The organism is Dyella sp. 05T440 (assembly GCF_056395965.1).
The window spans coordinates 1-47874 of sequence record NZ_JBFTKN010000022.1; the positions used below are offsets into that span (position 1 = coordinate 1).

Below are 47874 nucleotides of genomic sequence, written 5' to 3' on the forward strand. Positions count from 1 at the left end.
GTCGCGCACAGGGTGCGCTCCCACAGAAGAGCCGATCGGCAAGATTGATCCGCAACCCACGAACCTGCATAACCCTTGTAGGAGCGCACTTGTGCGCGACCGCAGAGCTGGGATGTACCGCTCCGTAGGCTGGTCGCGCACAAGTGCGCTCCTACAAAAAGAGCCGCCCAACAGCGTCGGACGTCGCGTGGCTCTTGATGTGGCTCTCCGCTCTCGGGGTCCCCGTATGACGCGGCGGGCGGGTGGAGGAAAGCCCGCAGGGTGGCCGCATGGATGCGGCCAGTTTTTCGACAGGACAGGGATGTCCTGTCGAAAAACCCCGTAACCCGACCGCGCACCTGGAGGGCCGTAGGCCCGGAAGGCGCGTCATCCGGGGGGCCCTTCTCTTTGGTTACTTTCTCTTGGGCAAGCAAGAGAAAGTAACCCGGGCCGCGGCAGCGGCACGGAAGCCCGCGGCAGGCGAGCCAGATCGCGGTATCGCGACAACCGAACACCGAGGCTCTGGATGACCAGCTTCGCTGTTTAGAAGCGCCTCCGGCCGGCGCCGGAATGACGATCAAATGCCAGCCAGCTCTGGGATGACGATCAGAAATGCCCCCGCGAGCACCCTCCCCTCACCCTAACCCTCTCCCCGGCGGGGAGAGGGAGAAAAGCCAGGTGCCTTCCAACTAACTCCAACCAACCACCTCACTTAGTCTGCACACTCCCCAAACTCACAAACGGCAACGCACTACTCCCCGTATAAGTGGGCAAATGCCCATCCCACTTCTCAATCGCCGACATCTGCACGATGTTGGGATTTTCGCGCAGCGCATTACCCTTCAACTCAATCGCCTTGGCCTCCGCCGTGGCAATCGTGATCTGCGCCTGCGCACGTCCCTGTGCTTCAGCCTCCACCTTCTCCGCTTCGGCCCTGGCCTGCGCCACCTCGTTCTGGCGCTGCTCGGCCATTTGCGTAGCCTGGATCTTGGCGTTGATCGACTGCACGACATTTTCGGGCAGGCGTAGCTCACCGATCCAGTAGATCTTCTCCACATTGATGCCGACGGCGGATACTTCGTCGCTCACATCCTTCTGCACCGATTCGATCAGGCTGGCCTTGCCCTTGCCGTAGACCGATTCGATGTCCAGGTTCGAGGCCTCCTTGACCAGCGCGTCGCGGATCATGTTGCGCAGATAGACGTCCGTGATTTCGTCAATGCCCTTGCGGTACTTCTGGAAGATCAAGGTCACCTTGGACGGATCGATGTGGTACGTGATGCCCACGTCCGCGTTTACCGTGAGGCCTTGGGCGGTCTGGAAGCTTATCGATTCGTCCACTGCACGGCCTTCCATGGTGGAGCGCGTGAAGGTGTAGGTCTGGGTGAAGGTCGGGAAGGTGTACAGCTCGTAGCCCCAGCCCACCCAGTAGCGTCCGGGCGGCAATTCCTGCAATGCGCCTTTGTCATCGCCATACATCTGGAACTTCACGCCCACATTGCCCGCCGGCACTTTCGAGCAGGCGGCCAGCAGCAGGGCCGAAAGCGACAACGACAGCGTCAATACGCGTTTCATGGTGATCATTCCTTGAGAGTGAAACCGCGGCGCAGAAGCAGATAGCCCCACGCCAGTAGCAAGGCCAGCAACGCCAGGCCGATCAGCACGGCCAGCGTGCTTGCGGCCGAGATCAGCTCCGGCCCGATGACAGCGACGTACAACAGCAGGCAGACGACGAACGGCCACAGCCGATGCGCCAGCCAGTCGACAAGCGTCTTCATGGTTTTCCCCGTGGTGATGATGGTTTGGCGAGTGCCGTATGGATGTCCGTTCGCAAGCGCCGCATCGACACGTCAGCGCGTCGAGACGGTGTGCGAAGGACAAAGTGCGTTGCTAACCCGTGGGTGCGATGACTCGCCGTGTATGGCGGGATGGGTCAGCGATAAGTAGCGTGCGAGCCTTCATATAAGCGCACTCCAGGCGCGCTGCAGGATGAGGACGGGGCGCACTCTACTCCGATTTTGGTGCGTTGCAACAAGTCAGCGCTGACGCAAATCCAGCACCACCGGCCTATTGACTACAGCTGTAGTCACGGCGTACGTTGACTACAGCTGTAGTCACCAGGAATCTTGGACATGGGCAAGCCAACCATCGGCGATCAGGAGCTGGCGCTCCTGCAATATCTCGCCGACAACAACAACGCATCGGTCGGCGAAGTGGCGACCGGATTCGGCGAACCGCGCGGCCTCGCTCGATCGACCGTGCTGACCATGATGGAACGCCTGCGCGGCAAGTCCTACCTGCGCCGCAAGCAGGTACAGGGCATGTATCGCTATAGCCCATCCACCGGGCCTGGCGAAGTCATGCGCAGCGCGGTGGGACAGTTCGTGGAGAAGACGCTCAGCGGTTCGGTATCGCCGTTCGTGGCATGGATGTCCGAACGCACGGACGTCAGCGACAACGAACTCGCCGAACTCGAAGCCCTGGTGCATCAACTGCAGACGCGCCGCAAGGAGACCTGACATGAGCGCCATTGCCTCTCTCGCACAGGAAGTGGTTGGCCGACTGGCCTGGACGTCGCTGCAGGCAGCACTGCTGGTAGGCGCCGTGTGGCTGCTCAACCGGCAGCTTCCGCGGCTTTCCGCGGCCACGCGCTCGCTGTTGTGGTGGCTGCTTGGCGTGCAGCTTCTGCTGGGCTTGTTGCTGCCCACGCCGGTGGCGCTGCCGCTGTTGTCGCCCACTTCCGCCGAAACCACGGTGATCACCACGGTATCGCCGAGCGAACACCGCATCGCCAGCATTGGCCAGAGCTCTGCGTCTTTCTCGGCAGAACCGGAAAGCGACGACCAAACCGTGATCGTGCGCTCCACTACGTCGACAGCAGCTGGCTGGACGCGCTGGTTACCGACAGTCCTGGCGCTATGGCTTGCCGGTGTGGTCGTGCAGCTGCTCATCACGTTGCGTCACTGGCGCCAGGCACGCATCGTGGTTCGTGCATCGCGACCGCTAGCCGATGCCGCCTTGCAGACGCTGTGCGCCGAGCAGGCACATGCGATGGGGCTGCGTCGCTGTCCGTCGCTGCGTGTCTCCGATGCGATCCGCTCCCCCCAGGTGAGCGGTGTGTGGCGGCCAGTGGTGTTGCTGCCCGCGAACCAGAACCTCTCCTCCGAAGAAAGCGCCCTGGCGCTCGCCCACGAACTCACCCATCTGCGTCGCGGTGATCTGTGGATGGGATGGATACCCGCGATCGCCCAGCGACTGTTCTTCTTTCATCCGATGGTGTCGTGGGCAATGCGCGAGTACGCCTTGAACCGCGAGGCCGCGTGCGACGCGCAAGTGGTGCATCAGCACGATGCCGCACCGCAGGATTACGGCCGCCTGCTGCTGCGCCTGGGTGTGGCGCATCCGCTGCATGCGGGTCTTGCCGGCGCGTCGCCGACTTTCCACAACTTGAAGAGGCGCTTGACCATGCTTCAGCTTAGCGATCAGGACACTACCTCGCGTGTGCGCAGCTGGTTGCTGGTTGCCGTGGTCGCTGCCATCGGCGTGCTGCCGTATCGCGTGACCCAGGCCAAGGGCGATACGGCGTCCGCGCCGGCGAGTACCTCGAGCGTCCAGTCGGTTCCCGCGACACCCCCGACACCAGCCACACCGCTGACGCCGCCTACGCCGGCCACGCCAACGACGCCTGCTACGCCGAAGACCAAGCCGTCGCCGCGCGGCAGCATCACACCGCCGGCCGTCCCTCCGGTACCGCCGGCACCACCCGCGCCCAAGGCTCCGACACCGCCGCCTCCGCCGCCCCCGCCGCCGGCCCCACCCGCACCGCCGGCGCCGCGTTCCGAAGGTTTCTCTGCGCATCACATCGATATCGATACGCATACCGATGCGCAATACGGCTTCGCCTTGCTCGACAAGGATTCGGTGATCATCAACGGCAGCGATCTGGACGTTACGACGGCTCGCAGCATGCGCGGGCAGTCAGAGCCGCTGTTGATGTTCCGTCGCGGCAACAAGTCCTATGTGATCCGCGATGAAACCTATCTCACCCGCGCCAAGGCGGCCTATGCGGCGGTGACCGAGCTGTCCAAGGAACAGGGCCGGCTCAGTGGCGAACAAGGTCGCGTGAGCGGTCAGGAGAGCGGCATCGGTGCGCGCCAGGGCGCGCTGGGCGAACGGTTGGCACGCATGGCCACGCGTGAAGCAGAGATCGCGGCACGACAGGCGCAGCGTCCGTCGTCCGATGGCGGCGACGCCGAGCGCGCGTCGTTCGAGTCTCAGCGCGCGGAGATCGATCGCGAGCGCGCCGGTCTCGAACGCGAACAGCAAGACCTCGAAAGGCAACAGGAAGCCTTGGCCAAACAGCAGGAAGCACTCGCCCATCGCGAGGAACAGGCCACCGAACAGGCGACCCAGCAGATGAGCCGTCTGCTGGACGAAGCGCTGGCCAAGGGCGTCGCACAGCCGGTAAGCAACCGCTAGCCACAACGTGGTGGCGTGCCCGGCGCGCCGCCACGAATCACAGCCCCATCGATCAACACACGCCCCGGTTTGCCGGGGCGACGGGTAACCGTTGCCCACGCGCAGCCGATTCATGCAGGGAAGGAGGCGACATGATTGGCTACTACGCGACAACCGCCATCAGCAGTCTGCGCCGCAGCAAGGCACTGGCCGCGCTGATGGTGCTGGTCATCGGCCTGGGCATCGGCGCCAGCATGACCATGATCACGATTTTCCATGTGCTCTCCGGTGATCCGCTGCCGGGTCGCAGCGGGCAGATCTATGCACCGGTGATCGACATCCGGCCGCTCGCCCGCGATCACAGCGAGTCCACTGAGCCGGACGGCAATTTCAGCTGGCCGGACGCCATGAATCTGCTGCACGCACGGCGGGCCGATCGGCAGGCCGTCATGGCGGGCGGCGCGGTTCCGGTGCGCCCGCCACAGAGCGGCGAGCTGCCGTTCTACGAAACGGGACGCTACGTGACGGCTGATTTCTTCAGCATGTTCAACGTGCCCTTTGCCGCAGGCACCGCCTGGCGCAGCGACGATGACGAGAACCATGCGCGCATCGTCGTGCTCAACCGCGACCTGGCGCGCAAGCTGTTCGGCAACGCGTCGGCGATCGGCCATAGCGTGCGCTTGAAGAACACCGACTTTCGCGTGGTCGGCGTGCTCGACGACTGGCACCCGCAGCCGCAGTTCTACGCACAAGTGGACGGCCGCGGCTTCGGCAAGACCGACCAGTTCTTCCTGCCATTGCAGACCGCGCAGGATCTGGGGCTCGACTTCAACGGCCGCTTGTCCTGTTGGGACAGCGGTGGCGACGCCCGCACCAGCAACCACTGCGTGTGGCTGCAGTTGCTGGTGCAGCTGGACAGCACCGCCAAGGCGCAGGCGTACCGGCAATTCATTGGCAGCTACTGGCGCGACCAGCAGTCGCACGGCCGCATGCCACGCCCCGTCGACGCGCAGCTCTACGGCCTGATGGACTGGCTGACGCGCCAGCACGCCATCCCCGACGACCTGCGCCTGCAGCTATCGCTGTCGCTTGGCTTCCTCGCCGTGTGCATGCTCAACGTGGTCGGTCTGTTGCTTGCCACTTTTCTGCGTCGCGGCGGCGAGATCAGCGTGCGTCGTGCGCTGGGTGCGCGGCGTTGGGACATCTTTCTGCAACTGGGCGTGGAGTCGTGCGTGATCGGCCTGGCCGGCGGCCTGCTCGGATTGGGCATCGCCTGCCTGGGCTTGTGGAGCGTGCGCCAACGGCCCGACGGTTACGCGCAACTCGCGCAGATGGACGCGGGCATGCTGCTTGGCACCTTCCTGCTCGCCCTGGTGGCCAGCGTGATCGCGGGCCTGCTCCCCGCGTGGCGTGCCTGCCGCATACCTCCCGCCCTGCAACTGAAAACGCAATGAGGCCTGTCATGTCGCATTCGCCCCTGATCGCCAGCCTGTCGCGCCACAAGCTCACCGTCTGCCTGCTGGTGATGCAGGTGGCGCTGACCTGCGCCATCGTCTGCAACGTCGCGTCCATCATCGGCCATCGCCTGGCGCAGATGCAGTTGCCCAGTGGCGTGGTGGAAAACGAGCTCGCCATGATCGAAAGCATCAGCGTCGACGAATCGGCCAACCACCTCGCCAAACACAACGCGGACATGGCGGCGCTGCGCGCGATCCCCGGCGTCACCATGGTGGCTGCGGTCGATGCCCTGCCCTTCAACGGCAACAACTGGAGCAACGGCATTTCGCTGGTGCCGAACGGGCCCGCGCCGGCCACCGCCACGGCATTCAACGGAACACAGGAAGAAGCACGCGTGCTCGGCATGCGTCTGGTGGCGGGACGGTGGTTTCTGCCGGAGGAATACATTGCGCTCGATGCGGCGCATGACTGGGCGGGCATCAACCGCGTGCCCTCCACCATCATCACGCGCGCCCTCGCCGCCAAGCTGTTTCCGGGTCAGGACCCGCTGGGCAAGGTGATCTATCCGGGAGATGGACCGGTGCGCATCGTCGGCGTCGTGGATCAGCTGCTGCGTCCCTCCCTGGGCGAGTCCGATGCGAGCGGCTACGCCACGCTGTTTCCCATGTTGCCGGACACGGCCGACATCACCTATGTGATGCGCACTGCGCCGCAGGACAGGGAGCGCGTGCTCAAGCAGGCACAACAGGTACTCGCCCGCCTCGACAACAACCGCGTGCTGAGACATCCGCAGACTTTCACGCAGCTGCGTGACGATTACTTTCGCCGTGATCGCACCATGATCACCTTGCTGCTCTCCGCGGCGCTTGGCTTGCTGCTGGTGACGGCTGCCGGCATCGCGGGTCTCGCCAGCTTCTGGGTGCAACAACGCCGACGCTCCATCGGCATCCGCCGTGCGGTGGGTGCTACGCGACGGGATATCCTGCGGTATTTCCAGACGGAGAATGGGGTGATCGTTGGTGTGGGTGTCGTTCTAGGTGTGGTGCTTGCCTACGCGCTCAATATGCTCTTGATGCAGCATTACGCGTTGCAGCGGTTGCCTTGGCTGTACGTGCCGGTTGGGGCGGTGTCGTTGTGTTTGCTGGGACAGTTGGCGGTGCTAGGGCCAGCGATGCGGGCGAGTTTGGTGCCGCCGGTGGTGGCGACCAGAGGGTAGGTGGGGATGTTTGCCTGGCGGGTTATGGATCGTCGTTGCGGCGCAGGCGGTTTTTGCTAGTCGTCGCGGCGCTGGCTGGGCCTCTGCCCGTCATCCCGACGCTAGACGGAGGTGGTTTTCAACTGCCGAATGGCTGGTCATCCAGAGCGTCGGTGTTTCCTTGTCACCTTTGGGCCAGGGTGCCGCCTGCGCGGCGGGCGTTTCGATCGGCTGCCGCCGACCGAGTCACTTTTCTCTTGCTGGCCCAAGAGAAAAGTAACCCAAAGAGAATGGCCTGATAACGCCCGCAGCATCGTGTTGGGATAAGCCCGAACGCTTGAGGCGCATCGTTGTGGGACAACCTCCGAGGGTACACAGCGGGTAGTTCAAAGCGCTGCGCAACGCGCCCGAATCGCTGAGGACTTAAAGCGGGGCCTCGCTGCGCATCGGCTTTGGGCATCGCTCCGTCCCTTTGCCGCGCCTGGCGCTTGTCTGTGGGAGCGCACCCTGTGCGCGACAGCCACGCCGGGGTGTACCGCTCCGTAGGTTTGTCGCGCACAGGGTGCGCTCCCACAAAGAGCGATCGCAAGATTGAATGGGTACCACAGCGTGCGAAACCCTTGTAGGAGCGCACTTGTGCGCGACCGCAGCGCCTGGGTGTACCTCTTCGCAGGCTGGTCGCGCGCGAGCGAGCTCCTACAACAGAAAAACAAGCGCCCGAAAACGCCGGGCCGCGGCAGGCGAGTCAGATCTCGATAACGCGGCGACCGAACGAAAGGTCACTGGATGACCAGCCATTCGGCTGTTGAAACGCGCCCCTGCCCGTGCAGGGATGACGATCGAATGAGCGCAGCCGCCCCCTCAATCCTTCGGCGGCTTCATCTCAAACTCCTTCGGCGCCACATCTCCCGCCAGATTCCGCACAAAATAATCCCAACGCTTGCGCATCATGTAGTTGGCCGCGGCGCCATAGGTGTGATGCTCGTTGGGAAGCATCAACAAATCGAAATCCTTGTTCGCCTTGATCAGCGCATCGACAACCAGCAGCGTTTCGTACGGCGGCACGTTGTCGTCCATGGTGCCGTGGGCCAACAGCAGGTGGCCCTTGAGGCCGGCGGCGTGGCTCTGGTTGGCCTGGTCGTCGTAGTTGCTCTTGCCGTCCTTGTCGGTGACCAGCAGCCCCTGCCACTTCTCCGCCCAATCGTCTTCGTAGTTGCGGTTGTCGTGGTTGCCGCTCTCGGCGATGCCGACCTTGAACAGGTCGGCGTAGCGGAACATCGCCGTCACCGTGGCGTTGCCGCCGCCGGAGTGGCCCCAGATGCCCACGCGATCCATGTCGATCCACGCATGACGCTTGCCGAGCTCCTTCAAACCGGCCACCTGGTCGGGCATGGTGTTGTCGCCGATATTGCCGAAGTACGCATCGTGGAAGGCCTTGGAGCGCCAGGGCGTGCCCATGCCGTCGATGGCAACCACGATGAAGCCCAGCTCGGCCAGCGCCTGGTGATCCGCGCGTGCAGGATTGAAGCTGCGTGAGCCCACCGAGCCGGTCTGCGGGCCGGGGTAGATGTAGTCGACCACCGGATATTTCTTCGACGGATCGAACTGCGTGGGCTTGAACATCAGGCCGTACAGGTCGGTCTTGCCGTCGCGCGCTTTCACGGTGAACGGTTCGGGCGCCTTCCACCCACGGGCCAGCAGGCGTGAGATATCGGCCTTGGCGATGGTGGACACCACATGGCCATCCTGTGCGCTACGCAGCACGGTGACCGACGGCGTGGTGGGTGTGGAGTAGGCGTCTGCGAATAGACGTCCATCCGGCGACAGGGTGATGGTGTGGTCCGCCGGCTCCGGCGCCAGCAGTACCGGCGCGCCGCCGTCCAGGCTGACTTTGTAGAACTGCTGGTAATACGGATCCACGCCCTGCTCGCGACCCACGCCGCGGAACCACAGCGTGCGCGAGGCAGCATCGAGCTTGAGCACCTCGGTGACATTGCCTTCGCCGGTGGTGATGGCGTGCTTGAGCTTGCCGCTGTCGAGGTCGTACAGATACAGGTTGCCCCAGTTGTTGCGCTCGCTGAACCACACCACTTCATGGCTGGCCGGCAGGTACTGCCAATTGACCTTGCCGATGCCGCTTTCGTAGTAAGTAGGCACGCTTTCGTTGAACACGGTGCGTATGTCGCCGGTGTGCACATCGGCCACGCGAAACCACGCCTGCTTGTGATCGCGCGAGGAGGATACGAAGGCCAGCGAGCTTGCATCGGTCGCCCATTGCACATCGTCCCAGCCGCCATTGCGGCCGCAGCTCACGTCATCGCACAAGGTGGAGCGATGCTGGTCCGGCTCCATCTTCAGGCGCAGCACCTTGCGCGTGTCGACGTCGACGATCACGCGTTCGATCATCGTCACGTCCTTGTCGCCGACCAGTGGATACTTCCACTTTTCGACCTTCGGGTGGCCCACGTTGGTGCCCACGATCACCATGTCGCCGGTCTTGCGCTGATCCTGCTGGAAGGTGGCAATGCGCCTGGAGTCCGGCGACCACACGAGGATGGCCTTGCTGCTGTGCTTCCAGCCCGCGTTGTCGGTGGCGTAACCGTAGTTTTCCACGCCGTCGATGGTGAGCTGGGTTTCCTTGTGGGTGAGGACATCGCGCACCCATAGGTTCCAGTCGCGCACGAAGGCTTCGCTGTGCTTGTCGGGCGACAACACGCCCGGTTCGTTGCCCGTGCCGTCGATGCTTTCGTCACGGCCGAGAACGCAGACGATGTTGCCCTTCATGTCGCACAGATAGTGTTTGCCGCGCAGGTTGACGTCCAGGCGGCCATCCGGCGCGGTGACAAATGTGGTGATGCCCAGCTTGTTCGCGCTGACGGACTTGCCAAGCACCTTGCCAAGCGCGACGGCGAGGGCCGCGTGGTCGAACGCGGGCTCGACCTTGCCGGTGCCAGCATCGACACGCAGGTAGCGATCGCCGGAGGCATCATGGTCGCGGTACCAGTAGTGGGTATCGTCGATCCAGGTGACCGTTTGCACGGCGTGGTCCACCAGGGGCGTGGCGTTGTAACCCACATAGCGCTCGGCGCGCGCGTAGTCGTCATGGGTGAGCGTACGCCCCTGTGCGACGGCGCCAGCCGAAAGCGCAATCAGCGCCGCCGCGCCCATCAGGCGCGCACCACGTGTGTTCAAGCTCATGTTTAGTCCCCCGATCAATCGCGACATACAGGCGCGCATGGAAGAGCGGCCTGGGTATTGCCCGTAGTGTTACTCAGGTGGCGTTGGACTGCCATTGGTTTGGGTTGAGTCGTTCCAGGGGAGCGGAGCGCGCAAGAACACGAGGGTGGGAATGCCGCCTCTGCGCGACAAGCCTGAGGAGTGGTGTACCCAAGCGCTGCGGTCGCGAACAAGGTGCGCTCCTACAAGGGGACTCTCGGCTATTTGTGGGAGCGCACCCTGTGCGCGACCATCCTACGGAGCGGTACACCGCAGCGTGGCTGTCGCGCACAGGGTGCGCTCCCACAGACAAGAGGGCGCGGCGGGGGAATGCAGCGAGGCCCGGCTTTAAGTCCTCAGCGATTCGGGCGCGTTGCGCAGCGCTTGGAAGTATCCCCTGTGTACCCTCGGAGGTTGTCCCATGACGGCGTGCCTCGAGCGTTCGGGCTTATCCCATCACAATGCTGCGGGCGTTATAGGCCATTTTCTTTGGGTTACTTTTCTTTTGGGCCAGCAAAAGAAATGTGACTCGAGCGGCGGCAGCCGTTCGAAACGCCCGCCGCGTAGGCGGCCAGATCGCGGAATCGCAACGCATCAACCGCCCCCCCCTCACGCAAACTTCAACAAACAAACCCCCACCGTGATCAACCCCAACCCCACCCACCCCTCCCCCCGCAACCTCTCCCCAAACACCGCGATCCCCAACACCGCCGTCGCCATCAACCCCACCCCGCCCCACACGCCATACGCCACCGACAACTGAATCCCGCGTATGGCAAAACTCAACGCCGTAAACGCCGCCAACGCGCACGCAATCGCGGCCACAGCCGGCCGCTTGTAGGCAAACCCATGCGACTGCTTCATCAGCACATTGGCCGCGATCTCCAGCACGATCGCGATGGCGAGGTAAAGCAAATGGACAGGTTCGAACTCAGGAAGCATGACGGCTCCCTTCAGGCGCTTCGTCTGTGCCGCGCTCCAGCAGCACGATCCCGGCGATGATCAGGGCGATCGCCGCCAGCTTGATCGGCTTGAGGTCTTCGGCAAACAGCCAGGCGCTGCACAAGGTGATGAGTACCAGGCCCAGGCTTTCCCATGCGCCATAGGCCACTGCGAGCGGGATGACCTTCACCGCCATCGCCAGGCAGGTATAGGACAGCACCAGCATCACGTACATCGTCGACAGGCCGATGGTCAGGTAGCCGTGATGGGCGCCGAGTTTCATCGCCAACGTGCCGGCGACTTCGGTGACAATAGCCGCGGCCATGAAAAGCCAGTGACGCATGTGGTTCTCCTTGTCGGGCACCGCGACCCCATCCTACCCTCGCCCTCCCCGATCACGCCATGAACCCAATCAACGCCCTGTCCGCCACTCCCACGCTGCCTGAGGCACGCCTGCTCGAGATGGTGTTTCCCGATCACACCAACCACCTGGGCACGCTGTTCGGCGGACAGGCCTTGGCATGGATGGACAAGGCGGCCTTCATCGTCGCCTCGCGCCACGCCCGTCGCACGGTGGTCACCGCGCGCTCCGAAGAAGTGAATTTCAAGGTGCCCGTGCGCACGGGCCAGCTGGCCGAACTGGTTGCACGTATCGTGCACGTGGGCCACAGCTCGATGACGGTGGAAGTGGAACTGACGGGCGAAGACCCGCTCACCGGCGATCGCCGCGTCTGCACCACCGGCCGTTTCGTGATGGTTGCGCTCGACTCGAACGGCACGCCGGCGACGGTGCCGCCGTTGCCGGTCGTCTAAGCATGGGTGGCGGCCGCGCGCGGCCGCCCACATCTCAGCGCAGATGCAGCCAGTGCAAGTGGACGCCGTTGTCGCGGTCTTCCGCGCGGAAGCCTTCGCGGCCCTCGACCACGATGCCCCACACGCTGCGCAGCTTTTCGCCCTGCGGCTCGTCCACCCGCACCTGTTCGCCCAGTGCGATGGCGTAGCGGGTCTCGAGCATCATCACCTGGTCGCGTTCCCACACCAGCACGGCCGGGCGGCCGCTGGAAGCGCCCCAGCCCAGGTGGATCTGCACATCCTTGGGGGTATAGGTGCCGCGGTTGTCGAGCTTCCAGTTTTCTGATCGACGCAATAACGCCTGCAGGCGAGGATCGGCCCAATCCACGCGATTACCCTTCACGTGCGGCTTGTGTGCGTTCATGCGTTTGCTACATCCCATCGGGCGATACGACAGCGTCGCGGCGTTTGGCACGGCGACAACAGGACACCGCGCCATCGTCGTGGTCGGATGTCGCGTATGCCCGGTTATCGGCCGTGCGGGGGCGAACTTGAGGCTGGCCTGCCCTGCCTAGCGACGCGTCTTCAGCGGGTGATCGAGGCCGCCGGCGGTGCGCATCATCAGTTGCCGCGCAAACGAAAGATGTCCCGCCACGGGCACCACGCCGTCGCGGATCCAGCGCAGCCACGGCGGCCGTCCATGTACCACGCGCGTCAGCGCGCCGATGCGGCGCACGACGGACTTGTGCACGGCGTGGCGTAGCGAGGCATAGTCGTTCATCCGGCCCATGTCGCCGGCCAGTGCGTCGGCGGCGCAATCGGCATAGACATAGGCGTCCTCGATCCCGAGGTTCATGCCGCGCGCGCCGATCGGCGAATGGATGTGCGCGGCGTCGCCACCCAGCGCCACGCGCCCCACGCCAGCCTGCGATGCCACGCGATGGCTGACGTGGAATTGCGATTCCCACGACACCTGGCCCAGCGTGCCGTAGCGTCGCATGCTCGCCAGCGGATCATGCGTGTTGCCGATCACCCGCCACACGTCGTTGGCGAGCCGCAGCAGGAAGATGAAGCCGTCGCGCTCGAACAGGATGTGCGCGCGATTGGGATCGAACGAGGTCTGCATCGCCACGTCCCACAGCAACCAGGGTTCGGCCAGGCCGCTGCCGGGAAAATCGAGCTTCAGCGCGGCACGCGTGGCGCTGCGCGCGCCATCGGCGCCGAACAGCAGACGGCTGGTGACCTGCTCGGCGCCGCCATCGGCGTGCTGCAGGGTGGCCGTGACTTCGGTGAGGTCTTGCGACAACGCGTGGAAGGTGACGCCGCGCTCCACCGTCACGCCTTGCGCCGCCAGGGCCTTGGCCAGCAGCGCCTCGGTACGCGCCTGCGGCAGCACGGTCATGACCGATCGCGCGTGCTGTGCGGGCGGCAGGTCGAACGCGAGCACATCGTGGCCGTCCTCGTGCAAGGTGGCGCCGCGCACGGGCCATCCTTCGGCGACGATCTGGTCGGCAACACCGGTGCTCTGGAGCATCTCCAGCGTCCGGCTGTTCACCGCCAATGCCTTGGATGTCGTGGCTGCCGCGTGGGCCGTATCGATGATGCGCACGGATACACGCCGATGGGCGAGCAACAATGCTGCGGCCAGCCCCGTGGGACCGGCGCCGACGATAAGCACGTCGGGATGGGTCGATGCCATGCTCGCCTCTCCGAGCCCCTGACACCGGGAGTCTGCCGCCAACGTGCGTGGTCCCAGCGTCAAGAGAGCCCTGCGTGCGCGCATGCGGAAGCGATCAGGACAGCCCTAGCCCATTTGGCACCCCGCCCAGCACTATGGCTTGACGCGCCGGCCAGCCATACTGCGCCGCGAACCCACCGGAGGCTTTCCTATGCGTGCCCCGTTCGTCGCGTTCGTACTTTTTGTGGCGCTGCCCTGCTTCGCCGACACTCCCGCTCCCACCGACTCGCTGGCCACGCCGCCAGCCAATGCGCAGCGCTTTTCCATCGTGTCCACCGCCGGCAAGCACGGCAGCTCGGCGCGCTGGGTTACTGCCGACGGCACACATATGGGCCGCGAAAGCCTGTTGCTGCGCGGCATGGTGACCGAAGTGGACAGCAGCACGACGCTGGGCCGTGACGGCATGATTGAGCGCGTGGTGATCCGCGGCCACACGCCCAACGGCGATGCCGGCGAGACGTTTGCCGTGCAGTCGGGCACGGCCAGTTGGAAGAGTCCGGTGGACGCGGGTTCCGCGCCGTACAGCGCGCCGGCCGAATACGTCGCCTTTGGCGGTCCCTTCGACCTCAATGCCGACCTGGTCGAAAAATTGCTGGCCGCGCCAGACAAGACGCTCACGCTCCTGCCCGGCGGCAAGGCGCACGCGGAAAAACTCACCGTCGCCACGGTGGGCGATGGTGCCAACAAACAGCAAGTGACCGCGTATGCGGTGACCGGCCTCAGCAACACGCCGGTGCCGGTGTGGGTGGATAAGTCCGGGCACTTCTTCGGCTTCGTCAATGGCCTGACGTGGCTGCCGGAAGGTTATGAATCCGCGCTTCCAGTGCTGGAGAAGGCCCAGACTGCTGCGCTCGCCCAGCATGCCAAGGCCATCGTGCCCAAGCTGCTCAAGACGCCGGCCGGCCCGGTGGCTTTCACCAACGTGCGCGCCTTCGTGGACGGCACGCGTTTTGTGGACGGCCAAACGGTGCTGGTGGACAAGGGCGTGATCACCGCCGTGGGCGATGCCGCCTCGATCACCGTGCCCAAGAACACGCAGGTGATCGACGGCAAGGGCAAGACCCTGGTGCCCGGCCTGTGGGATTCGCACCAGCATGTGCCCGATGACGCCAGCGGCCCGATGCTGCTGTCGCTGGGCATCACCTCGGTGCGCGATCCGGGCAACATCAACGAGCAAACGCTCTCGCGCGCCCAGCGTCGCGCCAAGGGTGAATTGCTGGGGCCGCACGTGTATCCGTCGATGCTGATCGACGGCAAGGGCCCGAACGCGGCGCAGGTGGCCACGGTGGCGACCTCGCAGGACGAGGCGATCAAGCTGGCCGACCGCGCCAAGGCCGATGGCTTCAGCGCGATCAAGATCTATGGCACGTTCAACCCGGCCTGGGTGAAAGCGACCGCCGCCGAGGCGCACAAGCAAGGTCTGCACGTGCATGGCCACCTGCCTGCCGGCATGCGTCCGAAGGAGGCCATCGACGATGGCTACGACGAGATCACCCACATCTACTTCGTGATGATGCAGGCGATGCCCGACGAGGTGGTCAAGGCGTCCAATGGCATGGGACGTTTCGAGGGCCCGGGGCGCTATGCGCGCAACGTGGATCTGGACAAGGAGCCGATGAAGTCGCTGATCGCCACCATGGCCCAGCGCCACATCGCCTCCGATCCCACCCTGGTGATCGCCGAAAGTCTGTACGTGCCGGAGAACGGCGATCTCTCGCCTTCGTACGCACCCTACGTCGGCACGCTGCCGCCTGCCGTAGAACGCGGCTTCCGCCAGGGTGGTTTCACCGTGCCCAAGGACCTCACGCGGGCCGACTACCGTGCCAGCTTCGCCAAACTTCAGGCGCTGGTGGGCGCGATGCACAAGGCGGGCGTGCCGATTGTCGCCGGCACCGATGGCACCGGGCTGGAGCTGGTGCGCGAGCTGGAGCTCTACGTGCAGGCCGGCTTCACCAATGCCGAAGCACTCGCCAGCGCCACTGCGGTTACAGCTCATCTGGTGGGCGCCGACGCGCACACCGGCAGCATCCAGAAGGGCAAGAACGCAGACCTGGTCCTGGTCGACGGCAACCCGGCGGTGAATATCGGCGACCTGCGCCATACCGAGGTAGTGATGATGGACGGCAAGCTGATGGATGCCAACGCGCTGCGCACCGAAGGCGGCATCAGCAAGCGACCCGCCTGGGAGGAATAAGGCCTACCGGCGACCACGTCTGAGGAGCAAGCGCCATGACGCACCTGCTGATCTTCCTGCTGATTTTTGCCGGTGTGTTTGGCTGCGCGCTGCTGGGCATGTATGCGCGCACGCGCTTGCCCAATCATCACCTGGATGAGGATTCGGCCTCGTCCATCAAGCTGGCCGCCGGCCTGATCGCCACCATCGCCGCGCTGGTGCTGGGCTTGCTGATCTCGTCGGCCAAGACCTCGTATGACGCGGTCAATGGCGATCTGCAGCGCAACGCGGTGAATATCCTGCGCCTCGATCGCGCGCTGGCGCAGTACGGACCCGAGGCCCAACCGCTGCGCGAGACGCTCAAGCGCAGCTATACCAACTGGGTGGACTTGCTGGCCTCGGGTGACCGCGCGCGGATCGCGCAGCTCGACAGTCCGCAGATCCTCAGCCACGTCAGCGAATTCCAGCGCCGCGTTGGCGCACTGACCCCCACCACGCCGGCCGAGCAGCAATTGAAGGACCGCGCGCTCGATATTTCCGACGAGGTATTCGCTGCACGCTGGCTGGCGCTGATGCAGAAGAACGGCACCATCCCGATGACGCTGTTGCTGGTGCTGGCCGCATGGCTGTGCGTGATCTTTGGAACGTTCGGGCTGTTCGCCCCGCATAACCACACGGTGCTGTTCTTTTTTCTGATATGTGCCCTGTCGGCTTCCGGGGCGATCTACGTGATCCTGGAAATGGATACGCCGCTGACCGGCGTAGTCAGGGTGTCGGTGGCGCCGATGCGCGAAGCGATCAGCCAGATGGATCGGTAGCGCTCAACGCACCTCGCCCATCACCTCGACGATCCAGTCGATGAACACGCGCAGTCGCAACGGCAACTGCCGCTGCGACTGGTACAGCACGCTGATCGGGAACGATGGCGGCGGCATCGCCGGCAGCAGCTCGATCAGCGTGCCGCTGGCCAGTGCCTCGTCCACCCGATAGCGCGGAAACTGCGCGATGCCGAGCCCTGCCTCGCAGCAGGCGAGGTAGGCCTCGGTGCCGCTCACCACAATCGGCGCCGGCAGCGTCACTTCGCGCATGCGCTTGCCCACCATGAATTCCAGCGGCGAGGTGCGGCGCGTGGTGGGGGATGCCCAGTCCACCGCCACGTGTCCGTTTTGCAGATCCGCCAGCGTCTGCGGCATGCCATGACGCTGCACGTAGGCGACGCTCGCCACGGTGGCCTGCGAGAGATTGGCCACGCGCCGGCCGACCATGGTCGAATCGGGCAGATCGCCGGCACGCAGCACGCAGTCCACGCCTTCGCGCACCAGATCGATAAAGCGATCACTGGTGCCGATATCCAGCTCGATCTTCGGATAGCGCGCAAGAAATTCCGGCAGCGCCGGAATCAACACCAGGCGCGCCAGCGAGGAGGCCAGGTCGATGCGCAATCGCCCCTTGGGCACCGCGGCCGCCTCGCGAAAATCCGCCTCCACCGCATCGAGGTCCGCCAGCAGGCGCACGCAATGGTTGTAATAAACCTCACCATCGCGGGTGGGCCGCACCTGCCGGGTGGTGCGCTGGAGCAGGTGGGCGCCCACGTGTTCTTCCAGCCGCTTGATGGTGTGGGTCAGGGTGGCGCGCGGCAGGCTGAGGTCATCGGCGGCGCGCGTAAAGCTGCCCATTTCGACGATACGGGTGAAGACCCGCATGGCTTGCAGACGATCCATGGCGATTGTTGACCATTTCGACAACAGACATGGCGATTATTGAGCATTTATCGCCAGACTGTCATGGCTAACAATGCATGGCCAGCCTCCCCACCCTCCCAAGGAACGCCCCATGCATATGCGACAGCTCGGCAAGAATGGTCCCTCCGTCTCCGCCCTCGGCCTCGGCTGCATGGGCATGAGCGATTTCTACGGCAGCCAGCGCAACGACGCCGAATCGATCGCCACCATCCACCACGCACTGGAACGTGGCTTCAACTTCCTCGACACCGCCGATGTCTATGGCCCACACACCAATGAGGTGCTGGTGGGCAAAGCGCTCAAGGATCGCCGCGAGCAGGCCTTCCTCGCCACCAAGTTCGGCATCGTGCGAGATCCCAACGACCCGGCCAAGCGCGGCATCAATGGCCGCCCCGAGTATGTACGCGCCTCCTGCGAAGCCAGCCTCAAGCGACTGGGTGTGGAATACATCGACCTCTACTACCAGCACCGCGTGGACATCGACGTGCCGATCGAGGAAACCGTGGGCGCCATGGCCGAGCTGGTGAAGGCCGGCAAGGTGCGCCATCTGGGTTTGTCCGAAGCCTCCGGCGCCACGCTGGAGCGGGCGGCCAAGGTGCATCCGATCGCGGCGCTGCAGGTGGAATTTTCGCTGTGGACGCGCGATCCGCAGGAGAACGGCATGCTCGAATCCTCGCGCAAGACCGGTACCAGCATCGTGGCGTATTCGCCGCTGGGTCGCGGTTTTCTCACCGGCGCTTTCCGCAGCCCGGAGGATTTCGAAGCTGACGACTACCGCCGCCAGAGCCCGCGTTTCCAGGGCGAGAATTTCTTCCGCAACCTGGAACTGGTGGACAAGGTGAACGCGATTGCCGCCGAGAAGGGCTGCACGCCGGCCCAGCTGGCGCTGGCCTGGGTGCTGGCACAGGGTGAGAATGTGTTCGCCATTCCCGGCACCCGCTATCGCGACCGGCTGGATGAAAACCTGGGTGCGATGGATGTGACGCTCGATGCGGCTGAACTGCGGGCGATCGATGCCGTGTTCCCGCCGGACGTCGCCGCGGGTGCGCGCTACGCCGGGCCGATGATGCAGATGGTGAATCGCTGATTTCGCAGGCTCCTGGCTGGCCTGACATACGGCCATCCAGTTTCTGACCAAACGGGTAAGACTTCGCTTACATCGAAATCTCGAAGCCTCGGGCAATCTAACCAGGTCGCGGTTTCCACGAACCCCGGCAGCCCGGATCGGTCGCCCCCCTAGAGCCGATCCGTGAGGCCCCCGAAAGGGGGCCTTTTTTTATGGGCCACTCACGGCCACTGCGTGCTTCGCTCACCGGGCGGATCGGCTTGTTCACGCCCACAGGCAACGCTCAGTTGGATGCGGCGTGCCATGCCTCCCGTTCATCGGCATCCAGCTCCAGGGCTACCGCCCGATGTTCCGCCGCCGATTGCATCGCAGCCTCGATCACCGCCATCACCGTGATCGCCTGGCGCGCCGTGACGGGAGCGGGGCCTCGCCCGAGCACTGCGTCGCGGAAGGCCGCGTAATAGCGACTCTGGTCGCCCCGGGGCGTGGTCAGATGCGTGACCTGGCCGTCACCGTCGTACAGCAGCAGATCATCCGGATCGATGCCCCATTCAGCGTCGCCGGGACGCATGCCGGCGATCAGTTGCGCTTCCTGCACGTCGATCTTCGGCTTGACCAGGCTGCCCTGCGTGCCGTGCACTGTGAAGCGCGCACTGCCGCCCGCCACCAGCATGCCCGCGTGCAGGATCACGCGACGCTCGCCGTACTCGAGCACCACATGCGCCCAGTCGGTGACTTCACCGCCATCGCGCTGGGTGGCCAGACTGGCCCATACGCGCTCGGGCAAACCGAACAGCGACAAGGCCTGATCCACCAGATGCGGCCCCAGGTCGTACCACAGGCCGCTGCCCGCGCCCGCCTGCTCGCGCCAGCGTGCACGCACCTGCGGACGAAAGCGGTCGATATGCGATTCGAAATGCGTCACCTCGCCCAGCGTGCCCTGCGCGATCAGCTGCCGCACGCCGAGGAAGTCGCTATCCCAGCGACGGTTCTGGAACACCGACAGCACGAGCCCCTGCTGCTGGGCGATGGCGGCCAGGTTGCGGGCCTGCGCCAGATCGAGCGCGAAGGGCTTGTCCACCACCACGTGCTTGCCCGCTTCCAGCGCGGCGCGCGCCAGCGGCGCATGGGTGTCGTTGGGCGAGGCGATCACCACGATGTCCACCTGGGGATCCGCAAGAACTTTTGCGATGTCGGCGATGACGTCCACCTCAGGCAAGTCCGCGCGCACCTTGTTGGCATCGCGCGATACCACCGTGCGCAGCGCCAGGCCGGGCACGCTGCGGATCAGGGGCGCATGGAAGGTCTTGCCGGCAAATCCATAGCCGATCAGCGCCACGTGCAAGGGAGTGGAGGGGTCGTTCATCGTGACTCGGGCGGTACGGGGGAGACCCATGATAGGCCACCGCCGTCGACGATCCGTCGGAAACGGCTTCGCGCCGCGCTAACGTTTTCGCGCGCACCATCCGCAGCGATTCCGCTTGTGCCGAGGATGCCGCCATGTCACTCCGTCCTGTGCTGATCGCCGCCCTGCTCGCGGCCGCTGGTGTGAGCAGCCACGTCGTCGCGCAGGATGCGCCGGCCGCCAATGCGCCGCAGGCCAAGCGCACCATCCTCGACCAGCACGAGCAAAGCGGTGTGCCGGGCACCGAGATCGTGCTCGGCACGGCCGAGATTCCCGCGGGCGGCGCGGTGGGTTGGCATATACACAACGGCGATGAATCGGGCTATGTGCTGAAAGGCAATCTCGTACTCAAGACGCGCGGCAAACCCGATCAGGTGTTGAAGGCGGGCGATCACTTCTTCAATCCGCGCGGCGCCGTGCACAGTCTTGCGGCGGCACCGGGCAGCGACGGCGGCACGGCGCTATCGACGTGGATCATCGACAAGGGCAAGCCGCTGGCCGAGCCGGTGAAGTGACGCATTACAGCGTTCTCAAGAATACGCGCTGAGTGTGACAACCGCTGCCGCGCGTCATCGCGCCGCACAGCACTTAGGTCACCACTGACAGAAATTCCGCTGAAATTCGCTGCGGAACGAGGCGTTCGTGCGCGTGGCACTTCACGAACAAGTCACCGCCACGATGTTACTCAACCACCCCGTCTGCCCTTGTATCGATAGGGACGGGGTTATGCGCGAAGGCTTGCAACGACGGCCGTGTCATCCGGCGAAGCCCTGCAACAGCGGCGCCCATCGACATCACGCTACATACCCGCCCCCTAAGCTGCTCTTCGCCTGCTTGATGACCGCGCTGTCATCACCCGCGTTCGCGAACTGCGCGCTACAACCCGATGGCCTCACCGTCATCTGCAATACCAACGCGCCCAATCCCTATACCAGCAGCATCAATGCGATCACGGTGGGCAGCGGCACACTCGTCATTCCGGGCAATGGCGCCAAAGTGATCGTCAATACCGGTGCAGGCATCGCCACCACCGGCGCCGCCGTGCAGGTGAACAACAACAGCTCGGTCACCAATGGCGGCAGCATCAGCACGACGTTCATCAATGCCTATGGCATATGGGCGGGTGATCCCAACAATGCATCGAGCACCACCGTCGGCTTCGGCAACACACTGGAGAACGACGGCACGATCAAGACCACGGGCAGCAATTCGGTCGGCATCTTTGCGCGCACTGCCAATCGTACGGCCGGCAATGTCCTGATCAATCGCGGCAGGATCGATACCTTCGGCTCGATTTCCGGCACCAGCCCACGGTCATCGTCCGCCGGCATTCGCTCAGACAGCGTGGTGGCCAGCACCATCCTCAACTACGGCATCGTGGCGGCCCACGGCGCGTACGCAACGATTGCCAGCGGCAACACCGTGGCAATCGCCGGCAATGGCGTGGAAATGGCGGGCCCCGGCACCTTCACCAACGAAGCCGGCGCCAGCGTGACCAGCGACAACGCTTATGGTTTTTACGGTAACGGTCCCAATGCGAACGGCATCACGGTGATCAATGCGGGCACGCTCAGCGGCAGCCGCGGTGCCATCCTGTTCGGCGCGGGACAGTCCAACAACACGGTGATGCTGGAAGCGGGTTCCACCACCACGGGCTCGATCAACGCAGGCGTGGGCGGCAGCAATAACACGCTGGTGTTCGATGGCTTTAGCTCCACCGCGTTTGCCAACGCCATTCCCAACTGGCAACTGGTGGCGCTGCGCAACAGCGCGAATGTCACGCTATCCGGTGCCAGTTATGCGCTGACCAATCTATCGCTTGACGCGGGTACGACAGCGACTTTCACCGCACCTGCGTTGACCATCGGTGGGCAGATCAATGACAACGGCACGCTCGTGTTCGCCAGCGCGAGCAATCTCAATATCACCGCGCCTATCCAGGGAAGCGGTGCGGTGACGCAGGCGGGCAACGGCACGCTGGTGCTGTCGGGTGCCGGCACATACACGGGGCCAACCACCGTCGCCAGTGGAATATTGCAAGCCGGCGGTGCCAACCTGCTCTCGCCTGCCAGCGCGTTCACCGTCAACAGTGGCGCCACGCTGGATCTGGGTAACGCCAATCAGACCATCGGCAGCCTCGCGGGCGCGGGCGCCGTGAACCTGGGTGCGGGCACACTCACCACGGGCGGACTGGGAACATCCACGTCCTTTGGCGGCGTGATCGCCGGGGGCGGCGGGCTGGTAAAAACCGGCGCCGGCAGCATGACGCTCACCGGCGCCAACAGCTACACCGGCGGTACCACCATCAGCAGTGGCGCGTTGCAGTTGGGCGATGGCGGCAGCACAGGCAGCATCGTCGGTGACGTGACTGACAACGGCTCGCTGGTGTTCAACCGCAGCGATGTCTCGACCTACGCAGGCACGATTTCCGGCGCTGGATCGGTCACGCAACAAGGCACCGGCACCACCGTGCTCACGGCCAACCATACCTACACCGGCGGCACCACGATCAATGCGGGAACACTGCAAGTGGGCGATGGCGGCAGCAGTGGCAGCATCGTTGGCGACGTGGTGGACAATGGCGCCCTCGTATTCAACCGCGGCGACGTGTCGACATACGCGGGCGTGATATCCGGCGCAGGTTCGGTGACGCAGCAAGGCGCCGGAACCACCGTGCTCACTGGCAACAGCACCTATAGCGGCGGCACCACGATCAATGCGGGTGCACTGCAACTGGGCGATGGCGGCACCAGCGGCAGCATCGTCGGCGACGTGGTGGACAACGGTGCCTTGGTGTTCAACCGCAGCGATATCTCGACCTTCGCAGGCGCGATTTCCGGTGCCGGATCGGTAACGCAGCAAGGCACTGGCACCACCGTGCTCACCGCTGACAACACTTACGCCGGTGGCACCACGATCAGCGCAGGAACGCTGCAACTAGGCGATGGCGGCAGCAGCGGCAGCCTGGTCGGCGACGTCATCGACAACGGCGCGTTGGTGTTCAATCGCAGCGACAACACGACGTTTGCCGGCCTTATTTCCGGTAGCGGCTCGGTGACGCAGCAGGACACCGGCGCTACGGTGCTCACCGCCAACAACAGCTATACCGGCGGCACTACCATCAGTGCCGGCACCTTGCAGCTGGGCAATGGCGGCGCCAGTGGCAGCATCGTCGGCGACGTGACCAACAACGGCGCGCTCGCCTTCAATCGGAACGATGTGTCAACGTTCGCCGGTGCGATCTCCGGCAGCGGCGCGGTGATTCAGCAAGGCACGGGCACTACGGTGCTCACCGGCAACAGCAGCTATACCGGCGGCACCACGATACAAGCAGGCATGCTGCAGCTCGGCAACGGTGGCACCAGCGGAAGCATCGTCGGTGATGTCACGAACAACGGGCGACTGATCGTCGATCGCTCAGACACAGTCACCATCCCTGGCGTCATTTCCGGCACCGGCAGCGTGAAGCAGCTCGGCAGTGGCACCACGATCTTCACCGGCGACAACACCTATACCGGCGGCACTGTGATCGCCAACGGAGCCTTGCAACTGGGCAACGGCGGAACGAGCGGCAGCATCGTGGGCGATGTGCAGGATGGCGGCACGCTGGTCTTCAACCGCTCGGACACGGTCACCTTCAACGGCGTCATCAGCGACTGGACGAATACCACGCCCGACCCGATTGGCAGTTTGCAGCAGAACGGCACTGGCACCACCGTGCTTACCGCGCTCAATACTTACAGCGGCACGACGTCGGTGAATGCAGGAACGCTGGTGGTGGGCAACGTGCCCAACAGCACCGCAGCGATTGCGGGCGGCGGCGCGGTGCATGTGGCCGGCGGCGCCACGCTGGGCGGCTACGGCATGATCGGCAATTTCGACGGTTCGGGTGGTCCGGTGACCAACGACGGCACGATTGCCGTGGCCGATGCGCTGCCGTTGTTCCAGGGCGGCAGCAAGGGCGACTTTTCGATCAACGGCACGTTGACCAACAACAACCTGATCCAGCTGGCGGGCACAGGCGTAGGCAACAGCTTGTTCGTCGGCAACCTGGTGGGTCAGGGCAATTCGCGTATCGCGATGAATACCGTGCTGGGCGACGACACGTCCAACTCGGATTTGCTGGTCGTCAGCAAAGGCACCACCAGCGGGCATACGGTGCTCAATATCACCAACGTCGGCGGCCTGGGCGCCACCACGCCGGGCAACGGCATTCTGGTGGTGGCCGCCTCCGGGCTGGCGGTCACCACGCCCGATGCTTTCGCGCTCGGCACGTCGCTGGAGGCTGGCCCTTATCAATACGCCTTGTTCAAGGGTGCACGCGATGCGTCGTCGCCCGAATCCTGGTATCTGCGCTCGGAAGATCCCAGTCCTCCCGCCGAGGTACTCGATGCGCTGGGCATTACGATGCCCGCGCCTGGTACGCCGACGGCGACGCGACCCTATGTGGCGTATTACCGGCCTGAGGTATCGCTGTACACCGCCCTCCCTTCGATGGCGCTCAACTACGGCAGGGCGCTGATAGGCACGTTGCACGAGCGCGTGGGCGAAGAGGAACAGCTGCGCGATCTGCCGGGCGATGGTTTCGGCGCCAGCGGCGTGTGGGCACGCGTGATCGGTCAGGACGGGCAATGGGATGCGAAGAGCGGCGGCATCTATCGCGATGGTCCTTCGTTCGACGACAACATGGTCGCGGTGCAAGCTGGTCTGGATCTTTATCGCGATGAACACGACGACGGCGCACGCGACTTTGCCGGCGTACTCTCGTCGGTCGGCCACGGCCATGGTGGCGTGACCAACTACGACGACACCTCGGCGGGCAACGACCGCTTTGATTCCTATTCCATCGGCGGCTACTGGACACGCTTTGGCGCGAAGGACTGGTACCTCGATGGCGTCGTTCAAGGCACCTGGTACGACGCCAAGTCATCGAACGAACAGCAGAGTCTTGCCACCCACGGATTTGGCACGACGCTGTCGCTGGAGGGCGGCTACCCGTTTACCTTTGCCAGCGGCTGGTCACTCGAACCGCAGAGCCAGGTGATCTACCAGTCGCTGCATCTCAATAGTGCGAACGATAGCTCGGCGCACGTGCAGTTCCGCGACGCCGATTCACTCGCCGCACGCCTCGGCGGCCGGGCGTCGCGTAGCTGGGAGTGGGACCAGACGAGCAAGCCCCGCCTGCTGTCGGGGTGGTTCTTCGCCAACCTCTGGCATGAGTTCAAGTCCGATGCGGTCACCCTGTTCTCCTCGCAGACCGGCAATATCCCGTTCCATTCGGATCTGGGCGGCAGCTGGTGGGAGTTGGGCACCGGCCTGAGCGCGCAGTTGAGCAAGAGCGCGTCGCTGTATGCCACGATCAGCTATGACAAGGGTTTCAACGACGGCGTGAAGGCTGTCAACGGAAACCTGGGCATGCGCATTAACTGGTAGGCGCCTCCGCAGTGAAGCCGTTCAGGCCAGGCCTAAGTCGGCGCTAAGCAAACCGCCACTGCGCATCACCCCTGTGAAACGGAACTGTCAAATGGCGAACCCACGCTAGTGCACTGAATCCAGCCACTACTCGGGCCGCCATGTCTTCCTCTTTCCGTCGGCGCTATCACGCGTCGCAGCTTGTCTTGCGTCCTCTTTCCAGCGCAGTCGCGCTCGCCCTGCTCGCCAGCCTGTCGCTCAGCCTGCCCGCGCGTGCCGCCGATACCGATACGACGGCAGCCAGCACACCGGCGGACGCTTCGCCGTCCAAGCCCAGCGCCAATGCCTTGAGGGCACCGAAGGAACTGGAAGAAGTGGAAGTGCAGGGCTCTTCTGCGACCTCGGCCATCACCCAGGCGCCGACCCAGGCCGACCTCAACATCACCCAGCCGCAGTCGGTGATCGGGCTGGACTGGATCAGCAACCATGTGGCGCCCACGGCCGACTACGCCACGATCGCGGCGATCGCGCCGGGCGTGACCAATGTGAGCACGGCCGGCCCCGGCCTGGGCGAGTCCAAGCAGATGACGCTGCGTGGCTTCAATGACAACTCCTTCAACGTCACCTACGACGGCATTCCGTTTGGCGACACCAACGACTTCAGCCATCACACCAGCAGCTACTTCCCGGCCAAGATGATCGGCCAGGTTCTCATTGATCGCGGCCCCGGCAGCGCCAGCACGATTGGCGAGGCGACGTTCGGCGGCACCGTGGCGCTGAGCTCGAAGGACCCGACCGATTCGTTCTCGTTCATTCCCACGCAAAGCTTCGGCAGCTACGACACCTCGCTGACCCATCTGGAGCTCAACACGGGCAAGCTCGACGATCTCGGTGGCGGCAAGCTGATCGCCAGCGCGCAGTACATCAGCACTGATACCGCCAAGACCGACGGCGACACCTCGCGCAAGACGGGCTATATCAAATATGTGCAGCCGATCGGCAGCAACACTGAGATCACCTTCCTCAGCAACTACAACTACATCCGCTTCAACAACCCGAACCTCAGCTCGCTGACGTTGCAGCAGATCGACCAGTTGGGCCGCAATTTCGGCCTCAACAACGATCCCACCAGCACCAATTGCGCCTGCTACAACTTCCAGACCAAGCAGACCGACCTGGAATACCTGGGCATCCACAGCCTGCTGTCGGACACCTGGTCGGTGGACAACAAGGTCTATACCTACGCCTACGACAACACCAGCCACGAGAGCCCCTACGTGGGCACCAAGGCATCGCCGACCAACATGGGCGGCTACGTGAAGATCAACAACTACCGCGCCTGGGGCGATGTGTTCCAGCTGGTGCACGCCGACGACCACGGCCAGTTCCGTACGGGCGGCTGGTACGAGTACACCAACAACGAGCGCAGCAGCATCGCCATCGACTACGGCCGCGACGGCGCCATCGATGTGAAGCCGGGCGCGTCGACGTTCGGTACGTTCAACAGCAAGGGCGTGTACAGCGGGCCGTACAAGTACACCATGAAGGACCAGCTGCACACCGGCCAGCTTTACGCCGAGTACGAGTGGTACGCGTACGACGGCCTGAGCATCACGCCGGGCGTGAAGTACTTCAACGTGAGCCGCGACATCGAGGCGCCGATCAACCAGACCAGCAAGACGCCGCTGTACTACAGCCAGAGCTGGGACAAGACGCTGGGTTACCTCACCGCCAACTATCTGTTGCGCGACGACTGGAGCATCTACGCTACCGCGGCGCAGGGCATGCTCACGCCCAACCTCAACGAGTTCTACGTGCCCAATCCGGCGCTCGACAACACCAAGCCCGAGCAGACGATGAACTACCAGTTCGGCACGGTCTACAAGACCGAGCGCTTCAACGCCGACGCCGATGTGTACTTCATCAACTTCAAGAACTACCAGTTCTCCACCACCGTGCCCGGTACCACCGATGCGGTCTACTACCTGGCCAAGGGCGCGTACATCAAGGGTATCGAAGGCGAGCTCACCTATTACGTAGGTTCGGGCACCAGCGTGTTTGCCAACGGTTCGCTGCAGGACGCGACGTTCAAGGGCTCCAAGCTCGACATCCCCAATGTGCCGGACCGCACCGCCGCGCTGGGCGTGATGTATGAGAACGACGGCTTCTTCGCCTCGCTGTACGACAAGTATTCCGGCAGCCAGAAGGCGTACAACTCCAGCTTCAATCCGGACGTGGCCTCCTCGGTGACCTCGACCATCGGCACCGGCGGTTACTGGCAGGCGGCGATGAGCGTGGGCTACGGCCAGAACCTCACCGGTTCGTGGATCAAGAGTTACAAGGTGCGCCTGCAGGTGGACAACTTGTTTGATGCGCACAACCTGGTGATCAACTCGGTGAGCGGCAATGTGGGTTCGTATTACGTGTTGCCGGGGCGCAGCTGGTTCGCCTCCGCGTCGCTGGCGCTGTGACGGGGGAGTTCACGATGAAGTTCAAGCACACCCTCCTTGCCCTGCTGTTGATCGCACCGTCCCTGTCCGCTGCCAAGGACACGCATGCCGACGTCTACCTGAGCACCACCCAAGTCGACGCGGTGATGTCCGCTCTGCCCCCGCCGAGCGCGCCGGGCAGCGCGGAAGACCAGGCCGATCGCGATGCCACCGATCGCGCCTTCGCCGCGCGCTCTTCCTCTGATTTCGACCAGGCGAAGCAGGAAGAGAAATTCAACGCATTCGACTTTGCCCCGGTGATCGGCGCGGATTTTCGTGCAGACAAGCTCCCTCACGTGGCCGCGCTGTTCAAGGAAGCCGAACACGAGACCAAGGAAGCCGTCGACCTCTCCAAGAACCACTGGAAGCGCGTGCGCCCCTGTCCGCCGGCGTCGGACTGCGCGATGCATCCCGAAGCGTTGGCGAAGAAGAGCTTCGGCTATCCCAGCGGTCATGCCAGCCGCGCCACGGTGGACGCCATCCTGCTCGCGCAACTGTTTCCGCAGGATGCCGATGCGTTGATGCAGCACGCCCGCGACATCGGCTGGCGCCGCGTGGTGAAGGGCGTGCACACGCTGCAGGACATCTACGCGGGCCGCGAATTCGGCCAGGCACTCGCCACCGACATGCTCGCTTCGCCTGCCTTGCAGCACGATCTCGCGGCCGCCCGCGAGGAATTGCGTGCGGCTGGCCTGGTGTCCACCGCTTCCAAGGCCCCCTAGTACCTGTCCGCGGGCTCCGCATGGCTCGCGGGCAGGTGCGATTGCCCAGGGATGGGCAGCTTTTCCCGGGACGGTAACAAAACGGAAAGACAATCGAACGCTGACCCGGCGGGCCCCATGGCCCGCCGTTCTCGTAGCCGAGGCACGCGATGCACATCATCCTGGTGGAAGACGATCTGGAATTGGGCGCGGCGATTCAGCGCGCGCTTGAACGCCTGTCGTACGCGGTGACCTGGATCACCGATGGCGCGCAGGCCATCGGGGCGATGCAGGACCAGACGGCCGACCTGGTGCTGCTCGATCTGGGCCTGCCCGGCAAGGACGGCCTGGACATCCTCACCGAGGCACGCCGCAACGACATACGCACGCCTGTGCTCATCCTCACCGCGCGCGATGCCGTGCAGGCGCGCGTGCATGGCCTCGATGCCGGTGCGGACGACTACCTCACCAAGCCATTCCATCTCGATGAACTGGGCGCGCGCATCCGTTCGCTCACGCGCCGCATGCAAGGCCTGGCCGCCAATCGCATCGAAGCCGGCGCGCTGTGCCTGGACCTGGCCACCCTGGAAGTCACCTTCCGCGGCGACAGGGTGGATCTGACCCGCCGCGAAATGTCGCTGCTGCAGACCTTGATGGAACGCAGCGGCCGCGTCGTCCGCCGCGACACGCTGGAGAGTTCGCTCTACGGCAGCGAGCGCCAGGTGACCGACGGCGCGCTCGATGTGCTCGTGCATTCGCTGCGCCGCAAGCTGAGCTTCGACACCATCCAGAACGTGCGCGCATTTGGCTACATGATTCCGCGGGACCCGCGGTGAAGCCCACCAGCCTGCGCGGTCGCCTGCGCTGGATGATCATCGCGCTGTTGCTGCTGTTCCTGTTGCCGCTGGCGTTCTACAGCTTTCGCCGCACCAGCTCCGAAATGGCCGTGCTGTCCGATGCCCGCCTGGCCGAGGCGGCGCACACCATCGCCACGCTGATCCAGCAAGCCGGCGTCCAGACCTTTGCTGGCCATGAGGGCCTGCTGGTTCCCGTGCAGAAGAAGAGCGTGCTGGCTGCGCAGGGCGAAGTAGCCACGCACGAGTCGGAAGTGGGATTCCAGGTGTTCGACCGGCAGGGCAAGCTGGTGCTGGGCACGATCAACCTGATGACCTTGCCGGCCACCCCGGATGATCGCTCGGCCTACCACGACCTGAAAAAGCAGCACCACGTGTGGCGCGTGTTCAACTACGTCGATCCGAACAGCGCTTATGTGATCCGCGTCGCCGACCGTTACGACAGTCGCGAAGACATCGTGCACACGCTGTGGCTGGATCACGGCCTGCCCTTCCTGTTCGGGCTGCCCGTGCTGGCGCTGCTGGTCGGTTGGGCGGTGGGTCGCGGACTGCGTCCACTGGCCAGCCTCACCACGGCCTTGTCCGAGCGCGAGCCCGGCAGCCGCGCACGCATCGTGTTGCCTGACGCACCGCGCGAACTTCGTCCGGTGCTCAACGCCCTCAACGAGCAGCTCGACCGCCAGGAAGACGCGCTGGAACGCGAGCGCCGCTTCAGCGCCGACGTGGCGCATGAGCTGCGCACACCGCTGGCCTCGATCCAGCTCAACCTGGAAAGCGCCATGGAGACTGTCGACCCCGACGAGATCCAGGACAGTCTCGCCGGCGCCCACGGCAGCGTCGTCACGCTAGGCCGTCGCATCGAACAGCTGCTTGCGCTGGCCAAGCTGGAGGCGGGTGCGGCATCCAGCCCGTTCGAGGCAGTGGACCTGGTCGACCTGGCCGGTGGGGTGGTCCAGGAACTCACGCCCGGCCTGCAGCGCCGTGGCGTTGAACTGGGTTTCGTGCTGCATGACAGCCGCGTGGTCGTGCAAGGCTATGCGCCCGCCCTGGTGGCCTTGCTGCGCAATCTGCTGGAGAACTCGCTGCGCTATGTACCCGCCGGCGGTCGCATCCAGCTTGCGGTGGTGCAGAACCAGCAGGAAGCCACGCTCGAAGTCATCGACAACGGGCCCGGCATCCCGCTCGAGCGACGCCATGCCGTGTTCGCCCGCTTCCATCGCGAAGCCGGCAGCCGCGGCGAAGGCTATGGCCTGGGCCTTTCCATCGTGGCCCGGGCCGCCAGCCTGCACCGCGCCACCATCGAATTGCTCGACTCGCCGTTTGGCCGCGGGTTGCGCGTGCGGGTTTCCATTCCTTTGCTGTGTCCTTGAGCAGCGCGCCAAACGCGCTGTAAGAGCCCGACTAAGCGACCACTAAGCGTGGCTTGACGAATTTCTAGCGATAAGCACAACGGCAGGCAACCGAATCGTGGGCGCCATCGGAATCGCAGGATATTTCAGTAGTCATTAAGCCCCGCAGCCCGAGCATCGACTCCAGTTCAACGGAGGTGTGCCATGAAGAAGTTCGCACTTGCTCAACGCGTAGTGCTTGGCCTGGCGGTGGCGACCACCGCGATGGCGCCGATGGCTGCATCCGCCCGCGATGGCTGGGGGCACGACAACGGTTATCGCGGGGGCCATGATCGAGGCAACTGGAACCATGATCGAGGCGGCTGGGGCCGCGATCGCGGCGACTGGCATCACGATCGCGGATACCACGGCGGTCACGGCAATGCCGGCAACTGGATCGCGGGCGCCATTGTCGCCGCGACGGTAGCCGGCATCGTGACGCAGGCGGTGGCGCCTGCCCCGACCTACTATCAACCCGCGCCGACGTATTACCAGCAGGCGCCCGTGGCTGACCGCCAGCCTGCCACCGTGGTGTATGAGCAGCCGCAGGAAGGGCAGGTCATCTATGAGCAGCCCAGTGATGGCTACCAGCAGGGCTATCAGCAGGGCTACCAGGACGGTTATTGAGCCCTGAGTTCACGCAGCGACGTTCGAAGAGAGCCCGGCACCCGCCGGGCTCTCTTGCTTTGGCCAGGGCGAACGATACGGCCGATCAGCGCGCGTGACTCTTCTCAAGCAGATCCGCCAGCACATCGGCGATATCGTGCTGCCGAAACGGCTTGGACAGCCGCGGCAGCTCGGCGACGGTGTCGTCGTTGAGCGACGCGAAGCCGGTGATCATCAACACTGGCAGCGCCGGTCGCAGTTGCACGGCTTCGCTCGCCAGCTGCGTGCCGGACATGCCGGGCATCGCATAATCGGTCACCAGCACGGCCACATCGAGGCCTGCACGCAACAGCGCCAGCGCCTCATGGCCGGACGACGCCTGCCGCACCACGTAGCCTGCATCGCTCAGCATGTCGGCCGTGCCGGAACGCACCAGTTCCTCGTCATCGACGAGCAGGACGTGCGCACCCTGTCCGCGGCGCAGCAGCGATGTCACCGCGGGTGGCGCCGCCTGCTCGTCCACGCCCTGGGTGGATGCGGGCAGCCACAAGGTGGCTGTGGTTCCGCGTCCCGGCGTGCTGGCGAGCGCGAAGTCGCCACCCGATTGGGCGGCCAGGCCATGCACCATCGACAGGCCCAGGCCGGTGCCCTGCCCCTTCGCCTTGGTGGTGAAGAACGGCTCGACGGCGCGCTTGAGGGTGTCCTCATCCATGCCTGCGCCCGTATCGGACACTGACACGCGGATATAGCGCCCCTCGGCGAGCTTCGCGTGCTGCACGACGTGGTCCAGGTCGACGCTGACGGTGAGCGCGCCACCATCGACCATGGCATCGCGCGCATTCACAGCAAGATTCAACAGCGCCAGCTCGAACTGGTTGGGATCCATGATGGCCAACGGCAGCCCGGCCACGCATTCGATCTTCAACAGCACCTGCGGCCCCAGCGAACGGACCAGCAGATCCTCCATGCCGTTCACCAGCTGGCGCAGATTGACCGGTCGCGCCTGCAGATGTTGTCGACGCGCAAAGGCCAGCAGGCGCTGCACCAGGGTGCGCGCGCGCTCGGCGGCCTGCAGCCCCGCGCCGGTGAGGCGGCGGGTGCGCTCGTCGTCCTCATGGATGTGCGCCACCATGTCCAACGCACCCACGATGGGCGTGAGCAGATTGTTGAAGTCGTGCGCCACGCCGCCGGTGAGCTGGCCGATGGTTTCCAGTTTCTGCATCTCGTGCACATGCGCCAGCGCCGCTTCGCGTTGGGCCACCGCCTGCGCCACGCGCTCGGCGAGTTCGCGATTGAGCAGCAGCAGTTCGTCTTCGGCACGCTTGCGTGCGCTGACGTCCTTGAACAGCACGGCCACCTGGCGGCGCTCGGGCGGCTCGATGCGGAAGGCGGCGAGTTCGAGGTAGCGGCCAGTCGCCTCCAGCTCGCGCTCGAAGCGCACGGCTTCGCCAGTGAGCAGCACACGGCGATAAATCTCCACCCATGCCCCGGCCTCATCGGGCACCATGTCGCGCACCTTTTTGCCGACGATGTCGGGAATGCCCGTGTTCACGCTGTATGCGGGGTTGGCCTCAATGTGCACGTAGTCGCTCAACGGTCCATGTGGTCCGTCCAGGAACTCGATGACGCAGAAGCCTTCGTCGATCTCGTTGAACAGTGTCTGGTACTTCGCTTCGCTCAGCGCGAGTTTCTGTTCCGCGCGACGGCGCTCTTCCAGATCGATGAGCACGCCAGGAAACGAAGCGGCCTTGCCGTCGCCACCCTGGTCGACGCGACCATTCGCTTCGACCCAGTAGTAGTTGCCGTCGGCACGGCGCACGCGATATTGGTGCGCATACGGACCGCCGTGCTCGATCGCCTCGCCGATCGCCCGCTCCAGGCGCGGCCGGTCGTCGGGATGGACGGTGGCGAGGACCTGCGCAAGGCTCAGCCCGACGCGCCCCAGTGCAGGATCAAGTCCAAAACTGACCGCGAACTTTTCGTCGACGGTGAGGCGATCATGCGGCAGATCCCACATCCAGGTGCCGATGATCGCGCCGGCCGACAGCGCCAACTGCACGCGGTCGGCATCCTGTCGCTGGCGGGCTTCGGACTCGCGCAACAAGGTCTCGGCGCGTGCGCGTTCGGAGGCCGACCAGGTGCGCTCTGCAACCGAGCGCGCAAACTGCGCATCGTCATCATTCCAGTGGCGCGAAGCCGGATAGGTGACGTGAAAGGCGCCCACGGCGATGTGGTTGCGCGATACGGGAATGTCGAGCCGACAAGGATCGGCCGCCATGTCATCGCCACCCATGTCTGCGTAACTGACGGCTTCCACCGGCAATTCGCGTTGCAGCAATTCAACTGCCACGGCTTTGGCGCCGTCCGCATCGGCGATCTGGCGCAAGGAGTCTTCCAGCTGCAGCAAGGATGCCTGCCGCCGCGCGCTCACTACCCGGCCGGTGGTCTCCGAGACGATGCACAACACGCCGCCGACCGAGCCGTCCGCTTCGGGCACCGCGGAATAGGAGACATCGAAGTACACCGTTTCACCGTAACCGTGGCGTTCGATATAGAACGGGCGATCGTTCGCCGTGAAGGTACGGCCTGTCGTGCGCACCCCTGTCAGCAAAGGCTCGAGATCGTCCCAAAGCTCCGCCCAGTTTTCCGCACCTGGGCGACCCAATGCGCGCGGGTGCTTGTCGCCGATGGTGGGCGCATACGCATCGTTGTAGAGCGCGACAAACTGTGGCCCCCAGAACAACACGATCTGCGCCTGCGCCGCCAGCAGCATGCCGACCGTGGTGCGCAGGCTCGGGGACCAGGTGTTGGACAAGCCCAGCGGCGATTGCGACCAGTCAAGATCCCGCATGGCGGCCCCCAAGCTGCCTGGGCTTGAGGGAGCAAATTCCATCTGCGTGCTGCCGACAACGGGTTCGGGCATAGGACACTTCACTCGGGCCTGTAGTAGAAGAACTGGCGTGCCGCGGCGGGCTTGGAACTTAGTGAAGCCCCATGGCCGCCACCGAGCTCAGGGTTTGCCCAGTCTCATATCGCGTGGAGCGTGTAGGCGCTGACAAAAAAGCCCATTGCTCCACGCAACACCTGCCGCTCACGGCAGGCTGATGATGGCCTTGAGGCCACCCCCATCCCGGTTGCACAACCGCAGCTGACCGCCGATCGAAGCGATGAGCTGTGCGGCAATGGCCAACCCCAGCCCCGCGCCGCCGGTGTCACGATTGCGTGACGATTCCAGGCGATAGAACGGCTGCAGCACCTGCTCCAATTCGTGCTCGGGAATGCCGGGGCCGTGATCGGCAATGATGACGCTGAATCCACCCGAGCCGTCGTCCTGCACCGCGACCTCCGCCGCACCGCCGTACTTGATCGCGTTATCGATCAGGTTGGCCAGCACGCGACGCAAGGCCTGCGGGCGAACGGTGGCGGTGGCAGCCACCTGACCGGTCATCGATACCGGCCGCCCCACATCCTGATAGTCGAACACCAGACTCTCGACGAAGGCGCCCAGGTCCATTCGTACCGGTGTTTCCGAACCGCCGTGCGCACTGCGCGCATAGGCCACGCCTTCGCGCACCAGATGCTCGAGCTCCTTCAGATCCTCGACGATGCGCTGCTGTTCTGGCGACTCGTCCAACGCTTCCACGCGCAAACGCATGCGGGTGATCGGCGTCTGCAGGTCGTGCGAGATGGCAGCGAGGATGTGCAGGCGCTCCTGCAGATGGCGCGCAATGCGGTCCTGCATGGTGTTGAACGCCTTGGCCGCACGCGCCACTTCGACCGGTCCTTCCTGCGACATGCGCGGGCCGTCAGCGGTGGGCGTCATGGCATCGGCGGCGGCCGCAAGCGTGCTGAGCGGACGCGTGGCAAACCGTACCGCCAGCCACGTGCAGATCAACAGCAGGATCACCTGCAGGATGAAAACGAACGGCAGCCAGCTGGCGACCGGCTTCATGTAAGGCGTGATCTGCAGCGTCAGCGGCGAGCCGTCGTGCAGGGCGAAGTGGACCTGATACCGCTCAGGCGCCGTCGAAATGGTATTGCCGTATACGCGGAAGTCGGGCCCGACCTCCTTGGCGATCATGCTGGTCACGTACGCTGAGCGCTGGTTGGAGAGATGATTGCCGGGCTCGCCTGGACCGAGGATGTAGAAGTAGTTGTCGCGCTCCAGACGGTTGAGCCAGCGCGGGCGCTCCGCCGCCGGCAGCCGGTCGATCACCGCCACCGAGGTGCCCACGTCGTGTTCCAACGTGTTGAACATCACCGCGGTCGCGCTCTGCATCCGCTCCATATAGAGCAGCGCGAACGACAGGCCCTGCGCCAGCATCAAGCCCGCGAAGATGATCAGGTAGAGCCGCGACGCCATGCTGCGCGGCAGCCAGCGACGCCGCTCGATCACCGCTTGAGCGTTCATGGTTCCTGGCCGTTGAGGATCACCGGCATCGAGAACACATAGCCCTCGCTGCGCACGGTCTTGATATACGTCTGGTCGCGGGCTCCGTCCTGCAGGCGCTGCCGCAGGCGGCTGACCAGCAGGTCGATGGAGCGATCGAACAGCTCCGCATCCCGGCCCTGGGTGAGGTTGAGCAACTGGTCGCGCGACAGCACGCGTTGAGGATGATCGAGGAACACGCGCAGCAGGCGGAATTCGGCGCCGCTCAACGACACCACGGTGCCGTTCTCGTCGAGCAGATGGCGCGCCGTGGTATCCAGGCGCCAACGTCCGAACGCAATGCTGTCGCTGCTCTCGGTCACGCGCAGGTTGGGCGGCAGCATGCGCGTGCGGCGGATCACCGCCTTGATGCGCGCCAGCAGCTCGCGCGGCGAGAATGGCTTGGTGACGTAATCGTCCGCACCCATTTCCAGGCCGATGATGCGATCGGTCTCATCGTCGCGCGCGGTCAGCAGCACCACCGGCACATGCTTGTGCTTGCCGCCGCGCAGGGTGCGGCACAGCACCAGGCCATCGTCGCCGGGCATCATGATGTCGAGCACGACCAGGTCGAACGCCGAGGTATCCAGCTGCGCGAACATCTCGCGGCCGTCGGCGGCGCCGGTGGCGCGCAAGCCGTTCTTGCGCAGGTAATCCACGATGCCCGTGCGGATGCCGTGGTCGTCATCGACGACCAGGACCTGGTCGATGTGTTCCATGCTGTCTCCCATGATCTGATGCCGTATCGCCTGCCTTACGCCTTGCCGAGCAGCTGGCGGATACGTTCCTCGGTACGATCGTAGTCGCCTTCGCCCACATGGCGATAGACCACGTGGCCCTCGCGGTCGATCAGATAGATCGCCGGCCAGTAGCGATTGCCCCAGGCGTTCCAGATCCGGTAGTCGTTGTCCATCGCCACCGGATATTTGATGTCGAGCGCGCCGATGGCGTCCTTGAGTGCGTGGGCGTCGCGCTCCTCGTCGTACTCGGGGGTATGCACGCCGACCACCACCAGGCCGTCAGCCGCGTAACGGTCGTAGAGCGCCTTGGTATGCGGCAGCACATGCACGCAGTTGATGCATTCGCGCGTCCAGAACTCCACCAGCACCACCTTGCCGCGCAGCGACTGCATGGTCAGTGGCGGCGAGTTGAACCATTGATTGGCACCGGTGAGATCCGGGGCCGCCGTTTGGGTGGGCGGTGTCTGTGCATTGGCGGTGCTCGACGCACCGGGCCAGGCGGCGACCAGGGCTGCGCCGAAAGCCGCGGCAGCAAGGGCATAACGCAGAAGTTTCATGGATGAGGTTCTCCTCAGGACATCAGGGACGGCGCACGCGCCAGGGTGATGTGTATGAGAACAGCCCGGTTTGTATCGGGGATGTCGTCCGCACCGGCTTTTTGTATCGCTTTGTATCTGCCCTGCCAGCCCGCATGGGGCCTGGCGGGCGCCGGTTCGTATCCGAATGTATCGGCGGGGCGCCGTTACACATTTCGATGCTGTTCGACCAGGAGCGCGACACATCGCGGATACGCGGCGACGGTTTCATGGCCACACCGGCTGATCGACAGCCAAGCCAACCAAACCAAGCCAAGGAATACCTCCCATGTCAGACCGCACCGTTCTCTACACCGGCAAGACCACCACCACCGGCGGCCGCGATGGCCAGTCGCACAGCAGCGACGGCCAGCTCGACATCAAGTTGTCGCCCCCGGGTTCCGGCAAGGCCGGCACGAATCCGGAGCAGCTGTTTGGCGCAGGCTGGTCGGCCTGCTTCATCGGCGCCATGGGTCTTGCCGCTCGCGCCAACAAGATCGCCCTGCCGGCAGACACCCGCGTGTCCACTGAAGTGGACCTGGTGCAGGGCAGCGACGGTTATGCGCTGCAGGCGCGTCTCAACGTGTCCCTGCCGGGCGTCGACCGCGACGTCGCGCAGCAGCTGATCGACGCCGCCCACCAGACCTGCCCGTACTCCAAGGCGACGCGCGGAAACATCGACGTCGTGATCACGCTCGTCTGAGCCATCCCAGCCATCGAATCCAAAGGACTCCTCCGATGAATCGCACACGCGCCACCCTCGCCGCCACGTTCGCCCTCAGCCTCGCCGCGTTTGCGGTGAGCGGCCACGCCGAAGACGCCAAGAAGCCGATGGAAAAGTGCTACGGCGTCGCCCTTGCCGGCAAGAACGATTGCGCAGCCGGTCCCGGCACCAGCTGCGCCGGCACCTCCAAGGCGGACTTTCAGGGCAATGCCTGGGTACTGGTCGACAAAGGCACCTGCACCACCATCAAGACGCCCAAAGGGCATGGCTCGCTCGAGGCCAAGTCGTGATCAGTACGCAGATCGTCGCGCAGTCGCCGAGGACGCTGACCGCCCGACGCCACTCGTCTCTGCTGCCCGACGCACTGCTCTTGCTGGTGGCGCGTCTGGGCATTGCGGCGGTGTTTTTCCAGTCGGGACGCACGAAGGTCGAAGGTTTCCTCTCGATCAAGCCCTCGACGTACGACTTGTTCGCATCGGAATACCGCCTGCCGCTGATTCCCTCCGACTGGGCCGCCCGCCTGGCGACGGGTGCGGAACATCTGTTCCCGCTGCTGCTCGTGCTGGGTTTGTCCACGCGGATCTCCGCACTGGCGCTGCTGGGCATGACCACGGTGATCGAGATCTTCGTATACCCGGACGCATGGCCGACGCATCTGAGCTGGGCGGCGCTGCTGCTGCCGCTGGCCGTGCGCGGTGGTGGCAAGTGGTCGCTCGACCAGCTCTTGCGCCAGCGCCGCACGCCGCACTGAACACGACGACCTCAACCACGACTTTTCATCCCTGATTACCGAAAGGACACACCCATGCGTACCCTGCTGAGCCTCACCATCGCCCTGATGGCATCGATGGGCCCCGCCCTCGCCGACGAGGCGCCCAAAGCTGCACCGACGCCCACTTCCGTCCCCGCTGGCGTCAAGAACATCGTGATCGTGCCTGGCGCCTTCGTCGACGGTTCCGGCTGGCGCGTCGTGCACGACATCCTGATCCACAAGGGCTACCACGTCACCGTCGAGCAGCCGCGCATCGAAACGCTGGCCGACGATATCGACCTGACCCGCGAGCTGATCCGCCAACAGGACGGCCCCGTTGTTCTGGTCGGCCACAGCTATGGCGGCGCCGTCATCACCGTGGCCGGCAATCGCGACAAGGTGAAGGCCCTGGTCTATGTGGCCGGCGTGCAGCCGAGCGAAGGCGAGAGCCTGAGCCAGTTGGTCGGCTCGATGCCGTCGCCGAGCAACGACATCGTCGCCACTCGGGATGGCCACCTGTATGTGGAGCCGTCGAAGTTCGCTGCCGATTTCGCCGCCGACCTCACCCCAAACCGCACCAACTTCTTCGCCGTGTCGCAGGCACAGGCCACCTCAGCCGCGTTCAACGCCACGGTGTCTGCGGCCGCGTGGCACAGCAAGCCCAGCTGGGCCGTGCTTACCACCGAAGACCATGCACTCAGCCCCGACCTGCAGCGCTGGATGTACCAGCGTGCCGGCTCCAAGGTCACCGAAATCAAGGCCAGCCACCTCGTCTACATCTCGCAGCCCGAAGCGGTGGCGAAGGTGATCGAGGAAGCCGCCACCAGCGTGCATTGAGCACATCCCGCACCGTCCCATCGAACTTCATCCATCAAGGAATCTGAGCATGACTACCGCCTCCATCAAGCGCACCAGCTTCGCCTCCGCCGCCGCGCTCGTCGCCCTCGCCGTCGCCTCGATCGCCTCGCCCGTGCGTGCGGCCGATCAGTCCGGCGCGAAGGAAGAGCCCGTGCGTTGCTACGGCGTCAACACCTGCAAGGGCACCAGCCTGTGCGCCACCGCCAAGAACGATTGCAAGGGCCTCAACACCTGCAAGGGCCAGGGCGTCGTGGTGAAGACCAAGAGCGCCTGCGTCGCCGAAGGCGGCACGCTTACCGAACCGAAGTAAGTCGCTTGCGGGGCTCTGCATGGTGCAAGCCCCGCTTTCTCCTCTTAAGGACCCTGCCATGTTCATGCCACCTCCAAGCTTTGCTGGTTTCGGCCTCGGCCTGCGCAAGGAGCATTACCGCGACTTTCTCGAGACCAAGGTGCCGGTCGATTTCGTCGAGGTGATCTCCGAGAACTTCATGGTGGATGGCGGCCAGCCGCGTCACATCCTGCGCCAGGTGCGCGAGCGTCATCCGGTGGCCTTGCATGGTGTGTCGATGTCGATTGGCTCCGCCGACGGTCTCGACCATGATTACCTGCGCCGACTGCGTGCACTCGTCGACGAGATCCAGCCGCTGTTCGTGTCCGATCACCTGAGCTGGTCACGCGTGGCGGGCTTCAACTCCCACGACCTGCTGCCGCTTCCGTATACCAACGAAGCGCTCGATCTGGTCTGCCGACATATCGACATGGCGCAGGAGGCACTGGGGTGCTCGATGCTGTTCGAGAACCCCTCCAGTTATGTGGCCTTTGCCGAGAGCGACATGACCGAGTGGGAGTTTCTCGCCGCGATGTCGCGCCGCACCGGCTGCGGCCTGCTGCTGGACGTGAACAATGTCTATGTGAGCTCGCGCAACCACGGCCTTGATCCGCACGCCTTCCTGCGCGGCCTGCCTGCCGAGCGCGTGCGCCAGATCCATCTGGCAGGCCACACCGAAGTCACCGACCTGCTGATCGACACGCACGACCAGCCCGTATGCGACGACGTGTGGTCGCTCTATGCCGAGGCCATGTCGCTGCTCGGACCAGTCGCCAGCATGATCGAGCGCGACGATGCCATTCCGCCCCTGGCCGAACTGCTGGACGAACTGGCGATCGCACGTTGCATCAGCGAGCGCGCCCGGGACCTGCGGGAGGCCGCATGACGCTCGCCGAGCTGCAGCGCGATTTTCGCGACTGGCTGATCCGGGCTTCGCCCGACGCCGCGCGGCGCGTCGATCCCCGCGCGGGAATGGGCATGACGGTCTACCAGAACAATTACCGCGCCCAGCTGGTGAGCGTGCTGGAAGCGAGCTATCCGCTGCTGCACGCCTGGCTGGGTTCGACGCTGTTTCTTGAAGCGGCCATCCGCCATATCGACAGCCGACCGCCGCAGGGCTGGACGCTCGATGCGTATGGCGCTGATTTCGAAGACACGCTGCACGGCATGCTGCCGGACAATCCCGACGTGCACGAGCTCGCGTGGATCGAATGGTCCTTGTCCGAGTCCTTCGTGGCGCCGGATGCAACGCCGCTGTGCAGCGATCAGCTGGCCGACGTCGATTGGGATACGGCACGCCTCCAACTCGCGCCGAGCCTGCGCCAGCGATCGGTGACGACGAATGCGCCGGACCTGTGGTCTACGTTGCAACAGGACGCCGAAGTACCGGAAAGCGAAATGCTCGCGGTGCCTGGCGGTGTTGTGACGTGGCGGCAGGGTTATACCTGCCAGCTGAAACAGATCGACGCGGTGGAACACGACGCCCTGCTCTTGCTGCGCGACGATCCACGTTTCAGCGCGCTCTGCGATGCCCTGGTGGCGCGCCTCGGCGAAGACGCAGGCATCGCCCGGGCCGGCGAACTGCTGGCCAGCTGGATCGCGGCGGGCATCGTCACCGGCGTCAGCTGAAAAGCGGACGGCGGCAGCGCGAGCCATAGTGGCGCACGACAGTCGGTTTCTGGCATATCTTAGGGCGCGCGCCATTGCCGGCGCGGATAAGCTGGTCGTGGTTCTTCCTCCAAGGAGCTGCCCGATGCCCGCCGTATTTCGTCACTTCGCGATCAACGCCGACGATGTGGGACGCGCCAGGAGTTTCTACGAGCGCGTGTTTGGCTGGTCGTTCACGCCCTGGGGGCCGCCCGGCTTCTACCAGATCAAAAACGCCGGACAAGGACTGCTCGGCGCACTGCAGGAACGGCGCGACATCGTTCCCGGCGTACGCATGGCGGGCTACGAAGCGAGTTTCGGCGTGGCGGATCTGAAGGCCACCATCGCCGCCATCGAAGCCAGCGGCGGCAAGATCCTGATGCAGCCCTACCGCATCGACGGCGTCGGCGAGCTGATCTATTTCGAAGATACGGAAGGCAACTTTGTCGGCGCGATGCAATACGAGCCGGGCGTGTTCGATTGAATGACGAGGGCGAGAACCAGGACGTCCGCACGCTCGCGCTGAGCTTTCACGCGGGCACGTTGCTGGCCGAGCACCAGCATCGCTGGGGCCAGCTGGTGTTCGCGGCCTCTGGCGTCATGCAGGTCATCACCGATACGGCGGCGTGGTTTATCCCCAGCACGCGGGCAGTCTGGCTGCCAGCCGGCATCAGGCACAGCATCAGGATGCAGGGTGAAGTCAGCCTGCGCACGCTCTACATCCGTCCCTCGCGCGCGACGCCCTTGCCAGCTCAGCCCGCCGTGCTTGAAGTCGTGCCGCTGCTACGCGAGTTGATCCTGCATGTCGTTGGGATCGGCATGCTCACGCCGGAGCAGCCGCAACACGATCGCCTGGCGGGCCTGCTGGTTGACCTGCTGTGCCAAGCCCGCAGCGAAGACCTGATGTTGCCCCTGCCGCAGAGCAGACGCGCAGCGAAGTTGGCAGAGATACTCCTTTGTGCGCCTGGCGATGAGCGCGACCTGCCAGCGCTGTCCAACGAGGCAGGCGCCAGCTTGCGCACCCTGCAACGGCTGTTTCCACAGGAGACCGGACTGACCATCGAAGCCTGGCGACAAAAGGCTCGCATGATCCACGCCGTCACGATGCTCTCCACCGGCGCCAGCGTGGCGCAAACCGCGCTCGATTGCGGCTATCTCAGCCTCGCTGCATTCAGCAGCGCGTTCCGCAGGCAGTTTGGCGCATCACCGGGGCGTTATCGATTGCGGCAACGTCGGTGATGCGCCATGGACAGCCCTGAGGCGACTGAAGCTGGATCGACTAGTGGCTCATCAAGATGTCGGCGATCACGCCGGAGGTAACTGCTACCAACAGGAATTCGCCATTGTCGCTACGAACCCAGTGGTAGCCGCGTGGCGGCTCGCGCAGATGCTCCGAGCGCCAGTCCGAAACCACGTAGCGGTCATCGCGATACTCGCGCGGAACGGCGCCGCCCTTCTTGTACCAGCCTTCTTTCGCACCACGGTCGTGCATCACGGCATTTTCCTGATGGTGTTCATCGCCGGGGGGATGCTCGTGCTCCTGGGCCATCACTGCGTTGGAGAGGAGAAGCGCGGCGGCCATCGCTGCGGCTAGTGTCGTTTTCATGAGTTGCGTCCTTATTCAATGTCACATTTTCTTGCGAATCGAAGTGTCTTGCGCCAACGGCAGAGTCGCCGCTCAACACACTTACTTTCATCAAGTCACGAACGTGTGACATTGGTGTAGCGCCTACCGCTGCCATTCATCGGCGAGACCGGCCTGATGCATCCTGCAGTTGGGATGCTCGCGAACCCACGTGGACGCACAGGGTCCGTTTGGATCATCAGTCAATGCGCACTTCTCCGCGTGATGACCACGCCCAGGCAGCACAACGGATGCACGACCGCGCAGGTGGCCAGCCCGCTCGCGACGTCATCACGTAGATGGCGTCGCTTCATCGGCGTCGTGCGCAAGCGGCGCCAGGAAATCCGCTACCGGCTCAAGCACGAGTTCCGGCAGGCTTTCAGCAATGCAATCCCGCAGTCGCTGCCACGCTTGCGGATCGACCGACGCGCGCGCCAACCCTTCGGCCTTGGCTTCCGCCGATGGCCATTGCGTATAGCTGTACCAAAGTTGATCCGGCCCCCGGTGCAGGCGCGAACCCAGCGAGCCACGTTCGCTACGCAGCAACTGGGTGATCCTCGACCAGGCTTCGACGAAGGTCGCTTCGGAGCCGGGATGCAAGCGCCAGCGGTAGATGGCGCAAAACGGAGGTGCGGCACTGCTCATGGCGTTCCTTTCGGCAACCGGGGTTGGGATGGTATACGAGCCGAGGCAAACGTTCCGATGGACGGGCCGGGCCTGCGCACCTGACGTTACCGCGCCCCTTGCCGCGCTGACAAACCCCCAATGAGCTCCAAACCCAACGTCAAGCGGCCGAGCCCCGCCTCCGGCGCTTTGTGTCATGATTTCCCGGTGGCAGGAGTAACGTGACTGCAGGACGCAACGGACGTTCCAACCGTCATGAACTCCGTCGGCACCAGGTCGGCAGATCTGCGTTCCGGCAAGGGAGCCGAGCGTGCTGCTGCGGATCAACCTGATACTGCTCGTCGCCTTCGCGCTCGGCATGATCGCGATCTCCCTGGTGGTGACCTCCACCCTGCAGCAAAACGCGACGCGCGAAGTGCTGGCGCAGGCCGGCCTGATGATGGACAGCGCGGCGGCGATCCGCTCCTACACCGAAACCGAGATCGTCCCGCTGCTGGACGACAAGATGGCCAGCGCGTTTCGCCCGCAGAGCGTGCCGTTCTATGCGGCGACGCAGAACTTCCTCACGCTGCACAAAACACACCCCGACTACGCCTATAAGGAAGCCACGCTCAATCCGACCAATCCACGCGATCGCGCGACGGACTGGGAGGCCGACATCGTGCAGCGCTTCCGCAACGACAGCAGCGCCCGGGAGATGAGCGGGACACGCGATACCCCGATGGGGCGGACGCTTTACCTGGCGCGCCCGATCCGTGTCGACGCCGGCTGTCTGGGTTGCCACAGCCTGCCCTCGGCAGCGCCCGCAACCATGCTCGCGCGCTACGGCAGCGACAACGGCTTTGGCTGGCAAGCGAACGAGGTGGTCGGCGCGCAGATCGTCTCGGTGCCATTCGCCAGCGCCGAAGCCAGCGCCGGGCGCGTTCGTCGCGACGTGCTCAGTGCCATCGCCGCGATGCTGGTCATCGTGCTCATGGTCGTCAATGCGTCGCTCTACGTGCTGGTGATCCGCCCGGTGCGGCGCATCGCGCGAATAGCCGACCAGGTGAGCCTGGGCGATGACTCAGCTCCCGATTTCCCGAGCGGCGGCGGTTCTGAAGTGGCCGCGTTGTCGGCGGCCTTCAACCGCATGCGCAAGAGCCTGGACAAGGCAATGAAACTGCTGGGCCGCTGACCATGGCACACGACGTGTTCGTCAGCTATTCGCAGCCGGATCGACAAGTGGCGTTCGCGCTGGTGCAGCGCCTGGAGGCGCGCGGCATGCGCGTATGGATCGCACCGCGCGACATCTCCCCAGCAGCAGACTGGGCCGCCGAAATCATCGATGCGATCACCAGTGCACGACTGATGTTGCTGATCTTCTCCGCCAGCAGCAACGATTCGGGTCAGGTGCGGCGCGAGGTCGAGCGGGCCGTGCACAAGCAATTGCCGATCCTTCCGTTTCGGCTGGAGAACGTACTGCCATCCAAGAGCCTGGAGTACTTCCTCAGCACCCAGCACTGGATGGATGCCTTCCCGCCACCGCTAGAGCCGCATATCGATCGTCTATGCGATTACCTCGACAACGCGCTCGGCAGAGTCGACACCATCGACTCCATCACCGAACAGCAGCCAGGTCGGACCACTGCGGCTACGGACGCCACGCGTCCAGCCGCAAGCGTCGACGCGGCGCATCTACGCCTGCTTGAAATGGAACTGGCAAGGCACATCGGCCCTGTGGCCGGACATCTGGTACGTCGGGCCACGCTGGGCGGCTGCGATCTGGAGACGCTCGCCCGACGCCTCGCACCAGAGATCGATGGCGAGGTCGAACGTCGGCGCTTTCTTGAAGCGTGCTGGCGAATTGGCAAGGGACACTAGAAGGCGCGTCGATCGTGCATGGGTGCCCTCCATGCCGATTCGCCCTCACGAAACAGCACTCATCACCGAAGACAGTACGTGCCATCCGCTCGCGTCATGCGCCATCACCGCTGTGTACCAGCCGGCGCAAAGGGGACCGCAGTAGTAGCTATAGGGCACGTCGTAATTGCCATCCTGACGACGAACCGGAAGGCCAACGGCAAAGCGTATGGCCATGGAACCGTTCGCCGCCCCCTGTGTCCAGGTGCTTCCCGGAAAGGCTTCGATATGGTCCTTCCGGAGGTCGGCGAGGTTTTCTGGCGGGAGGTCCACTTGCCCTCCGGTGTCCGGGGAGGGAATGCTCACGAAATAACGCGTCTTCGGCGCAGCAGTGTTCCTGGGACGATCCGCATTCACCTGATATCGAAGGATGACTTCCGCCAACTGCTTCAAGTCAGGCGCCGGATGTTTCCTGGCCAGCGCCAATGCATCCGACTTCTGACGGATGCTGGCCACCAGTGCATGGAGATCTTCCTTGGCAACGCAATCCGTCGCGGGCGGCGCTTCAAGGCATGCAAGAGCGGTGGACTCATTGACTCGCGCCACGAAGTGCTTCGTGGTCTGGGAATCGAGCGACGCGTCGATCTGGATCACCCACTCGCGAGCCGCCGGGTCAAAATTAATGCCCGGCACAGCAAAGTCATGGCTACCCGTCACGCGGCCCGCCAGCATCACCGCGATGTTGCTGGCGGCCTGGCCATCGATCAGCGGTTCGGGCTTTGCGTCGGCCGCCAGCACCAACGGGCTCGCCAGCCATCCGATCGAGAAGCCGACGAATATCCCTAAGCGATCATGCAACGTCATGATCCATCCTCCCGATGGCGACATCTTTTACTCATACATGACCCGACTCTATCATCGCGCCCGCATTGGGCCGCAAGTCGACGTCGTTATAGCCAGTGCCGGCTGCCCGTAACTTAAGAACAAGGCCGCCTTATCAGATCCACACGTTTCTACGACCGTTCGATGTCAACTCCACGGCTCGATCCTGTCGTCTCGTGTAGACCCAACGCCCAGACCCGCAGGGTCCGCCTTGAGTCGGTAGCGAACATTTAGAGCAACAGCCAGGCCCGCCAACATGGTTGCCTCACAAGAATCTATCGGATGGATTCAAGCGCCCGACGCCAGACCGGTTCACTCGGAAGCGGAATCCGGATCGAGATGCTCATCTTCCTACCGTCAATGGACACCGCACTCTTCTGCGGGATGCCATGCACGAAAGCTCCCAGTTGCGGGAGCTCAGCGCCGTCCATGAAGATCGAGTAGTCCTCTCCACGCCGGATCGTTCTCGAAGATTCCAGGCCTGGCCACGCCTTTGGCCACGGCACGGATTTGCCTGGTGCGTAGTTGTAGTCCCACATCATGACTTCGGCATAAGGCGGAGACCATTTTTCGCTGCCAGGAAAGTTCATGGAACAAAGGGACGCGTTCAAGTCGAGCAGCGCCYGGGGAGGCGGTGCAATATTGCGCTCCCATGGATTTGGCTTCGACGACCCACACTCCAGGCCAACCACATCCGTGGCAACGAAGCCCCTGGCATCGTGAAAATAGAACTCGGCCACCGGTTGATCGGTCGTGCCTCGCATGTCGTACTGATGCTTGAGTTCCGTACCTCGAAATACTTTGCTCGCCTGTTGCCGCACGTTCTCCACTTCCTGGGAAGACAGTCGCTTGAAGCGGTAACCCTCGCCGTTTTTATCGCTGTCGACGAAGATCGCGTCGCCGTTCTCATAGATGGCCAGCCGTGGCGAATCGGCACCCAGCACCATAGACCAGGGGTTGGATTCAATAACCACCAGAAGCGGCTCAGGCCCCGCGAATGGATTGAAGTCCGTGGCCGCACAGAGCCTGGATAAACCAAGGCCGATGATCAGAAAACATATGCGCTTTGGCACGATATCCCCCGTGGTACGTCCGCTTCGGGTCGATTGTGTTGAAAAAGTCAGTTGAATCGGCCGTCTGAAGCTGATTCACTGCCTACCCATCGGACAAGTGGACGTTGCCACGATGATGGGTCGTCAGCAAGCTGCGCAAGCACCGCTGTTCTACGCCTTCAACCTC

Annotated in this window: 43 protein-coding genes; 26 read left to right on the forward strand and 17 right to left on the reverse strand. The window is 64.3% G+C overall.

The window, feature by feature from the left end; translation table 11 throughout:
* Positions 1-687: 687 nt before the first annotated feature.
* Both AC1DE1_RS20045 and AC1DE1_RS20050 read right to left on the reverse strand, forming a co-directional pair.
* Positions 688-1554, reverse strand: coding sequence for an SPFH domain-containing protein (locus tag AC1DE1_RS20045; RefSeq protein WP_441604860.1), 867 nt, complete (start codon positions 1552-1554; stop codon positions 688-690).
* Positions 1555-1559: 5 nt separating this feature from the next.
* Entirely contained in the window at positions 1560-1757 is a 198-nt protein-coding gene (locus AC1DE1_RS20050; RefSeq protein ID WP_477175108.1) for a hypothetical protein, read from the reverse strand.
* A gap of 354 nt (positions 1758-2111) precedes the next feature.
* Here AC1DE1_RS20050 and AC1DE1_RS20055 point away from each other — a divergent pair, with 354 nt between their 5' ends.
* From AC1DE1_RS20055 to AC1DE1_RS20070, 4 genes are all read left to right on the forward strand, one after another.
* Entirely contained in the window at positions 2112-2498 is a 387-nt protein-coding gene (locus AC1DE1_RS20055) for a BlaI/MecI/CopY family transcriptional regulator (protein WP_441604862.1), read from the forward strand.
* 1 nt (position 2499) lies between these two features.
* The gene (locus tag AC1DE1_RS20060) at positions 2500-4458 is read left to right on the forward strand and encodes a M56 family metallopeptidase (protein WP_477175109.1); all 1959 of its coding nucleotides are present in this window, start codon (positions 2500-2502) and stop codon (positions 4456-4458) included.
* Between the two features lie 131 nt (positions 4459-4589).
* On the forward strand, positions 4590-5891 hold the full coding sequence (locus tag AC1DE1_RS20065; protein WP_441604864.1) for an ABC transporter permease: 1302 nt from the start codon (positions 4590-4592) through the stop codon (positions 5889-5891).
* 8 nt (positions 5892-5899) lie between these two features.
* Positions 5900-7111 (forward strand): ABC transporter permease, encoded by a 1212-nt coding sequence (locus AC1DE1_RS20070; RefSeq protein WP_477175110.1) that lies wholly within the window; start codon positions 5900-5902, stop codon positions 7109-7111.
* A gap of 840 nt (positions 7112-7951) precedes the next feature.
* Here the strand turns inward: AC1DE1_RS20070 and AC1DE1_RS20075 are convergent.
* The 3 genes from AC1DE1_RS20075 to AC1DE1_RS20085 all read right to left on the reverse strand — a co-directional run bounded on the left by AC1DE1_RS20075 (position 7952) and on the right by AC1DE1_RS20085 (position 11591).
* The gene (locus AC1DE1_RS20075) at positions 7952-10288 is read right to left on the reverse strand and encodes a S9 family peptidase (protein ID WP_477175111.1); all 2337 of its coding nucleotides are present in this window, start codon (positions 10286-10288) and stop codon (positions 7952-7954) included.
* Between the two features lie 627 nt (positions 10289-10915).
* Complete coding sequence (mdtI, locus tag AC1DE1_RS20080) at positions 10916-11248, reverse strand: multidrug/spermidine efflux SMR transporter subunit MdtI (protein ID WP_441604867.1); 333 nt, start codon at positions 11246-11248, stop codon at positions 10916-10918.
* Positions 11238-11591, reverse strand: coding sequence for an SMR family transporter (locus AC1DE1_RS20085; protein WP_441604868.1), 354 nt, complete (start codon positions 11589-11591; stop codon positions 11238-11240). Before AC1DE1_RS20085 ends, mdtI begins: the two co-directional genes overlap by 11 nt.
* A gap of 59 nt (positions 11592-11650) precedes the next feature.
* Here AC1DE1_RS20085 and AC1DE1_RS20090 point away from each other — a divergent pair, with 59 nt between their 5' ends.
* A complete protein-coding gene (locus AC1DE1_RS20090; protein ID WP_441604869.1) occupies positions 11651-12061 on the forward strand; it encodes an acyl-CoA thioesterase in 411 nt (136 codons plus the stop codon).
* 34 nt (positions 12062-12095) lie between these two features.
* On the opposite strand, the gene AC1DE1_RS20095 is transcribed toward AC1DE1_RS20090, so the two are convergent.
* Positions 12096-12464, reverse strand: coding sequence for a hypothetical protein (locus AC1DE1_RS20095; protein ID WP_441604870.1), 369 nt, complete (start codon positions 12462-12464; stop codon positions 12096-12098).
* A gap of 147 nt (positions 12465-12611) precedes the next feature.
* Positions 12612-13739, reverse strand: coding sequence for an FAD-dependent oxidoreductase (locus AC1DE1_RS20100; protein ID WP_477175112.1), 1128 nt, complete (start codon positions 13737-13739; stop codon positions 12612-12614).
* A gap of 190 nt (positions 13740-13929) precedes the next feature.
* Between AC1DE1_RS20100 and AC1DE1_RS20105 the strand changes: the two genes are divergently transcribed.
* Both AC1DE1_RS20105 and AC1DE1_RS20110 read left to right on the forward strand, forming a co-directional pair.
* Entirely contained in the window at positions 13930-15972 is a 2043-nt protein-coding gene (locus AC1DE1_RS20105) for an amidohydrolase family protein (protein ID WP_477175113.1), read from the forward strand.
* A 35-nt stretch (positions 15973-16007) separates the two neighbouring features.
* Positions 16008-16769, forward strand: coding sequence for a bestrophin-like domain (locus AC1DE1_RS20110; protein ID WP_477175114.1), 762 nt, complete (start codon positions 16008-16010; stop codon positions 16767-16769).
* 3 nt (positions 16770-16772) lie between these two features.
* Here the strand turns inward: AC1DE1_RS20110 and AC1DE1_RS20115 are convergent, their stop codons facing one another.
* Positions 16773-17672, reverse strand: coding sequence for a LysR family transcriptional regulator (locus tag AC1DE1_RS20115; protein ID WP_441604874.1), 900 nt, complete (start codon positions 17670-17672; stop codon positions 16773-16775).
* Positions 17673-17784: 112 nt separating this feature from the next.
* Between AC1DE1_RS20115 and AC1DE1_RS20120 the strand changes: the two genes are divergently transcribed.
* Positions 17785-18780: an aldo/keto reductase gene (locus tag AC1DE1_RS20120; protein WP_477175115.1), complete on the forward strand. Its 996-nt coding sequence runs from the start codon at positions 17785-17787 to the stop codon at positions 18778-18780.
* 262 nt (positions 18781-19042) lie between these two features.
* On the opposite strand, the gene AC1DE1_RS20125 is transcribed toward AC1DE1_RS20120, so the two are convergent.
* The gene (locus AC1DE1_RS20125) at positions 19043-20125 is read right to left on the reverse strand and encodes an oxidoreductase (protein WP_477175116.1); all 1083 of its coding nucleotides are present in this window, start codon (positions 20123-20125) and stop codon (positions 19043-19045) included.
* 134 nt (positions 20126-20259) lie between these two features.
* Between AC1DE1_RS20125 and AC1DE1_RS20130 the strand changes: the two genes are divergently transcribed.
* From AC1DE1_RS20130 to AC1DE1_RS20160, 7 genes are all read left to right on the forward strand, one after another.
* Positions 20260-20679: a cupin domain-containing protein gene (locus AC1DE1_RS20130; protein WP_477175117.1), complete on the forward strand. Its 420-nt coding sequence runs from the start codon at positions 20260-20262 to the stop codon at positions 20677-20679.
* A 322-nt stretch (positions 20680-21001) separates the two neighbouring features.
* Positions 21002-25597 (forward strand): autotransporter-associated beta strand repeat-containing protein, encoded by a 4596-nt coding sequence (locus AC1DE1_RS20135; protein WP_477175118.1) that lies wholly within the window; start codon positions 21002-21004, stop codon positions 25595-25597.
* Between the two features lie 185 nt (positions 25598-25782).
* Positions 25783-28047, forward strand: coding sequence for a TonB-dependent receptor (locus AC1DE1_RS20140; RefSeq protein WP_477175119.1), 2265 nt, complete (start codon positions 25783-25785; stop codon positions 28045-28047).
* Positions 28048-28061: 14 nt separating this feature from the next.
* Entirely contained in the window at positions 28062-28787 is a 726-nt protein-coding gene (locus AC1DE1_RS20145) for a phosphatase PAP2 family protein (protein ID WP_477175120.1), read from the forward strand.
* Between the two features lie 149 nt (positions 28788-28936).
* Positions 28937-29602: a response regulator gene (locus tag AC1DE1_RS20150; RefSeq protein ID WP_441604881.1), complete on the forward strand. Its 666-nt coding sequence runs from the start codon at positions 28937-28939 to the stop codon at positions 29600-29602.
* Positions 29599-30990 carry an ATP-binding protein gene (locus AC1DE1_RS20155; protein WP_477175121.1) on the forward strand — a complete coding sequence of 464 codons (1392 nt, stop codon included), beginning with the start codon at positions 29599-29601 and terminating at the stop codon, positions 30988-30990. The genes AC1DE1_RS20150 and AC1DE1_RS20155 overlap by 4 nt, the downstream gene beginning before the upstream one ends.
* 183 nt (positions 30991-31173) lie before the next feature.
* Positions 31174-31635 (forward strand): hypothetical protein, encoded by a 462-nt coding sequence (locus AC1DE1_RS20160; RefSeq protein ID WP_477175122.1) that lies wholly within the window; start codon positions 31174-31176, stop codon positions 31633-31635.
* A gap of 85 nt (positions 31636-31720) precedes the next feature.
* Here AC1DE1_RS20160 and AC1DE1_RS20165 read toward each other — a convergent pair whose 3' ends face one another.
* From AC1DE1_RS20165 to AC1DE1_RS20180, 4 genes are all read right to left on the reverse strand, one after another.
* Positions 31721-34465 (reverse strand): ATP-binding protein, encoded by a 2745-nt coding sequence (locus AC1DE1_RS20165; protein ID WP_477175123.1) that lies wholly within the window; start codon positions 34463-34465, stop codon positions 31721-31723.
* Between the two features lie 240 nt (positions 34466-34705).
* Complete coding sequence (locus AC1DE1_RS20170; protein WP_477175124.1) at positions 34706-36025, reverse strand: HAMP domain-containing sensor histidine kinase; 1320 nt, start codon at positions 36023-36025, stop codon at positions 34706-34708.
* Complete coding sequence (locus tag AC1DE1_RS20175; RefSeq protein WP_121882740.1) at positions 36022-36762, reverse strand: response regulator; 741 nt, start codon at positions 36760-36762, stop codon at positions 36022-36024. The genes AC1DE1_RS20170 and AC1DE1_RS20175 overlap by 4 nt, the downstream gene beginning before the upstream one ends.
* 35 nt (positions 36763-36797) lie before the next feature.
* Positions 36798-37340: a redoxin family protein gene (locus AC1DE1_RS20180; protein ID WP_477175125.1), complete on the reverse strand. Its 543-nt coding sequence runs from the start codon at positions 37338-37340 to the stop codon at positions 36798-36800.
* Positions 37341-37647: 307 nt separating this feature from the next.
* On the opposite strand from AC1DE1_RS20180, the gene AC1DE1_RS20185 reads away from it, so the two are divergent.
* From AC1DE1_RS20185 to AC1DE1_RS20225, 9 genes are all read left to right on the forward strand, one after another.
* Positions 37648-38061, forward strand: a complete 414-nt coding sequence (locus AC1DE1_RS20185) for an organic hydroperoxide resistance protein (RefSeq protein ID WP_477175126.1) — start codon at positions 37648-37650, stop codon at positions 38059-38061.
* A 35-nt stretch (positions 38062-38096) separates the two neighbouring features.
* A complete protein-coding gene (locus tag AC1DE1_RS20190; protein WP_477175127.1) occupies positions 38097-38372 on the forward strand; it encodes a BufA1 family periplasmic bufferin-type metallophore in 276 nt (91 codons plus the stop codon).
* On the forward strand, positions 38369-38833 hold the full coding sequence (locus AC1DE1_RS20195; RefSeq protein ID WP_477175128.1) for a DoxX family protein: 465 nt from the start codon (positions 38369-38371) through the stop codon (positions 38831-38833). The genes AC1DE1_RS20190 and AC1DE1_RS20195 overlap by 4 nt, the downstream gene beginning before the upstream one ends.
* Positions 38834-38887: 54 nt before the next feature.
* Complete coding sequence (locus AC1DE1_RS20200) at positions 38888-39670, forward strand: alpha/beta fold hydrolase (protein ID WP_477175129.1); 783 nt, start codon at positions 38888-38890, stop codon at positions 39668-39670.
* Between the two features lie 49 nt (positions 39671-39719).
* Positions 39720-40001, forward strand: a complete 282-nt coding sequence (gene bufA2, locus AC1DE1_RS20205; protein WP_441604894.1) for a BufA2 family periplasmic bufferin-type metallophore — start codon at positions 39720-39722, stop codon at positions 39999-40001.
* A 58-nt stretch (positions 40002-40059) separates the two neighbouring features.
* On the forward strand, positions 40060-40905 hold the full coding sequence (gene bufB / locus AC1DE1_RS20210) for an MNIO family bufferin maturase (protein ID WP_477175130.1): 846 nt from the start codon (positions 40060-40062) through the stop codon (positions 40903-40905).
* Positions 40902-41648 (forward strand): HvfC/BufC family peptide modification chaperone, encoded by a 747-nt coding sequence (locus tag AC1DE1_RS20215; protein ID WP_477175131.1) that lies wholly within the window; start codon positions 40902-40904, stop codon positions 41646-41648. The genes bufB and AC1DE1_RS20215 overlap by 4 nt, the downstream gene beginning before the upstream one ends.
* Before the next feature lie 124 nt (positions 41649-41772).
* Positions 41773-42150: a VOC family protein gene (locus AC1DE1_RS20220; RefSeq protein ID WP_477175132.1), complete on the forward strand. Its 378-nt coding sequence runs from the start codon at positions 41773-41775 to the stop codon at positions 42148-42150.
* Positions 42147-42905: an AraC family transcriptional regulator gene (locus tag AC1DE1_RS20225; RefSeq protein WP_477175133.1), complete on the forward strand. Its 759-nt coding sequence runs from the start codon at positions 42147-42149 to the stop codon at positions 42903-42905. Before AC1DE1_RS20220 ends, AC1DE1_RS20225 begins: the two co-directional genes overlap by 4 nt.
* Positions 42906-42945: 40 nt before the next feature.
* Here AC1DE1_RS20225 and AC1DE1_RS20230 read toward each other — a convergent pair whose 3' ends face one another.
* Both AC1DE1_RS20230 and AC1DE1_RS20235 read right to left on the reverse strand, forming a co-directional pair.
* Positions 42946-43272 (reverse strand): RcnB family protein, encoded by a 327-nt coding sequence (locus AC1DE1_RS20230; RefSeq protein WP_441604899.1) that lies wholly within the window; start codon positions 43270-43272, stop codon positions 42946-42948.
* A gap of 309 nt (positions 43273-43581) precedes the next feature.
* The gene (locus AC1DE1_RS20235; protein WP_477175134.1) at positions 43582-43935 is read right to left on the reverse strand and encodes an antibiotic biosynthesis monooxygenase family protein; all 354 of its coding nucleotides are present in this window, start codon (positions 43933-43935) and stop codon (positions 43582-43584) included.
* A gap of 289 nt (positions 43936-44224) precedes the next feature.
* Here AC1DE1_RS20235 and AC1DE1_RS20240 point away from each other — a divergent pair, with 289 nt between their 5' ends.
* Positions 44225-45088 (forward strand): Tll0287-like domain-containing protein, encoded by an 864-nt coding sequence (locus tag AC1DE1_RS20240; protein ID WP_477175135.1) that lies wholly within the window; start codon positions 44225-44227, stop codon positions 45086-45088.
* A gap of 2 nt (positions 45089-45090) precedes the next feature.
* Positions 45091-45774, forward strand: coding sequence for a toll/interleukin-1 receptor domain-containing protein (locus AC1DE1_RS20245; protein ID WP_477175136.1), 684 nt, complete (start codon positions 45091-45093; stop codon positions 45772-45774).
* 45 nt (positions 45775-45819) lie between these two features.
* Here AC1DE1_RS20245 and AC1DE1_RS20250 read toward each other — a convergent pair whose 3' ends face one another.
* Positions 45820-46617, reverse strand: a complete 798-nt coding sequence (locus tag AC1DE1_RS20250; protein WP_477175137.1) for a hypothetical protein — start codon at positions 46615-46617, stop codon at positions 45820-45822.
* A 293-nt stretch (positions 46618-46910) separates the two neighbouring features.
* Positions 46911-47708 carry a hypothetical protein gene (locus AC1DE1_RS20255; RefSeq protein WP_477179284.1) on the reverse strand — a complete coding sequence of 266 codons (798 nt, stop codon included), beginning with the start codon at positions 47706-47708 and terminating at the stop codon, positions 46911-46913.
* Positions 47709-47874 lie beyond the last annotated feature (166 nt).

Excerpts from the sequence above, each read along its gene's own strand:
- AC1DE1_RS20045 (WP_441604860.1), bottom strand. The coding sequence starts at position 1,554 with ATGAAACGCGTATTGACGCTGTCGTTGTCGCTTTCGGCCCTGCTGCTG.
- AC1DE1_RS20085 (WP_441604868.1), bottom strand. The coding sequence starts at position 11,591 with ATGCGTCACTGGCTTTTCATGGCCGCGGCTATTGTCACCGAAGTCGCC.
- AC1DE1_RS20230 (WP_441604899.1), bottom strand. The coding sequence starts at position 43,272 with ATGAAAACGACACTAGCCGCAGCGATGGCCGCCGCGCTTCTCCTCTCC.
- AC1DE1_RS20145 (WP_477175120.1), top strand. The coding sequence starts at position 28,062 with ATGAAGTTCAAGCACACCCTCCTTGCCCTGCTGTTGATCGCACCGTCC.
- AC1DE1_RS20055 (WP_441604862.1), top strand. The coding sequence starts at position 2,112 with ATGGGCAAGCCAACCATCGGCGATCAGGAGCTGGCGCTCCTGCAATAT.
- AC1DE1_RS20100 (WP_477175112.1), bottom strand. The coding sequence starts at position 13,739 with ATGGCATCGACCCATCCCGACGTGCTTATCGTCGGCGCCGGTCCCACG.
- AC1DE1_RS20130 (WP_477175117.1), top strand. The coding sequence starts at position 20,260 with ATGTCACTCCGTCCTGTGCTGATCGCCGCCCTGCTCGCGGCCGCTGGT.
- AC1DE1_RS20245 (WP_477175136.1), top strand. The coding sequence starts at position 45,091 with ATGGCACACGACGTGTTCGTCAGCTATTCGCAGCCGGATCGACAAGTG.
- AC1DE1_RS20250 (WP_477175137.1), bottom strand. The coding sequence starts at position 46,617 with ATGACGTTGCATGATCGCTTAGGGATATTCGTCGGCTTCTCGATCGGA.
- AC1DE1_RS20120 (WP_477175115.1), top strand. The coding sequence starts at position 17,785 with ATGCATATGCGACAGCTCGGCAAGAATGGTCCCTCCGTCTCCGCCCTC.
- AC1DE1_RS20065 (WP_441604864.1), top strand. The coding sequence starts at position 4,590 with ATGATTGGCTACTACGCGACAACCGCCATCAGCAGTCTGCGCCGCAGC.
- AC1DE1_RS20215 (WP_477175131.1), top strand. The coding sequence starts at position 40,902 with ATGACGCTCGCCGAGCTGCAGCGCGATTTTCGCGACTGGCTGATCCGG.
- AC1DE1_RS20110 (WP_477175114.1), top strand. The coding sequence starts at position 16,008 with ATGACGCACCTGCTGATCTTCCTGCTGATTTTTGCCGGTGTGTTTGGC.
- AC1DE1_RS20105 (WP_477175113.1), top strand. The coding sequence starts at position 13,930 with ATGCGTGCCCCGTTCGTCGCGTTCGTACTTTTTGTGGCGCTGCCCTGC.
- AC1DE1_RS20165 (WP_477175123.1), bottom strand. The coding sequence starts at position 34,465 with ATGCGGGATCTTGACTGGTCGCAATCGCCGCTGGGCTTGTCCAACACC.
- AC1DE1_RS20070 (WP_477175110.1), top strand. The coding sequence starts at position 5,900 with ATGTCGCATTCGCCCCTGATCGCCAGCCTGTCGCGCCACAAGCTCACC.
- AC1DE1_RS20115 (WP_441604874.1), bottom strand. The coding sequence starts at position 17,672 with ATGGATCGTCTGCAAGCCATGCGGGTCTTCACCCGTATCGTCGAAATG.
- AC1DE1_RS20150 (WP_441604881.1), top strand. The coding sequence starts at position 28,937 with ATGCACATCATCCTGGTGGAAGACGATCTGGAATTGGGCGCGGCGATT.
- AC1DE1_RS20170 (WP_477175124.1), bottom strand. The coding sequence starts at position 36,025 with ATGAACGCTCAAGCGGTGATCGAGCGGCGTCGCTGGCTGCCGCGCAGC.
- AC1DE1_RS20200 (WP_477175129.1), top strand. The coding sequence starts at position 38,888 with ATGCGTACCCTGCTGAGCCTCACCATCGCCCTGATGGCATCGATGGGC.
- AC1DE1_RS20095 (WP_441604870.1), bottom strand. The coding sequence starts at position 12,464 with ATGAACGCACACAAGCCGCACGTGAAGGGTAATCGCGTGGATTGGGCC.
- AC1DE1_RS20160 (WP_477175122.1), top strand. The coding sequence starts at position 31,174 with ATGAAGAAGTTCGCACTTGCTCAACGCGTAGTGCTTGGCCTGGCGGTG.
- bufB (WP_477175130.1), top strand. The coding sequence starts at position 40,060 with ATGTTCATGCCACCTCCAAGCTTTGCTGGTTTCGGCCTCGGCCTGCGC.
- AC1DE1_RS20060 (WP_477175109.1), top strand. The coding sequence starts at position 2,500 with ATGAGCGCCATTGCCTCTCTCGCACAGGAAGTGGTTGGCCGACTGGCC.
- AC1DE1_RS20075 (WP_477175111.1), bottom strand. The coding sequence starts at position 10,288 with ATGAGCTTGAACACACGTGGTGCGCGCCTGATGGGCGCGGCGGCGCTG.
- AC1DE1_RS20235 (WP_477175134.1), bottom strand. The coding sequence starts at position 43,935 with ATGAGCAGTGCCGCACCTCCGTTTTGCGCCATCTACCGCTGGCGCTTG.
- AC1DE1_RS20220 (WP_477175132.1), top strand. The coding sequence starts at position 41,773 with ATGCCCGCCGTATTTCGTCACTTCGCGATCAACGCCGACGATGTGGGA.
- AC1DE1_RS20125 (WP_477175116.1), bottom strand. The coding sequence starts at position 20,125 with ATGAACGACCCCTCCACTCCCTTGCACGTGGCGCTGATCGGCTATGGA.
- AC1DE1_RS20135 (WP_477175118.1), top strand. The coding sequence starts at position 21,002 with ATGACCGCGCTGTCATCACCCGCGTTCGCGAACTGCGCGCTACAACCC.
- AC1DE1_RS20180 (WP_477175125.1), bottom strand. The coding sequence starts at position 37,340 with ATGAAACTTCTGCGTTATGCCCTTGCTGCCGCGGCTTTCGGCGCAGCC.
- AC1DE1_RS20090 (WP_441604869.1), top strand. The coding sequence starts at position 11,651 with ATGAACCCAATCAACGCCCTGTCCGCCACTCCCACGCTGCCTGAGGCA.
- AC1DE1_RS20175 (WP_121882740.1), bottom strand. The coding sequence starts at position 36,762 with ATGGAACACATCGACCAGGTCCTGGTCGTCGATGACGACCACGGCATC.
- AC1DE1_RS20185 (WP_477175126.1), top strand. The coding sequence starts at position 37,648 with ATGTCAGACCGCACCGTTCTCTACACCGGCAAGACCACCACCACCGGC.
- bufA2 (WP_441604894.1), top strand. The coding sequence starts at position 39,720 with ATGACTACCGCCTCCATCAAGCGCACCAGCTTCGCCTCCGCCGCCGCG.
- AC1DE1_RS20190 (WP_477175127.1), top strand. The coding sequence starts at position 38,097 with ATGAATCGCACACGCGCCACCCTCGCCGCCACGTTCGCCCTCAGCCTC.
- mdtI (WP_441604867.1), bottom strand. The coding sequence starts at position 11,248 with ATGCTTCCTGAGTTCGAACCTGTCCATTTGCTTTACCTCGCCATCGCG.
- AC1DE1_RS20050 (WP_477175108.1), bottom strand. The coding sequence starts at position 1,757 with ATGAAGACGCTTGTCGACTGGCTGGCGCATCGGCTGTGGCCGTTCGTC.